The organism is Pseudomonas putida (assembly GCF_028682395.1).
Lineage (GTDB): Bacteria > Pseudomonadota > Gammaproteobacteria > Pseudomonadales > Pseudomonadaceae > Aquipseudomonas > Aquipseudomonas putida_AB.
The window spans coordinates 558,621-616,291 of sequence record NZ_JANHLC010000003.1 but is presented as its reverse complement, the minus strand read 5'-3'; the positions used below and the strand labels follow the sequence as shown (position 1 = coordinate 616,291).

Annotated in this window: 52 protein-coding genes and 1 pseudogene (2 of these 53 cut by a window edge); 36 read left to right on the top strand and 17 right to left on the bottom strand. The window is 57.3% G+C overall.

Going from position 1 to position 57,671, the window contains the following annotated elements; genetic code table 11:
- From NPS46_RS11170 to NPS46_RS11155, 4 genes are all read right to left on the bottom strand, one after another.
- On the bottom strand, positions 1-621 hold the 5' portion of the coding sequence (locus NPS46_RS11170) for an ABC transporter permease (protein ID WP_274107038.1). The gene continues 465 nt to the left of window position 1, outside the view; only the first 621 of its 1,086 coding nucleotides appear in the window; its start codon is at positions 619-621; its stop codon lies beyond the left edge, outside the window.
- Positions 622-761: 140 nt separating this feature from the next.
- Positions 762-1,805 carry a DUF5924 family protein gene (locus NPS46_RS11165; RefSeq protein WP_274107036.1) on the bottom strand — a complete coding sequence of 348 codons (1,044 nt, stop codon included), beginning with the start codon at positions 1,803-1,805 and terminating at the stop codon, positions 762-764.
- A 118-nt stretch (positions 1,806-1,923) separates the two neighbouring features.
- Positions 1,924-2,811, bottom strand: coding sequence for a lysophospholipid acyltransferase (locus tag NPS46_RS11160; protein WP_274107034.1), 888 nt, complete (start codon positions 2,809-2,811; stop codon positions 1,924-1,926).
- A 35-nt stretch (positions 2,812-2,846) separates the two neighbouring features.
- Positions 2,847-3,410, bottom strand: coding sequence for a DNA-3-methyladenine glycosylase I (locus NPS46_RS11155; RefSeq protein ID WP_274107032.1), 564 nt, complete (start codon positions 3,408-3,410; stop codon positions 2,847-2,849).
- Positions 3,411-3,494: 84 nt separating this feature from the next.
- Between NPS46_RS11155 and glyQ the strand changes: the two genes are divergently transcribed.
- The 5 genes from glyQ to NPS46_RS11130 all read left to right on the top strand — a co-directional run bounded on the left by glyQ (position 3,495) and on the right by NPS46_RS11130 (position 13,043).
- A complete protein-coding gene (gene glyQ / locus NPS46_RS11150; protein WP_003177094.1) occupies positions 3,495-4,448 on the top strand; it encodes a glycine--tRNA ligase subunit alpha in 954 nt (317 codons plus the stop codon).
- A complete protein-coding gene (gene glyS / locus NPS46_RS11145; RefSeq protein ID WP_274107025.1) occupies positions 4,445-6,499 on the top strand; it encodes a glycine--tRNA ligase subunit beta in 2,055 nt (684 codons plus the stop codon). Before glyQ ends, glyS begins: the two co-directional genes overlap by 4 nt.
- A 3-nt stretch (positions 6,500-6,502) precedes the next feature.
- Positions 6,503-7,051 (top strand): D-glycero-beta-D-manno-heptose 1,7-bisphosphate 7-phosphatase, encoded by a 549-nt coding sequence (gene gmhB, locus NPS46_RS11140; RefSeq protein WP_274107023.1) that lies wholly within the window; start codon positions 6,503-6,505, stop codon positions 7,049-7,051.
- A 78-nt stretch (positions 7,052-7,129) separates the two neighbouring features.
- Complete coding sequence (locus NPS46_RS11135) at positions 7,130-7,900, top strand: lysophospholipid acyltransferase family protein (protein WP_274107021.1); 771 nt, start codon at positions 7,130-7,132, stop codon at positions 7,898-7,900.
- Positions 7,901-8,783: 883 nt separating this feature from the next.
- A complete protein-coding gene (locus NPS46_RS11130) occupies positions 8,784-13,043 on the top strand; it encodes an autotransporter domain-containing protein (RefSeq protein ID WP_274107019.1) in 4,260 nt (1,419 codons plus the stop codon).
- A gap of 341 nt (positions 13,044-13,384) precedes the next feature.
- Here the strand turns inward: NPS46_RS11130 and gyrB are convergent, their stop codons facing one another.
- The 4 genes from gyrB to dnaA are packed head-to-tail and all read right to left on the bottom strand — an operon-like array spanning position 13,385 to position 19,604.
- Positions 13,385-15,802 (bottom strand): DNA topoisomerase (ATP-hydrolyzing) subunit B, encoded by a 2,418-nt coding sequence (gene gyrB / locus NPS46_RS11125; protein ID WP_274107017.1) that lies wholly within the window; start codon positions 15,800-15,802, stop codon positions 13,385-13,387.
- A gap of 4 nt (positions 15,803-15,806) precedes the next feature.
- Complete coding sequence (gene recF / locus NPS46_RS11120; protein WP_274107015.1) at positions 15,807-16,910, bottom strand: DNA replication/repair protein RecF; 1,104 nt, start codon at positions 16,908-16,910, stop codon at positions 15,807-15,809.
- Positions 16,911-16,944: 34 nt separating this feature from the next.
- Positions 16,945-18,048 (bottom strand): DNA polymerase III subunit beta, encoded by a 1,104-nt coding sequence (gene dnaN / locus NPS46_RS11115; protein ID WP_274107013.1) that lies wholly within the window; start codon positions 18,046-18,048, stop codon positions 16,945-16,947.
- 38 nt (positions 18,049-18,086) lie between these two features.
- Positions 18,087-19,604: a chromosomal replication initiator protein DnaA gene (gene dnaA, locus NPS46_RS11110; protein WP_274107011.1), complete on the bottom strand. Its 1,518-nt coding sequence runs from the start codon at positions 19,602-19,604 to the stop codon at positions 18,087-18,089.
- A 573-nt stretch (positions 19,605-20,177) separates the two neighbouring features.
- Between dnaA and rpmH the strand changes: the two genes are divergently transcribed.
- The 26 genes from rpmH to NPS46_RS10980 all read left to right on the top strand — a co-directional run bounded on the left by rpmH (position 20,178) and on the right by NPS46_RS10980 (position 48,942).
- Positions 20,178-20,312 (top strand): 50S ribosomal protein L34, encoded by a 135-nt coding sequence (gene rpmH, locus NPS46_RS11105; protein WP_003213577.1) that lies wholly within the window; start codon positions 20,178-20,180, stop codon positions 20,310-20,312.
- 16 nt (positions 20,313-20,328) lie between these two features.
- The gene (gene rnpA / locus NPS46_RS11100) at positions 20,329-20,730 is read left to right on the top strand and encodes a ribonuclease P protein component (RefSeq protein ID WP_274107132.1); all 402 of its coding nucleotides are present in this window, start codon (positions 20,329-20,331) and stop codon (positions 20,728-20,730) included.
- Positions 20,723-20,968, top strand: coding sequence for a membrane protein insertion efficiency factor YidD (gene yidD, locus NPS46_RS11095; RefSeq protein WP_027901580.1), 246 nt, complete (start codon positions 20,723-20,725; stop codon positions 20,966-20,968). The genes rnpA and yidD overlap by 8 nt, the downstream gene beginning before the upstream one ends.
- Before the next feature lie 2 nt (positions 20,969-20,970).
- The gene (gene yidC / locus NPS46_RS11090; protein WP_274107010.1) at positions 20,971-22,653 is read left to right on the top strand and encodes a membrane protein insertase YidC; all 1,683 of its coding nucleotides are present in this window, start codon (positions 20,971-20,973) and stop codon (positions 22,651-22,653) included.
- 79 nt (positions 22,654-22,732) lie between these two features.
- Positions 22,733-24,103 (top strand): tRNA uridine-5-carboxymethylaminomethyl(34) synthesis GTPase MnmE, encoded by a 1,371-nt coding sequence (gene mnmE / locus NPS46_RS11085; protein WP_274107009.1) that lies wholly within the window; start codon positions 22,733-22,735, stop codon positions 24,101-24,103.
- Positions 24,104-25,070: 967 nt separating this feature from the next.
- Positions 25,071-26,963 carry a tRNA uridine-5-carboxymethylaminomethyl(34) synthesis enzyme MnmG gene (gene mnmG / locus NPS46_RS11080; protein ID WP_274107007.1) on the top strand — a complete coding sequence of 631 codons (1,893 nt, stop codon included), beginning with the start codon at positions 25,071-25,073 and terminating at the stop codon, positions 26,961-26,963.
- A 5-nt stretch (positions 26,964-26,968) separates the two neighbouring features.
- Positions 26,969-27,604: a 16S rRNA (guanine(527)-N(7))-methyltransferase RsmG gene (rsmG, locus tag NPS46_RS11075; protein WP_274107130.1), complete on the top strand. Its 636-nt coding sequence runs from the start codon at positions 26,969-26,971 to the stop codon at positions 27,602-27,604.
- Positions 27,605-27,622: 18 nt separating this feature from the next.
- The gene (locus NPS46_RS11070; protein WP_274107005.1) at positions 27,623-28,420 is read left to right on the top strand and encodes a ParA family protein; all 798 of its coding nucleotides are present in this window, start codon (positions 27,623-27,625) and stop codon (positions 28,418-28,420) included.
- A 9-nt stretch (positions 28,421-28,429) separates the two neighbouring features.
- Complete coding sequence (locus NPS46_RS11065) at positions 28,430-29,302, top strand: ParB/RepB/Spo0J family partition protein (protein ID WP_274107003.1); 873 nt, start codon at positions 28,430-28,432, stop codon at positions 29,300-29,302.
- Between the two features lie 148 nt (positions 29,303-29,450).
- Complete coding sequence (locus NPS46_RS11060) at positions 29,451-29,858, top strand: F0F1 ATP synthase subunit I (protein WP_274107001.1); 408 nt, start codon at positions 29,451-29,453, stop codon at positions 29,856-29,858.
- Positions 29,859-29,874: 16 nt separating this feature from the next.
- Positions 29,875-30,744 (top strand): F0F1 ATP synthase subunit A, encoded by an 870-nt coding sequence (gene atpB, locus NPS46_RS11055; protein ID WP_274106999.1) that lies wholly within the window; start codon positions 29,875-29,877, stop codon positions 30,742-30,744.
- A gap of 133 nt (positions 30,745-30,877) precedes the next feature.
- Entirely contained in the window at positions 30,878-31,135 is a 258-nt protein-coding gene (atpE, locus tag NPS46_RS11050) for a F0F1 ATP synthase subunit C (protein WP_002555987.1), read from the top strand.
- Between the two features lie 58 nt (positions 31,136-31,193).
- A complete protein-coding gene (locus NPS46_RS11045) occupies positions 31,194-31,664 on the top strand; it encodes a F0F1 ATP synthase subunit B (protein WP_274106997.1) in 471 nt (156 codons plus the stop codon).
- 12 nt (positions 31,665-31,676) lie between these two features.
- Positions 31,677-32,213: a F0F1 ATP synthase subunit delta gene (locus tag NPS46_RS11040; RefSeq protein ID WP_274106995.1), complete on the top strand. Its 537-nt coding sequence runs from the start codon at positions 31,677-31,679 to the stop codon at positions 32,211-32,213.
- A 21-nt stretch (positions 32,214-32,234) separates the two neighbouring features.
- The gene (gene atpA, locus NPS46_RS11035; protein WP_274106993.1) at positions 32,235-33,779 is read left to right on the top strand and encodes a F0F1 ATP synthase subunit alpha; all 1,545 of its coding nucleotides are present in this window, start codon (positions 32,235-32,237) and stop codon (positions 33,777-33,779) included.
- A gap of 50 nt (positions 33,780-33,829) precedes the next feature.
- A complete protein-coding gene (gene atpG, locus NPS46_RS11030) occupies positions 33,830-34,690 on the top strand; it encodes a F0F1 ATP synthase subunit gamma (protein WP_274106991.1) in 861 nt (286 codons plus the stop codon).
- Between the two features lie 27 nt (positions 34,691-34,717).
- Complete coding sequence (atpD, locus tag NPS46_RS11025; protein ID WP_274106989.1) at positions 34,718-36,094, top strand: F0F1 ATP synthase subunit beta; 1,377 nt, start codon at positions 34,718-34,720, stop codon at positions 36,092-36,094.
- 44 nt (positions 36,095-36,138) lie between these two features.
- Complete coding sequence (locus tag NPS46_RS11020) at positions 36,139-36,564, top strand: F0F1 ATP synthase subunit epsilon (protein ID WP_274106987.1); 426 nt, start codon at positions 36,139-36,141, stop codon at positions 36,562-36,564.
- Between the two features lie 113 nt (positions 36,565-36,677).
- Positions 36,678-38,045 (top strand): bifunctional UDP-N-acetylglucosamine diphosphorylase/glucosamine-1-phosphate N-acetyltransferase GlmU, encoded by a 1,368-nt coding sequence (gene glmU / locus NPS46_RS11015; protein ID WP_274106985.1) that lies wholly within the window; start codon positions 36,678-36,680, stop codon positions 38,043-38,045.
- 190 nt (positions 38,046-38,235) lie between these two features.
- Positions 38,236-39,003, top strand: a complete 768-nt coding sequence (locus tag NPS46_RS11010) for a DeoR/GlpR family DNA-binding transcription regulator (protein WP_274106983.1) — start codon at positions 38,236-38,238, stop codon at positions 39,001-39,003.
- Between the two features lie 10 nt (positions 39,004-39,013).
- Positions 39,014-40,846, top strand: coding sequence for a glutamine--fructose-6-phosphate transaminase (isomerizing) (glmS, locus tag NPS46_RS11005; RefSeq protein ID WP_274106981.1), 1,833 nt, complete (start codon positions 39,014-39,016; stop codon positions 40,844-40,846).
- 271 nt (positions 40,847-41,117) lie between these two features.
- Positions 41,118-42,017, top strand: a complete 900-nt coding sequence (locus NPS46_RS11000) for a TnsA endonuclease N-terminal domain-containing protein (protein WP_012316941.1) — start codon at positions 41,118-41,120, stop codon at positions 42,015-42,017.
- The gene (locus tag NPS46_RS10995) at positions 42,010-44,181 is read left to right on the top strand and encodes a Mu transposase C-terminal domain-containing protein (protein ID WP_012316940.1); all 2,172 of its coding nucleotides are present in this window, start codon (positions 42,010-42,012) and stop codon (positions 44,179-44,181) included. The genes NPS46_RS11000 and NPS46_RS10995 overlap by 8 nt, the downstream gene beginning before the upstream one ends.
- Positions 44,174-45,622 (top strand): ATP-binding protein, encoded by a 1,449-nt coding sequence (locus NPS46_RS10990; RefSeq protein WP_016489904.1) that lies wholly within the window; start codon positions 44,174-44,176, stop codon positions 45,620-45,622. Before NPS46_RS10995 ends, NPS46_RS10990 begins: the two co-directional genes overlap by 8 nt.
- A 24-nt stretch (positions 45,623-45,646) precedes the next feature.
- On the top strand, positions 45,647-47,116 hold the full coding sequence (locus NPS46_RS10985) for a TnsD family Tn7-like transposition protein (protein ID WP_012316938.1): 1,470 nt from the start codon (positions 45,647-45,649) through the stop codon (positions 47,114-47,116).
- A 914-nt stretch (positions 47,117-48,030) separates the two neighbouring features.
- The gene (locus tag NPS46_RS10980) at positions 48,031-48,942 is read left to right on the top strand and encodes a DUF4238 domain-containing protein (protein WP_016489903.1); all 912 of its coding nucleotides are present in this window, start codon (positions 48,031-48,033) and stop codon (positions 48,940-48,942) included.
- A 43-nt stretch (positions 48,943-48,985) separates the two neighbouring features.
- Here NPS46_RS10980 and NPS46_RS10975 read toward each other — a convergent pair whose 3' ends face one another.
- From NPS46_RS10975 to NPS46_RS10960, 4 genes and pseudogenes are all read right to left on the bottom strand, one after another.
- Positions 48,986-49,315: a hypothetical protein gene (locus NPS46_RS10975; protein WP_016489902.1), complete on the bottom strand. Its 330-nt coding sequence runs from the start codon at positions 49,313-49,315 to the stop codon at positions 48,986-48,988.
- Positions 49,312-49,713 carry a hypothetical protein gene (locus NPS46_RS10970; protein ID WP_024717850.1) on the bottom strand — a complete coding sequence of 134 codons (402 nt, stop codon included), beginning with the start codon at positions 49,711-49,713 and terminating at the stop codon, positions 49,312-49,314. Before NPS46_RS10970 ends, NPS46_RS10975 begins: the two co-directional genes overlap by 4 nt.
- Before the next feature lie 155 nt (positions 49,714-49,868).
- Positions 49,869-50,017: pseudogene (locus tag NPS46_RS10965) on the bottom strand (IS5/IS1182 family transposase); the annotation flags it as partial.
- Positions 50,018-50,290: 273 nt separating this feature from the next.
- A complete protein-coding gene (locus NPS46_RS10960; RefSeq protein WP_019692570.1) occupies positions 50,291-51,316 on the bottom strand; it encodes an IS110-like element IS1383 family transposase in 1,026 nt (341 codons plus the stop codon).
- A gap of 192 nt (positions 51,317-51,508) precedes the next feature.
- Here NPS46_RS10960 and NPS46_RS10955 point away from each other — a divergent pair, with 192 nt between their 5' ends.
- The 5 genes from NPS46_RS10955 to NPS46_RS10935 all read left to right on the top strand — a co-directional run bounded on the left by NPS46_RS10955 (position 51,509) and on the right by NPS46_RS10935 (position 54,442).
- Entirely contained in the window at positions 51,509-52,489 is a 981-nt protein-coding gene (locus NPS46_RS10955) for an IS5-like element IS1384 family transposase (RefSeq protein WP_010466230.1), read from the top strand.
- Between the two features lie 592 nt (positions 52,490-53,081).
- The gene (locus NPS46_RS10950) at positions 53,082-53,255 is read left to right on the top strand and encodes a hypothetical protein (RefSeq protein WP_016489901.1); all 174 of its coding nucleotides are present in this window, start codon (positions 53,082-53,084) and stop codon (positions 53,253-53,255) included.
- A gap of 59 nt (positions 53,256-53,314) precedes the next feature.
- The gene (locus NPS46_RS10945) at positions 53,315-53,638 is read left to right on the top strand and encodes an antitoxin Xre/MbcA/ParS toxin-binding domain-containing protein (protein ID WP_012316933.1); all 324 of its coding nucleotides are present in this window, start codon (positions 53,315-53,317) and stop codon (positions 53,636-53,638) included.
- Between the two features lie 145 nt (positions 53,639-53,783).
- The gene (locus NPS46_RS10940) at positions 53,784-54,116 is read left to right on the top strand and encodes a DUF2790 domain-containing protein (RefSeq protein WP_012316932.1); all 333 of its coding nucleotides are present in this window, start codon (positions 53,784-53,786) and stop codon (positions 54,114-54,116) included.
- A 137-nt stretch (positions 54,117-54,253) separates the two neighbouring features.
- Positions 54,254-54,442, top strand: a complete 189-nt coding sequence (locus NPS46_RS10935) for an AbrB/MazE/SpoVT family DNA-binding domain-containing protein (RefSeq protein WP_016489899.1) — start codon at positions 54,254-54,256, stop codon at positions 54,440-54,442.
- Positions 54,443-54,547: 105 nt separating this feature from the next.
- On the opposite strand, the gene NPS46_RS10930 is transcribed toward NPS46_RS10935, so the two are convergent.
- The 5 genes in view from NPS46_RS10930 to NPS46_RS10910 are tightly spaced (at most 14 nt apart) and all read right to left on the bottom strand, a layout consistent with a single transcriptional unit that may run on beyond the window.
- Entirely contained in the window at positions 54,548-55,003 is a 456-nt protein-coding gene (locus NPS46_RS10930) for a DUF411 domain-containing protein (RefSeq protein WP_012316931.1), read from the bottom strand.
- Positions 54,993-55,775 carry a c-type cytochrome gene (locus NPS46_RS10925; RefSeq protein ID WP_012316930.1) on the bottom strand — a complete coding sequence of 261 codons (783 nt, stop codon included), beginning with the start codon at positions 55,773-55,775 and terminating at the stop codon, positions 54,993-54,995. The genes NPS46_RS10930 and NPS46_RS10925 overlap by 11 nt, the downstream gene beginning before the upstream one ends.
- A 10-nt stretch (positions 55,776-55,785) precedes the next feature.
- Positions 55,786-56,901, bottom strand: a complete 1,116-nt coding sequence (locus NPS46_RS10920; protein WP_012316929.1) for a copper resistance protein B — start codon at positions 56,899-56,901, stop codon at positions 55,786-55,788.
- Positions 56,891-57,214, bottom strand: a complete 324-nt coding sequence (locus tag NPS46_RS10915) for a hypothetical protein (protein WP_012316928.1) — start codon at positions 57,212-57,214, stop codon at positions 56,891-56,893. Before NPS46_RS10915 ends, NPS46_RS10920 begins: the two co-directional genes overlap by 11 nt.
- Positions 57,215-57,228: 14 nt before the next feature.
- A protein-coding gene (locus NPS46_RS10910; protein ID WP_012316927.1) for a copper resistance system multicopper oxidase crosses the window boundary here: on the bottom strand, positions 57,229-57,671 show its 3' end. It continues 1,375 nt past the right edge of the window; only the last 443 of its 1,818 coding nucleotides appear in the window; its start codon lies beyond the right edge, outside the window; it ends in the stop codon at positions 57,229-57,231.

The following is a 57,671-nucleotide window of genomic DNA, read 5'->3' as shown; positions in this document are numbered from 1 at the left end:
CAGGATTGCGGTCAGCAAGACGCCGAATTCGCGCAGAAAGGAAAACGCCACCAGGTCCACGGTAAAGATGCTCGCGCCAAAACTGGCCAGCACCGTGGCCCCCAAAAATGCCACCACGGCGCCCACCAGAAAGGTCAGCAGGGCAATGATCGGGGCCGCGTCCAGGCCAGTCTGTTCGATATGGGCAACCACCGGGGTGATCCGCCAGCGCTTTGGCTGGAACAGGCCACGCAGCAGGGTCTCGAGGATCAGGCCGATAAAGCCGAGCAGTTGCTTGCTGTCCTGCCAGACCGTGTCCACGGCACGGCCAATACGGACCAGGAGTTGCATCCCCACGGACGCTTCGCTGGCCTTGACCGGTACGCAGAAGTCGGCCATCGAGCAGTAGACCGTTTGCAACAGCGCGCGGTCGGCGGCTGAAAGCGGGTCGCCCTGATCGGCCAGACGCCCGACGCGCTCGGCCCCCAGCAATTCGACCAACAGCGAAGCGCCAGCAGTATCCAAGGCGCCCAGCTCACTGAAGTCGATGACGATATCGGCGGCGGAGTGCGCCGCAAGGCTCGCAACCAGGTGTTTCAGCGCACTGTAGTGGGCCAGTGTCCAGTCACCACTGATCCGCATCCGCGCAGGGTTACTGGTGGTATCCAGGAGGGCATTGCCGGCCTGTGTGTTAATGGTCCAAAGCTCCTTGCCTGTGGATAATTCACAGATGTCTTTCGTCTAGATACCTGCGACCTGTGGGAGTAATAGCACGATCCCTGTCAGTTTGCTCCGCTTGCCCGGTTCCCGGCTTGATCTGTGTCGGTCACCTCAAAGCGCAACACGCCAATCACCTGGCCGTCTTCGGTCAGCACCCGGACCTGCCAGTTGCCCACCGGGTTGCCCGGGAAATTCTGCTTGTGGGTCCAGGCCCGATAGCCTTCCTTGCGCCCGCCGCGGATATCCAGGGCAATACGGTCGACCTCCTTACCGTTGAACTGCCAGACATGGAAGATCCGCTCATTCAGCCCTCGCGGGGCGTTGATCGCGGTAAAAGCGTAGAGACCGGCGCTGCGCAACTGGGCGGCACTGACCTGCTCCAGGCTGTCGCCAGGGGTCCGGCCCTGCACCTGGGTGCTGATGGCGACATCGGTCATCCACAGGGTCGCCGGCGGCACCCATGAACGCAGCAGCCAGCCGGCACCGCCAATGGACAGGGTCACGCCCAGCACCATCACCCAACCACGCCAGGTGCGCAGCGGCAGGCTGACGGCCAGGCTGGGAAACGACAGCAGCATCGCAATACCCAGCGCCAGCTTGTAACTCTGCGCGGTGGTCAGGTGCAGGATGATCGGCAGGGCGGTCAGCAAGGCCGCGAACAGCGTCAGCGTATGCAACCCGAGAAACAGCCAACGGCGCGGCGCCAGCCACTTGTAATAAAGCGGATCGGTAATCGACACCAATGCAGCAGCACCCAGCAGGCCGGTAAAGACCAGCTGACCGCTGTTCCAGGTGGTGGTGATAAAAAAGAAGGGCAGGACGAAAAACAGGCTTTCCTGATGAATCATCTGCGTCGCGTAGCGCAGCAGCGGCGGCGGGATCTCCCGCTTGAAGACCTTGCTGAACAACTGCGTAAAGCTGTTCTCCAGCATCAGCCAGAGCCAACTGACCAGCATGATCGCGGCGATCCAGGTGGCCATTTTCTGCTGGCGATCGACCAGGATAAAACTGCCGATCCCCGAGCAGAAACCGAACAGCGCGATCACCCCTGGATAGCGCTTCATCAATTCGAGGACGCGCTGTACGTAATGATTCCAGTTGGGCATTCGGCGGTTCACAGTCTAGGTAAGAGAAAACGCCGACAGGATAGCGTTTCAAGGGCCCGCACCGCGAGCAATGCCGGGCCTTGGGCGCTAGCGCCCAAGGCCCGGGGGATTCTTGACCTCAGTACCAGCGCTCCTCACCGGCAGGGCGCTTCTTGAAGCGCTTCATGCTCCACATGTACTGGCTTGGGTAGGCTCGCACATAGCGCTCGACCACCTTGCTCATGGCCGCCGCCGAGGTTGCGGTATCGGTGCTGTACATGTCCTCGGGCGCGGCTTCGAGGATGACCTTGAAACCTGAGCCATCAGGCAGGCGTATGGCATGCAGGAATACACCCACCGCCTTGCCACCCGCCAGCATGTTCGGCACGAACTTGCTGGTCAGCGCCTGGGTACCCAGAAACGGCACGAAGATCCCCGCGGATTCGGCCGGTTCCGGATCGGCAGGGATACCGACGGCGCCGCCCTTGCGCACTTCCTTGATCACACTGAGGATGCCCTCCTTGGTCGAGGCAGCAACGCGATTGCCCAGTTGCACGCGCTGCTTGCGCAACAATTCGTCCACGGCCTTGAGCTTGGGCGGACGGTAGAAAATGATCGGTTTGCACTGACTGCAATAGAAGTGATTGAGCACTTCCCAGTTGCCCAGGTGGCTGGTGATGCCCACCACGCCCTTGCCCGACGCCAGTGCGTCCTTGAGGACTTCCAAACCTTCGACTTCGCGCACCAGCGCAATCGACCGCTGGGCCGGCCAGATCCAGGCGCAGGCGCTTTCGGTCAGGGATTTGCCGATATCCATCAGGCTTTGCCCGACCAGACGCTCGCGAGCCACCGGATCGAGCTCGGGGAAACACTTGGCTAGGTTGATGCGCACGACCTCGCGGGAACGGTTGGGCAGTTTCCACATCAGCCAGCCAATCGCCGAACCTACCGCCTGCACAGCCCCCCACGGCAGCAGGGCAAACAGTCGCAATGCTCCCACAAGCATGGCGCCTTTAAACTTATCCACAGGTCACTCCTGTCGTTGTCCGAATCATCAGCCGATTATTGTAACCGCGGGTTTGCCAGCTGCGCGTAACGATCACAATCCGTGGTGTGGTCCATGACCATGCCCGAGGCCTGCATAAAGGCGTAGCAGATGGTCGGTCCGACAAAGGTGAAGCCGCGCTTTTTCAGGGCCTTGCTCATGGCCTCGGCTTCGGGCGTCACCGCCGGCACCTCGCCACGACCCTGGAAGTGATTGATCTTCGGCGTCCCGCCGACAAACGACCAAAGCAGTTCCACCGGATCCTCCAGCGCCAGCCAGGCCGCGGCGTTGCGCCGGGCGGCATTGAGTTTCAGACGGTTGCGGATGATCCCGGGATCGAGCATCAGATCCTCGATTTCGGCGTCGCTCAACTGGGCCACGCGCTGTACATCGAAACCGAACAGCACCTCGCGATAACGCGCACGCTTTTTCAAAATGGTGATCCAGGACAACCCCGCCTGGAACCCTTCGAGCAACAGTAACTCGAACAGCCGTTGCGCATCGCGCAGCGGCACGCCCCACTCCTGATCGTGATAGGCCATGTACAAAGGATCATCGTTGCACCAAAAGCAGCGTGGCATAAGGGCTCCCAGGGGGGTGGAGGCGCGGTCGAATCGGGTATACTCCCGCTCTTTATTTTCGCAGCCCCAGCACAGGTGAATTTCGTGAGCCAGCCTACGCCAGCCGTGCGCACCTTCCAAGACTTGATCCTCGCCCTCCAACAGTACTGGGCCGAGCAAGGTTGTGTGGTGCTTCAGCCCTACGATATGGAAGTAGGCGCCGGCACTTTTCATACCGCCACGTTTCTGCGCGCCATCGGCCCGGAAACCTGGAACGCCGCCTACGTCCAGCCCAGCCGCCGCCCGACTGACGGCCGCTACGGCGAAAACCCGAACCGCCTGCAGCACTACTACCAGTTCCAGGTGGTGCTCAAGCCGAACCCGGAAAACTTCCAGGAGCTGTACCTCGGCTCCCTGAAGCACGTAGGCCTGGACCCACTGGTACACGACATCCGTTTCGTCGAAGACAACTGGGAATCGCCGACCCTCGGCGCCTGGGGTCTGGGCTGGGAAGTCTGGCTCAACGGTATGGAAGTCACCCAGTTCACCTACTTCCAGCAAGCAGGTGGCATCGAGTGCTATCCGGTCACCGGCGAAATCACCTACGGCCTGGAACGTCTGGCGATGTACCTGCAGGGTGTCGATTCGGTCTATGACCTGGTCTGGGCCGATGGCCCGTTCGGCAAGGTCACCTATGGCGACGTGTTCCACCAGAACGAAGTCGAGCAGTCGACCTACAACTTCGAACACGCCAACGTCGAGAAGCTCTTCGAGCTGTTCGATTTCTACGAAAGCGAGGCCAAGCGCCTGATCGAGCTCGATCAGCCCCTGCCGCTGCCAAGCTATGAAATGGTCCTCAAGGCGTCGCACACCTTCAACCTGCTCGATGCTCGCCGCGCCATCTCGGTCACCGCGCGCCAGCAGTACATCCTGCGTGTGCGCACCCTGGCCCGTTCGGTCGCCCAGGCCTATCTGCTGGCGCGCGCCAAGCTGGGCTTCCCGATGGCAACCCCGGATCTGCGTGATGAAGTGTTGGCTAAGCTGGAGGCTGCGCAATGAGTGCTGAAGATTTCCTGGTTGAACTGGGCACCGAAGAGCTGCCACCCAAGGCCCTGAACACCCTGGCCGAAGCCTTTCTGGCCGGGATCGACAAAGGCCTGCAAGCCGCCGGCCTGAGCTATGCCACCAAGCAGGTCTACGCCGCACCGCGCCGCCTGGCAGTCCTGATTACTCAGTTGGCCACCCAGCAGCCGGACCGCAGCATCAACCTCGATGGCCCGCCACGTCAGGCCGCCTTCGATGCCGACGGCAACCCGACCCAGGCTGCCCTGGGCTTCGCCAAGAAGTGTGGCGTGGACCTGAGCGAAATCGATCAGAGCGGCCCGAAGCTGCGCTACAACCAGCGCATCGAAGGCAAGCCGACGGCCAGCCTGCTGCCGACCATCGTCGAGGACTCGCTCAACGACCTGCCGATTCCCAAGCGCATGCGCTGGGCTGCCCGCAAGGAAGAGTTTGTCCGCCCAACCCAGTGGCTGGTCATGCTGCTGGGCGACCAGGTGGTCGACTGCACGATCCTGGCCCAGAAAGCCGGCCGTGATTCGCGTGGTCACCGCTTCCACCATCCAGAGAACGTAACCATCAGCGCGCCGGCCAACTACCTGGCCGATCTGCGTGCCGCCTACGTCCTGGCCGACGCCAACGAGCGTCGCGAACTGATCGCCAAGCGCACCGCCGAACTGGCCACCCTGCAGGAAGGCACCGCCATCGTGCCGCCTAACTTGCTGGATGAAGTGACCGCGCTGGTCGAGTGGCCAGTGCCACTGGTGTGCTCGTTCGAGGAGCGTTTCCTCGATGTGCCCCAGGAAGCGCTGATCACCACCATGCAGGACAACCAGAAGTACTTCTGCCTGCTAGATGCCGACGGCAAGTTGCTGCCACGTTTTATTACCGTGGCCAACATCGAGAGCAAGGACCCGCAGCAGATCATCTCCGGTAACGAGAAGGTGGTTCGCCCGCGCCTGACCGACGCCGAGTTCTTCTTCAAGCAGGACAAGAAGCAGCGCCTGGAGGATTTCAACCTACGCCTGCAGAACGTGGTGTTCCAGGAGAAGCTGGGCAGCGTATTCGACAAGGCCGAACGGGTTTCCCGACTGGCCGCCTTCATTGCCCCACGCATCGGTGGCGATGCCCAGCGCGCTGCCCGCGCAGGCTTGCTGTCCAAGTGCGACCTGGCCACCGAAATGGTCGGCGAGTTCCCGGAAATGCAGGGCGTTGCCGGCTACTACTACGCACTCAACGATGGCGAGCCGCAGGATGTCGCCTTGGCGCTGAACGAGCAGTACATGCCTCGTGGCGCGGGCGCTGAGCTGCCAAGCACCCTGACCGGTGCCGCCGTGGCCATCGCCGACAAGCTCGATACCCTGGTCGGGATCTTCGGGATCGGCATGCTGCCCACCGGTAGCAAAGACCCCTATGCCCTGCGTCGTGCCGCCCTCGGCGTGCTGCGCATCCTGATCGACAAGCAACTCGACCTGGACCTGACCGAAGCCGTGGCATTCACCGTCAACGCCTTTGGCGCCAAGGTCAAGGCTGCCGGCCTGGCCGAGCAGGTGCTGGAATTCATCTTCGATCGCCTGCGGGCGCGTTACGAAGACGAAGGCGTCGATGTCGCGACCTACCTGTCGGTACGGGCGCTGAAGCCGGGCTCGGCCCTGGACTTCGACCAACGCGTCCAGGCAGTGCAGAAGTTCCGCCAGTTGCCTGAAGCCGCGGCCCTGGCTGCGGTGAACAAGCGCGTGTCGAACCTGCTGAGCAAAACCGAAGGCAGCATCGCGACCACGGTCGAGCCGAAGTACTTCGACAATGCCAACGAGTTCTCGCTGTACTCGGCGATCCAGCAGGCCGACCAGGCCGTGCAGCCGATGGCCGCCGCACGTCAGTACAACGAAGCGCTGGCTCGCCTGGCCTCGCTGCGTGAACCGGTCGATGCGTTCTTCGAGGCCGTGATGGTCAATGCCGAAGATGCCAACGTGCGGGCCAACCGCTATGCGTTGCTGGCCCGCCTGCGCGGGTTGTTCCTCGGGGTTGCCGATATCTCCTTGCTGGGCTGATCGATGAAGGACGAGGCCGTGAAGCTGCTGATTCTCGATCGGGACGGGGTGATCAACTACGACTCCGACGCGTATATCAAGTCGGTGGAGGAGTGGATCCCGCTGCCCGGCGCGATCAGCGCAATTGCACAGCTGAGCAAGGCTGGCTGGACGGTGGCCGTGGCCACCAACCAGTCCGGCATCGCTCGCGGCTACTACGACATCGCCACCCTGGACGCCATGCACGCGCACTTGCGCAGGTTGGTGGCGGAGCAGGGCGGCGAACTCGGCCTCGTGGTCTATTGCCCCCATGGTCCGGACGAGGGCTGCGCCTGCCGCAAGCCCAAGCCCGGCATGCTGCAAGCCATTGCCGCGCACTACGGTGCCGATCTGAGCCATCTGTGGTTTGTCGGCGACAGCCTGAGTGACCTGGAGGCCGCTCGGGCCGTCGATTCTCAGCCTGTTCTGGTGAAAACCGGAAAAGGCGAGAAGACCCTGGCCAAATCCCTGCCGGTGGGCACTTTGATTTTTGACGATCTGGCGGCGGTTGCCGCAGAACTTATCCACAACTAGAGCACCTTCGACGACCTATCCAGGCAATCGAGGCGCGCTTCAAACAGGCGGGCAGCGCTCGCAACGGTAAATGACGCTATGTCGATCCTGCAGGCATTCAGAATCTTCTTCTTTTACCTGCTGCTGGGCACCAGCTCCCTGCTGTGGTGTTCCCTGAGCTTTTTCATCGCACCTTTCCTGCCCTTCAAGGCGCGCTATCGCTTTATCAACGTCTACTGGTGCCGCTGCGCGTTGTGGCTGACCAAGACGTTTCTGGGCATCAAGTTCCAGGTCATTGGCGCCGAGAACGTTCCCGAGCGGCCCTGCGTCATCGTTTCCAATCACCAGAGTACCTGGGAGACCTTCTTCCTCTCCGCCTACTTCCAGCCCCTGAGCCAGGTGCTCAAGCGGGAACTGCTCTACGTGCCGTTCTTTGGCTGGGCCATGGCCATGCTGCGACCCATCGCGATCAACCGGGATAACCCCAAGGCCGCGCTCAAGGTTGTCGCACAGAAGGGCGACGAGTTGCTCAAAGACAATGTCTGGGTGCTTATTTTCCCCGAAGGCACTCGCGTCCCGTTTGGCCAGGTCGGCAAATTTTCGCGCAGCGGCAGTGCCCTGGCAGTGAATGCCGAGCTGCCCGTCCTGCCGGTGGCGCACAACGCCGGCAAGTTCTGGCCAAAAGAAGGCTGGGCCAAACGTGCCGGCACCATCCAGGTGGTTATCGGCGCTCCCATGTACGCCCAGGGCACCGGTCCACGGGCCATTGCCGAGCTTAATGACCGGGTTCAGGCCTGGAATGAGCAGGCGCAGCGCGAGATGGGTTCGTTGCCTGCAACTCCGGCCAATGAAGAGCGCGCTGCGGTCTGAAAAAATTGTGGATAACGTGTGCACAAGATTTTTTCTGATCGGTGTAAACAGTAACTAAGCCAATGATTTATAAGCTTATTTCTTTAAGCTACAGTTTTATTAAAAACGTGCATAAGTTTTTCTAAGCGACTCAATAGCCGGCATTGATGCCGGCTTTTTTGTGCCTGGCAAAACAGCATTTTCGGTACAGAGCCCAGCATGTGCGCCAGGCATCAGAGCCGACCTGTCTCAGGCGACGACTTTCGACGCTTTTCTTCAGCACCATTCCCCTAAAAACCTGTTCGGCACAGACGGTTATTGAGGACGGATCCGTCCCTTGGCTGTCCTGGTGGGTGAAAAATGGGCGTGAGGTGTCCCTTAAAGATCAGGCCCGCTCGCAAAACGCGCGGGACAGGAAAACTGCATTTTGGTTCAAAAATAATTAGAAATCATTGATAGAACTACAGACAACCCTCGGCAATACCCGCACAATCAGGCAATTTCGAGATAATTAGTCACAAAAACCCGTGCTGAGTGGAAGCCACTTCGTGAGCGCGTGACCGTTTTCTTGAACACTCTGACAGGCACACCTCTGGTCGGGCTTGAGTTTACCTAAGGATGGGGACAGCAATGCTTCGACGATCAAGCGGTGCCTACCGGCCCCCACTGCCTCCCCCAGGCTGACAGCCGACTTCCCCTGAAACCGTCCCACCCTCTTTAACAATAAGCAAAAAAATCTGTATTGGGAGAACGTATGTTGCGTCCTGGCAGCGCGGTAGCCGATATACGGGAGTGGTCATTTGCGACCCTTTTTTCAATGGTGTCCCAACGTCAGCGATCAGGTCGCAGAACCGTCATAGGCGAAAGCCGTGGCCTTTCGCTGCTGTTCGTCTCGTTGTGCCTGATGCTACTGGCCCTGGGGGCGAACCCAACGCTGGCAGCCGACAGCCAGATCTGCGCCCCGGACCAGACGTTTACGGTCGCCTCGGGCGACAAGCACACTATTGATTTATCGGCTTGCAGCCCTTTTGGCCTGCAGGATAACCATCCGACTCCTGCCCACGGCACGATAACAGGCCTTGACTTCAACGGCAGCGGCATCGCGTTCTACACGAACAATGGCGACGGAGCCACCTCCGACTCATTTACCTTGCAGGATGAAGCCTCCAACGATATCCGCTTCTCGGTCACCATCCTGCCCGCAAACGCCCCCATCAGCGTGCTACCCGCGAGCTTATCGACGCCCTCAATCGGTACGCCCTACAGCGTAAGTATGTCTGCTTCCGGGGGCGTCGGCCCCTATACCTACACGACTACCGACACCTTGCCTCCCGGCCTGACCCTGACCTCGAACGGCACCATTTCCGGTATTCCAAGGGCATCCGACTCCTTTGATTTTGCGGTCAAGGTCACCGACTCGACGCCGGGCACGCCGCTGACCACCATCAAAAACTATTCAGTCACGATCGCCTTCGCGACACTGACCATATCGAGCACGCCTGCGCCGCCTCAAGGTGTCATTTCACAAGCCTATAGCCATCAATTCAACACGAGTGGCGGCACCGCGCCTTATAGTTATGCAGTGGAGTCTGGCAACCTGCCGCCGGGCATCTTGGTATCCACCAGCGGTTTAATGTCCGGGACGCCAACCGCTACAGGCGATTACAGCTTTGTCCTCAAGTCCACGGACGTAACCGGTGGCCGCGGACCGTACAGCGATACCTCGCCCTTTACTGTCAAAGTCACTGCGGCCATCCAGCCGCCGGTCGCCGGCCCCGTCAACGTTTCGGTTTCAACCAATAGCACCGCCAATCCGCTCACCCTCGCCTTGAGCGGCGGCGCGGCCACTAGCGTGGCGGTAGCCACCGCTGCCAGCCACGGTGTAACCACCATCAGCGGCAACAGTATCAGCTACACCCCCACCATCGGTTTCGCCGGCTCGGACAGCTTCAGCTATACCGCGACCAACACGGCGGGGACTTCCAGCCCGGGCACTGTCACTGTCACCGTCAACCCGGTGGTCCCCTTGGCACCCACGATAGGCGCAGTCACCACTGGCAACGGCCAGGCCTCGGTGAGTTTCACCCCGCCAGCCAACAACGGCGGCAGCTCGATCACCAGCTATACCGTCACGTCCACTCCCGGTAATTTCACCGGCTCCGGGAGCAATAGCCCGATTATCGTAAACGGTCTGAGTAACGGCACCGCGTATATCTTCAGCGTCACCGCCACTAACGCCGTTGGCAGCGGCAGCGCATCGGCGGACTCTAGCCCGGCCACACCCAGTGCTGTGCCAGTGATCAACGGGGTTTCCCCGAACCGCGGACCAGCAGGGGGCGGCACCAGTGTCACGATTACCGGATCAGGCTTTCTCACGGCCACGGGCTTGAAGTTTGGCGCCACTTCCGCTGACAACATTACGTTCCTCAATGACACGCAGATCACCGCGACCTCACCGGCGGGTAGCCCGGGCATAGTCGATGTAACCGTCATTACGCCAGGCGGCACCAGCGCCACCAGTGCGGCAGATAGGTTCACCTATGTAGCGGCACCGGTGGTGAACAGCATTTCAACCTCCACCGGGCCGGCCGACGGAGGCACCCACGTCACCATCATGGGGACAGGCTTTACCAACGCGACGGTAGTCACCTTTGGTGCAACCGCCGCCGCATTCACGGTCAACAACGACTCCCAGATCACTGCCACCTCCCCGGCCGGTACGGGCACAGTCAGTATCCAGGTGACAACGGCAGGCGGAACCAGTGCTACTGGTGCAGCGGACCGGTTCACCTTTGTCGATGTCATGGTTGGCGCCGTCATCGCTACTGTCCCCTATGGCAGCTCAGACAATACGATTGCACTGGATCTCAAAGGCGGCTCACCGACCTCAGTGTCGGTCGTGTCAAACCCCGCGCATGGCTCCGCCACCGCCAGTGGCACTGATATCACCTACACACCCACCGCTGGCTACTCGGGCGCGGATTCATTCACCTATAGCGCGACAAAGGACGGAATCACCTCCGCCCCCGCCACGGTCTCCATCACCGTTTCGCCACCGACGCAGACCGTCACGCCAGCCGGCCCATGGACTGCCACTCGCGGTGTGCTTTACAGCCAGACCCTGACCTGGAGTGGCGGTAAGGCACCGTACTCCAGCTACACCGCCCTGGGCTTGCCGAGTGGATTGAGTGTGAGCAATCCTACGGCCACCAGCGTCACCATCTCCGGTACCCCGACCCAGGCCGGCAGCTTCTCGATCACCGTCAGCGCGCGGGACAGCAGCACGGGCGACGGGCCTTTCACTCATCCTGCAACCTTTACGCTGACGGTCAACGCCGCTTCGGCACTGACCCTCTCCCCGGGGGCCACAACATTCAACGCAACCTCCGGTACTGCGTTCTCGCAGACCTTCACCGCCAGCGGAGGCCTAGCGCCTTATACCTTCGCACAGACCGGTGCGTTACCCGCCGGGGTGGTCTGGAACGCCAGCACAGCCACGCTAACAGGCGAGCCCACCGAAAGTGGCGACTTCCCGTTCACGATCATGGCCAGTGATAACAGTGGCGGGGCACCGGAGACCCTCACGCAGAGCTACACCCTGAGAGTCGCCAATGAAATCCCGGTGGCCCCAACACAGTCCATCAACAGTGCTGCCCCTGGCCAACCGGTAGTGATCAATTTGACAAGTAACGCTACGGGGGGCCCATTCACCGGGGCCAACCTGATCTCCATGGTCCCGGCGAACGCCGGCACCGCGACGATCAGTGCTGTGGGTGGTGGCGCTGCCAGGATGAGAATGCTGGCGGCACCTGCTCCCGGTAATAACTACAGCCTGCGATTCGTGCCCAATCCGGATGCCAGCGGTCTGGTCACCCTGACCTATACCCTGAGCAATGCCTCCAGCACCTCAAACCCTGGCGTGATCACTATCAGCCTCAGCTCGCGCAGTGATCCGTCCAAGGACGCCGAGGTGCAAGGCTTGATCAATGCCCAGGCCAACAGCAGCCGACGCTTCGCCAGCGGTCAGATCAGCAACTTCCAGCAACGCCTGGAGGCCCTGCACGCAGGCAACGTCAGTTCGTTCAGCAATGGCTTCACCCTGACGTCAGCCAGCCTGCAACGCCAGCGTCAGCGCCAGAACCTGAGCGATGACCCCACTGGCATCGACCAGTGGATGCAGATCCAAAGCGCCAAACTGCAGTCCGATCAGTCGCTGCGCTTGAACCAGAGCAACAGGCTGACGAACCAACCCACGCAAGCCCTGAAGAAAAACTCGGCCGGCGAGCTGACCCCGGAACTCGGAAACCAGTCAGCCAACGCACCAACCTCTCCCTTGGCATTCTGGACCAGCGGCACCATCAGCATGGGTGACGACTCCAGCGGCAAATCGGGCCAGGATCAGGAGTTCGTCACTTCGGGCTTGTCCGTGGGCGCGGACTACCGCCTGGCCCCCAACCTGACCGTAGGCCTGGGCTTTGGTTATGGCCACGACAAAACCGATATCGGCGATAACGGTAGCCGTAGTCAGGCCGACAGCTACAGCCTGGCGCTGTATGGCAGCTACCGGCCATTCGAGAACATCTATTTGGACGGGGTGCTGGGTTACCAGCGCCTGACCTTCAACAATCGCCGTTATGTCACCGACACCGCCGGGATGGTCAATGGCGACCGTGACGGCAGCCAGGTCTTCCTCTCGCTGGCGGCCGGTTATGAGTATCGCCAGGAAAACTGGCTGCTCTCGCCCTACGCTCGTCTTGACCTCGCCAACGCGACACTCGACAAGTACCGTGAACGTGGCGATGAGATGTTCACCCTGAGCTATGACGAGCAGAAGGTGAAAACCACCAGCACCAGCCTGGGCGTGCGAAGCGAGTACGCACGGTCCACGGGCATCGGTATCCTCACGCCAAGCCTGCGGATTGAGTACCAGCACGACTTCCAGGGAGCCGGGGATGCAGCGATGCGCTATGCCGGCGTCAGCGGCGACGGTGCGCTGTACCACGTCAAACTCGACGCCCTTGGCCAGGATCGTGGCGTGTTCGGCCTGGGTCTTGGCTTGCTTACCGAGAGCAACTTCAGCCTGAACATGGAGTATCAGTACACCCTGAGCTCGGGCGCACAGAAGGCGCAATCGATGTTGTTCAATCTGAGAAAGCCGTTCTAAGCGTCAACTCAGGTACTTAATAAGGGAGCCATCGGCTCCCTTTTTTATTGCGAATACCGTCGGCCGCGAGCATATCCTTCTTGAGCACCGCGGCGCCGGCTTCCAGCGCGCAGCCGTTGCCATTGCAACGCCTCGGTCTGCCTCCCATCAGCACAGAGTGGCTGCGACGGATAGGAGAACAGGCAAGACAGGTGTGTGCTGTAACTCTGTACGCCAGGCAAAAAAAATCCGGAACCCTTATCAGATTCCGGATTTTCTTGCCCCTCAAGGATTAGCCAGCAATCCTCGAAGGAACAGCACTGCGAAGATAAGCAAGCCCTTCAGGCACTCACTGCCGGCAATCAGAAGTCCAGGTTGGACACCGCCAGGGCATTGCTCTCGATAAACTCACGGCGCGGCTCTACCGCGTCGCCCATCAAGGTGTTGAAGATCTGGTCGGCGCCAATGGCGTCTTCGATCGTCACCTTGAGCATGCGGCGCACGGTTGGGTCCATGGTGGTTTCCCACAGCTGATCCGGGTTCATCTCACCCAGACCTTTATAGCGCTGGATGGTGTGGCGCTTGGTGCTCTCTGTCATCAACCAGTCCAGGGCTTCCTTGAACTCGGTCACAGCCTTCTTGCGTTCGCCACGTTGTACGTAGGCGCCTTCATCGAGCAACGTGCTCAATTGCGCGCCGAGGGTGACAACGGTTTTATAGTCGTTGCTACCAAAGAAGTCGCGGTTGAAGGTGACGTAGTTGGACAGACCGTGGGAGATCAGTTCGACCTCTGGCAGCCAGACATTGCGCTCGCGGTCTTCGCGCAGGCTGGCCTTGTAGACCAGACCGGACTTCTCGTTGTTGCGCAGGCGCGCTTCATACAGAGACAGCCATTCCTGCATTGCGGCGTGATCGCCCAGTTGCTCCAGGCTGACCGCTGGCAGGTAGATAAAGTGCTCGGTCAGCTCCTGCGGGTACAGGCGCGACAGGCGCTTGAGCGTCTTCATCACCATGCGGAAGTCATAGACCAGACGCTCCAGCGCCTCGCCGGAGATGCCCGGGGCTTCTTCGTTGAGGTGCAGGCTGGCATCTTCCAGCGCCGACTGCGTCATGTATTCTTCCATGGCGTCGTCGTCTTTGATGTACTGCTCCTGCTTGCCCTTCTTCACTTTGTACAGCGGGGGCTGGGCGATGTAGATATAGCCGCGCTCAATCAGCTCGGGGAGCTGGCGGAAGAAGAACGTCAGCAGCAGGGTACGGATGTGCGAACCGTCGACGTCAGCATCGGTCATGATGATGATGTTGTGATAACGCAGTTTGTCGATGTTGTACTCTTCGCGACCGATGCCACAGCCCAGGGCGGTGATCAGGGTGCCCACCTCCTGGGAGGAGATCATCTTGTCGAAGCGGGCCTTCTCGACGTTGAGGATCTTGCCCTTCAACGGCAGGATCGCCTGGGTGCGACGGTTACGACCCTGCTTGGCGGAACCGCCAGCAGAGTCACCTTCCACCAGGTAGAGTTCGGAAAGGGCAGGGTCCTTTTCCTGGCAGTCCGCCAGTTTGCCCGGCAGGCCGGCAATATCCAGCGCACCTTTACGACGGGTCATCTCACGGGCCTTGCGCGCCGCTTCACGGGCACGGGCCGCATCGATCATCTTGCCGACGACCAGCTTGGCTTCGTTCGGATTTTCCAACAGGAAGTCGGAGAAGTACTTGCCCATTTCCTGTTCGACCGCGGTCTTCACTTCCGAAGAAACCAGCTTGTCCTTGGTCTGGGAGCTGAACTTCGGATCCGGCACCTTGACCGAAATAATCGCGGTCAGACCTTCACGGGCATCGTCACCGGTGGTGGCGACTTTGTGCTTCTTCGCTAGGCCTTCCTGTTCGATATAGGTGTTCAGGTTACGGGTCAGTGCGGAACGGAAACCCACCAGGTGAGTACCGCCATCACGCTGAGGAATGTTGTTGGTGAAGCACAACAGGTTCTCGTTGAAGCTGTCGTTCCACTGCAGGGCGATTTCCACGCCGATGCCGTCTTCACGCTGAACATTGAAGTGGAATACCTGGTTGACCGCCGTCTTGTTGGTATTCAGGTATTCGACGAAGGCACGCAGGCCGCCTTCGTACTTGAACAGTTCTTCCTTACCGCTGCGCTCGTCCTTGAGGACGATACCCACACCGGAGTTCAGGAAGGACAGTTCACGAATACGCTTGGCCAGGATGTCCCAGCTGAAGTGAATATTCTTGAAGGTCTCGCTGGAGGCCTTGAAGTGAATCTGCGTGCCTGTGGTTTCGCTGTCGCCAACGATAGCCATTGGCGCCTGCGGAACACCATGGACGTAGGTCTGCTCCCAGATTTTGCCGCTACGGCGAACCGTCAGGACCAGCAGTTCGGACAGGGCGTTCACTACCGAAACACCTACGCCGTGCAGACCGCCGGAAACCTTGTAGGAGTTGTCATCGAACTTACCGCCGGCGTGAAGCACGGTCATGATGACCTCGGCGGCGGAAACGCCTTCTTCTTTATGCACATCAACCGGGATACCACGGCCGTTGTCGCGCACGGTGATGGATTCGTCCGGGTGGATGATGATGCTGATTTCGTCGCAGTGGCCGGCCAGCGCTTCGTCGATAGAGTTGTCGACCACCTCGAACACCATGTGGTGCAGACCGCTGCCATCGTCGGTGTCACCAATGTACATACCGGGACGTTTGCGTACGGCATCCAGGCCTTTCAGCACTTTGATGCTGGTTGAGTCGTACGTGTTTTCTTCGCTCATGCCTTCACTCCCGATGGTCGTGGGTCTGGGTGATACAGCCCTGTTCCACGTGGAACAGCGCAACTGGCGTTTCCGTCTGCCAGCCTTCCCTCAATAATTCGTGATCTACACAGGTGATAAAAACCTGGCAGCGTAATTCTTCAAGCAAGCGACATAGTGCGCGGCGATGCTGATCGTCCAGTTCGGACGGCAAGTCATCCACCAGGTAAATGCATTGACCACGCCGGGCCTGGCTGACCAGATGCCCCTGGGCGATACGCAATGCACAGACCACCAACTTCTGCTGACCGCGGGACAAGATATCCGCTGCATTATGAGCACCTAACCTAAGGCGCAAATCAGCACGTTGGGGGCCTGCCTGGGTATGACCCATTTGCTGATCCCGTTGGAGGGACGTTGCCAGAACTGCTTCCAGCTCCCGATCCTTATCCCAACCACGGTAATAGCTCAGCGTTAAGCCTTCTAGTTCAACTAGCTCGCTCAGGGTCTGTTCAAAGACTGGTTTCAAAGCCTTGATATAAGCGCGGCGATAATCGTCGATTTCGGCGCTGGCCAGGCACAATTCCCGGTCCCAGGCCGCCTGCGAAGCGGCGTCAAGTGTACCATGCCGCAGCCATGAGTTCCGCTGCCGCAGGGCCTTCTGCAGCCGCTGCCAGGTGGCCATAAAGCGCGGTTCCACGTGGAACACGCCCCAATCGAGGAACTGCCGCCGAATCTTCGGCGCACCTTCGAGCAATCGAAAACTGTCCGGGTTGATCAACTGCAGTGGCAGGATTTCCGCCAACTGCGCTGCGCTGCGAGCGTTTTGCCCGTCAATACGGATCTGAAACTCGCCCTGGCGATCCCTGGAAACCCCCAGGTTGCTGCTGCCACCTTCCGCCAGCTCGACCTGCCCGAACACGGTACAAGCCAGTTGGTCATACTGGATAACAGGCAGCAAGCGGGTACTGCGAAACGAACGGGCGAGGCCCAGCAGATGGATAGCTTCCAACACACTGGTCTTTCCGCTGCCGTTGGCGCCGTAAAGGATGTTGATGCGGGGAGAGGGGGAGATAGTCACCGGGTGCAGGTTGCGCACCGCGGTGACCATGACGCGACTGAGAGACATCTAGCGCTGGCTGAACATTAGGTGGCCGCGGTCCTTACAGGCGCATCGGCATAACAACGTAGGCGGAGTCATCGTTATCCGATTCCTGCACCAGGGCGCTGCTGTTGGAGTCGGACAGGATCAGACGCACTTGCTCAGTGGTCATCACGCCCAGGACGTCGAGCAGGTAGCTCACGTTGAAACCAATCTCCAGGGAGCCGCCGTTGTAGTCAACGCCCACTTCCTCTTCTGCCTCTTCCTGTTCCGGGTTGTTCGCCTGGATCTTCAATTGGCCATTGGCCAACTGCAGGCGGATGCCACGGTACTTCTCGTTGGAAAGAATGGCGGTACGGCTAAAGGCTTCGCGCAGGGCCTGGCGGTCGCCAAGGACCAGCTTGTCGCCACCTTTGGGCAGCACACGCTCGTAGTCAGGGAATTTTCCGTCAACCAGCTTGGAGGTAAAGGTGAACTCGCCGGTGGTCGCACGGATATGGTGCTGCCCCAGAACGATGCTCACATTGCCATCTGGCTCGGTCAGCAGGCGTGCCAGCTCGAGGATACCCTTGCGCGGCACGATGACCTGATGGCGGTCCGGCTGACCGATATCGGCCTGCATCGAGCACATGGCCAGGCGGTGGCCGTCAGTCGCGACTGCACGGATGATCCCGGCAGAGACTTCCAGCAACATGCCATTGAGATAGTAGCGAACATCCTGCTGGGCCATGGCAAAGCTGGTGCGCTCGATCAGGCGGCGCAGCTTGCTTTGCTCCAGGCTACAGGTCAGCGAGCCCGGGCCTTCTTCGACAGTAGGGAAATCGTTGGCTGGCAGCGTGGACAGGGTAAAGCGGCTACGGCCGGCCTTGACCACCAACTTCTGCTCGTCGACCTTGATATCGATGAGAGCGTCGTTAGGCAGGCTTTTGCAGATGTCCATCAGCTTGCGGGCCGGGACAGTGATTTCGCCTGGCTCTGCGGGCTCTTCCAGCTGGACGCGACCCACCAGCTCGACTTCAAGGTCGGTGCCTGTGAGCGAGAGCTGCTGGCCTTCGACAACCAGCAGCACGTTAGAGAGTACCGGCAAGGTCTGTCGGCGCTCGACGACACCTGCGACCAGTTGCAGGGGTTTCAACAGGGCTTCGCGTTGAATGGTGAAATGCATGGTCTAGTCCCTTGCCTTAATAAGCTGCGCGGAGTTCATCAAGTAGTCAGTGTACGCAGCAGGTTCTTGTAGTCCTCGCGAATATCCGCGTCGGATTCCTTAAGTTCATTGATCTTGCGGCATGCGTGCAAGACCGTAGTGTGATCGCGGCCGCCAAATACATCGCCGATTTCCGGCAGGCTGTGGTTGGTCAATTCCTTGGACAAGGCCATGGCGACCTGACGTGGACGTGCCACCGAGCGCGAGCGGCGCTTGGAGAGCAGGTCGGAAATCTTGATCTTGTAGTACTCGGCGACGGTGCGCTGAATGTTATCCACACTGACCAGTTTGTCTTGCAGCGCCAGCAGGTCTTTAAGCGACTCGCGAATCAGCTCGATGGTGATCTCGCGGCCCATAAAGTGTGAGTGGGCAATCACACGCTTGAGCGCACCTTCCAGCTCACGGACGTTGGAACGGATGCGCTGGGCAATGAAGAAGGCGGCATCGTGAGGCAGCTCGACCTTGGCCTGGTCAGCCTTCTTCATCAGGATCGCCACGCGGGTCTCCAGCTCCGGCGGCTCGACCGCAACCGTCAGGCCCCAGCCGAAGCGCGACTTGAGCCGCTCTTCCAGGCCTTCGATTTCCTTGGGATAACGGTCGCTGGTCAGAATCACTTGCTGACCGCCCTCCAGCAGGGCGTTGAAGGTGTGGAAAAACTCTTCCTGGGATCGCTCTTTACGGGCGAAGAACTGAATGTCATCGATCAGCAATGCATCGACCGAGCGGTAGAAGCGCTTGAACTCGTTGATCGCATTCAGCTGCAGGGCCTTGACCATATCGGCGACGAAACGCTCGGAATGCAGGTAGACGACCTTGGCATTCGGGTTCTTCTTTAATAGGTGGTTACCCACAGCATGCATCAAGTGGGTCTTACCCAGACCAACACCGCCATACAGGAAGAGTGGGTTGTAACCATGCTTGGGGTTGTCTGCGACCTGCCAGGCGGCTGCGCGCGCCAGCTGGTTGGACTTGCCTTCGACGAAGTTTTCAAACGTGAAGGTCCGGTTCAGGTAACTGGTGTGCTTGAGCGCACCTTCGACCTGGACAGTACGTTGCTCCGACCGAACGGGGGCCTGCTGCGAGGCGGCACCGGCCATAGGGTCAAAGCTGTCACGCGAAGGCTCTTCCTCGTTGCGCTGTACGGCTTTTTGTGCGGCGGGCTTGGCCGGCGCTGTGGCCACCGGCGCGCTGACTGGCGCCGCGGCAGCTGCCTGGGCTTGCGAGGCGGCCGCGGCCAAAGGTGCGTTAGGGGCGGCACGAGGGGCCGAGCTGCGTTTGCTGCCTATTAATAAGGACAGCGCCGGCGCCATGCCATTGCCATGCTCATTGAGCAGTTCAAGCAGACGGCCCAGGTACTTCTCATTGACCCAGTCGAGAACGAAACGGTTGGGCGCATACACGCGCAACTCGTCGCCTTCGGCTTCGACCTGTAGTGGACGGATCCAGGTGTTGAATTGTTGGGCAGGCAGCTCATCACGCAGAAGTTCCACGCACTGCTGCCAAAGTTCCACTGACACGGATATCCCCTAAGTTGAAAGCCGGTGAGGCAAAAACAGCGGCCATTGTAGCGGCCAGGGGCCGACTTATCCACACGAAGGTTGCCAATAGCCCATGAAGAATCAACGCGTTAAGGCTTAAATTTATGACGAATGGTATGTGCATAAGCTCTGTGGATAACCACCACTAAGCTCGTTGTAAAAGTGGGGGTCGAACTCTGTGGGTAAGTCGCCTGTGGATAAATACCCTTTCCATCCACAGCTTATCCGATAGCGCAGCACAGTCAGAGCACCGTTTCTCGACAGACTTGTCATCCTCTGTACAGTGCGGTTTTAAAGGGCTACTCAATGTTATCCACAGATAATGGCGGCATAAGCTTTTATAAGCTTTACAGAAGAGCTTTAAAATAAGTCCCTTCTTTATATCTATGTCTAAGCTGGCTGAACCCTCGCGCAGTCTGCCCAATCCTCCAATACCTAGATGAAAGGAAAAGCTGGTTGGAAATTGACCTAGAGGCTTGCTTTCTCTAGAATCGCCGGTCTCTTAAAACGGGGGCCATTCCGGCCCGTTGTGACGAACCAGGTAGCAACGCCATGAAACGTACTTTCCAACCAAGCACTATCAAACGCGCCCGCACTCACGGCTTCCGTGCTCGCATGGCCACCAAGAACGGTCGTGCCGTCCTGTCGCGTCGTCGCGCCAAAGGTCGCGCTCGTCTGGCAGTTTGATAATCCGGCACTGGTGGTGAGTCAGGACTACAGTCGGGAAAAGCGTTTGCTGACACCCCGGCATTTCAAGGCAGTCTTTGACTCCCCCACCGGCAAGGTTCCGGGGAAAAATCTCCTGCTCCTTGCGCGCAATAACGAGCTCGATCATCCCCGCTTGGGGCTCGTGATCGGCAAGAAGAGCGTCAAGCTCTCCGTTCAGCGCAACCGCCTCAAACGTCTGATGCGCGAATCGTTTCGCCTCCACCAGGAGATTCTGGTTGGATGGGATATCGTTATCGTCGCGCGCAAAGGTTTGGGGGACGTAGAAAACCCCGAATTAATTCAGCATTTCGACAAGCTCTGGAAGCGTCTGGCCCGTAACAAGCCAGTACCAGCGGCAAAACCCGAAACTGCAGGGGTAGACAGTCCCGATGCGTAAACTGGCACTCGTTCCGATCCAGTTTTACCGCTACGCCATTAGTCCCCTGATGGCCAGTCACTGTCGTTTCTACCCCAGTTGTTCCTGCTACGCATACGAAGCCATTGAAAACCATGGCCTACTGCGTGGTGGCTGGCTGACCTTTCGTCGTCTAGGTCGCTGTCATCCGTGGAATCCCGGTGGTTATGACCCGGTTCCACCTGTCCCTACCTCCCGTTCCTCTTCGATGGCCGAGTAATCATGGATATCAAACGCACGATCCTGATCGTCGCCCTGGCAATCGTGTCCTATGTCATGGTCCTTCAATGGAACCAGGACTATGGCCAGGCTGCCCTGCCGACTCAGAATGCTGCTGCCAGCAATAACGCTTCCGGTTTGCCGGATACGACTGCCGGTAACCAAGCTGCCGCCAATGACGATATTCCTCGTTCGGCAAGCGATACCAGTGCTCCAGCTGAAGCGCCAGTCGCTGTCAGCAAAGACCTGATCCGGATTAAAACCGACGTACTGGACCTGGCCATCGATCCACAGGGTGGTGATATTGCGCAACTGACGTTGCCGCTTTATCCACGTCGCCAGGACCATCCGGAAATTCCGTTCCAGCTGTTCGACAACGGTAACGAACGTACCTATCTGGCCCAAAGTGGCCTGATCGGCGCCAACGGTCCGGATGCCAATCCAGCCGGTCGTCCGGTTTTCTCGTCCGCACAGAAGACTTATCAACTGGCTGACGGTCAGGACCAACTGGTCGTCGACCTGAAGTTCAGTGAAGGCGGCGTCAACTACATCAAGCGTTTCACGCTTAAACGCGGTCTGTACGATGTGGTTGTGACCTACTTGATCGACAACCAGAGCGCTCAACCTTGGTCCGGTGCAATGTTTGCCCAGCTCAAGCGTGACGCCAGCGCCGATCCTTCCTCGACGACTGCAACCGGTACCGCGACTTACCTGGGCGCCGCCCTGTGGACAAGTTCCGAGCCGTACAAGAAAGTCTCGATGAAGGACATGGACAAGGCTTCTCTGAAAGAGAACGTCCAGGGTGGTTGGGTTGCCTGGCTGCAGCACTACTTCGTGACGGCCTGGATCGCCCCCAAGGGTGAGAACAACCTGGTCCAGACACGCAAGGACAGCAAAGGCAACTACATCATCGGCTTCACTGCGCCGGCAATGACCGTTGCTCCTGGTGCGACCGCCGAAACCAGCGCCACGCTTTACGCCGGTCCGAAAAGCCAGGCGGTGCTCAAAGAGTTGTCCCCAGGCCTGGAACTGACCGTCGACTACGGCATCCTGTGGTTTATTGCCCAGCCGATCTTCTGGTTGCTGCAACATATCCACAGCATCGTCGGTAACTGGGGTTGGTCGATCATCTTCCTGACCATGCTGATCAAGGGGATTTTCTTCCCACTGTCGGCCGCCAGCTACAAATCGATGGCGCGCATGCGTGCCGTGGCACCGAAACTGGCTGCCCTGAAAGAGCAACATGGCGATGACCGGCAGAAAATGTCGCAGGCCATGATGGAGCTGTACAAGAAAGAGAAGATCAATCCGCTGGGCGGCTGCTTGCCGATTCTGGTGCAGATGCCGGTCTTCCTGTCGCTGTACTGGGTTCTGCTTGAAAGCGTGGAAATGCGCCAGGCGCCTTGGATGTTCTGGATCACCGACCTGTCGATCAAGGATCCGTTCTTCATCCTGCCGATCATCATGGGCGCAACCATGTTTATCCAGCAGCAGTTGAACCCGACTCCGCCGGATCCGATGCAGGCCAAGGTGATGAAGATGATGCCTATTATCTTCACCTTCTTCTTCCTGTGGTTCCCGGCTGGTCTGGTGCTGTACTGGGTAGTGAACAACTGCCTGTCGATCGCCCAACAGTGGTACATCACACGTAAGATCGAAGCGGCTAGCAAAAAAGCCGACGCATAACTTACGCTGTGGATAACCACTCAAAACGCCCCCTAGTGGGGCGTTTTGCTATCTGTCATCTCTGTTTGAGGCCCGCCTGATGAGCGTCCCACGTGAAACCATCGCCGCCGTTGCCACCGCCCAGGGCCGTGGTGGTGTTGGCATTGTGCGCATTTCCGGCCCGCTGGCGAAAATGGCGGCGCAGGCCTTTACCGGTCGCGAGCTCAAACCGCGCTATGCGCATTACGGCCCGTTCGGCGGTGAGCATGGGCAGGTTCTCGATGAAGGCATCGCCCTCTACTTTCCGGGACCGAACTCCTTTACCGGCGAAGACGTTCTGGAATTGCAGGGCCATGGCGGCCCCATCGTGCTCGATATGCTGCTGCAACGTTGCCTGCAACTGGGTTGCCGTCTGGCGCGCCCGGGTGAATTCAGCGAGCGGGCGTTTCTCAATGACAAACTCGACCTGGCCCAGGCCGAGGCCATTGCCGATCTGATCGAGGCGAGTTCTGCACAGGCGGCGCGCAATGCCCTGCGTTCCCTACAGGGCGCTTTTTCCCTGCGTGTGCATAACTTGACTGAGCAATTGATCGGCCTGCGGATCTATGTCGAGGCGGCCATCGACTTCCCGGAAGAGGAAATCGACTTTCTGGCCGATGGCCATGTGCTGAACATGCTCGATAAGGTTCGCGCTGAGTTATCCACAGTGGTGCGCGAAGCCGGGCAGGGCGCTTTACTGCGCGACGGTATGACCGTGGTGATTGCGGGTCGGCCGAATGCCGGCAAGTCCAGCCTGTTGAATGCCCTGGCCGGCCGGGAAGCGGCTATCGTCACCGAAATCGCCGGCACCACGCGCGATGTCCTGCGTGAACATATCCACATTGATGGCATGCCCCTGCATGTGGTCGATACGGCCGGGTTGCGCGACACCGATGATCAGGTGGAAAAGATCGGCGTTGAACGCGCATTGAAAGCCATTGGCGAAGCTGATCGGGTCCTGCTGGTCGTTGACGCGACGGCGCCGGAAGCGCTGGATCCCTTTGCCTTATGGCCGGAGTTCTTGGATCAGCGACCGGATCCGGCGAAGGTCACGCTGATTCGCAACAAGGCCGATCTCACGGGTGAGGCAATGGCCCTGCAGGTCAGCGCCGACGGCCACGTTACGATCAGCCTGAGTGCCAAGGCAGCAGGCGAAGGGCTTGAATTGCTGCGCGATCATCTCAAAGCCTGCATGGGGTATGAACAGACGTCCGAAAGCAGCTTCAGCGCTCGCCGTCGGCATCTGGAAGCCTTGCAGCAGGCCAGTGCCTCCCTGGAGCACGGCCGTGCCCAGTTGACCCTGGCAGGCGCCGGCGAGCTATTGGCCGAAGATTTGCGCCTGGCCCAGCAAGCCCTCGGCGAAATTACCGGTGAATTCAGCTCCGACGACCTGCTGGGGCGAATCTTCTCCAGTTTCTGCATCGGCAAGTAACCCGCTCAGGGGTTATCCACAAGCCATCCCTCCTGTGCGCAGCTGCTCCCGCTGCGCAGCTTGCATGCCTCGCTGACCCGGATCCCCAGAGCTGACGGTATGGCCCTTGCCTGGGCAACGTTTCGATGTGTCAGGCCTCTATGCTGGATAAACGCGAGCCCAGGATCTACATCACGTCTATCGGCAAAGGCCCGCTGATCAAGCTGTTGCCGAAACCCGTTCTGCTCAGTGTGCTCTTGTCCAAGATCAGGCAGGTATTTCTGCGGGACCAGCTGAGTGGCTAATCCATGCGCCCATTGCTGAACGCGCACTGTGAGTAACGCTCTAGGCTAAGCAACAACACTGCTCCCGAATGTCGCGATAAAACGTGCACCAACCGATATCGAGCGGCCGGGCTTGTCCACCGTCGAGTACAACGGGTCGACCAAGAACAGGCATGGCGAGGGCTTTCCTCATGATTGCATCCGACCTGATTCAGCCTTCCAGCAGATCTTTCCTGAACCTCCTCTAGAAAATTCCAGTTCTTCCCGGACTGGGACGCTTAGGTGTGGCTGAAATTTGAGGGATTAAGGCGATTATTCTGAAATAAGCCCTGTGCATAACCACGCCTTAGCTAGGTTGATAACCCCACCTGAAAACTGAGGATGGATGCCTCTGTGGATAACATGCACTTTAATCCACAGGCTTAACGCACTTATCCAGATTGCTCAGCACCACCTAGCCACAGCCTTTAGGTTCTCTGTACACATTGAAAATAAAGGCTTACAGAGATCTATCCACAGAAATGACGTGCACTAGAAATAAACATAAAAACAAAGCTTTAATAAATCTCTCTCTTTTAATTTCTATTGTCTGTGATTAATCCACAGCTGGTTAAATTTTGTCCAAAGGGTTCTTTAGCGGGGGCGAAGTCCCTATACTTGCCGACTATCCCAATTACCCATCAAAAACAGGCACGAGGTGCGTGGTGGATTTCCCTTCCCGTTTTGAAGTGATCGTCATCGGCGGCGGTCATGCCGGAACCGAGGCTGCGCTTGCATCAGCTCGCATGGGCGTTAAAACCCTGCTGCTGACACATAACGTGGAAACCCTCGGGCAAATGAGCTGTAACCCCGCTATTGGCGGGATCGGCAAGAGCCATCTGGTCAAAGAGATCGATGCCCTTGGCGGTGCCATGGCCATCGCTACCGATAAAGGTGGTATCCAGTTCCGCGTGCTCAACAGCCGCAAAGGCCCGGCCGTACGTGCTACACGTGCCCAGGCTGACCGTGTTCTCTACAAGGCCGCCGTTCGCGAGATCCTCGAGAACCAACCGAACCTGTGGATATTCCAGCAAGCCTGCGATGACCTGATCGTCGAGCAGGACCAGGTGCGGGGTGTTGTCACGCAAATGGGTCTGCGTTTTGTCGCCGATTCCGTGGTGTTGACCACAGGTACCTTCCTCGGTGGACTTATCCACATTGGCTTGCAGAATTACTCGGGCGGACGCGCTGGCGATCCACCTTCGATCGCACTGGCTCATCGCCTGCGTGAGCTGCCGCTGCGAGTCGGTCGTCTGAAAACCGGTACTCCGCCTCGTATCGACGGACGCTCGGTGGATTTCTCGGTAATGACCGAGCAACCAGGCGACACGCCGATTCCGGTGATGTCGTTTATGGGCTCCCAAGAGCAGCACCCCCAGCAGGTCAGTTGCTGGATTACCCACACCAATGCCCGTACCCACGAAATCATCGCCTCGAACCTCGATCGTTCGCCGATGTACTCCGGGGTCATCGAAGGCATTGGCCCGCGTTACTGCCCGTCGATCGAAGACAAGATCCATCGCTTTGCCGACAAGGAAAGCCATCAGGTCTTTATCGAGCCTGAAGGTCTGACGACTCACGAGCTCTATCCCAACGGGATTTCCACCTCGTTGCCGTTCGACGTGCAGTTGCAGATCGTGCGTTCGATTCGCGGTATGGAAAATGCCCATATCGTGCGGCCCGGCTATGCGATCGAGTACGACTACTTCGATCCGCGCGACCTGAAATACAGCCTGGAAACCAAGGTGATTGGCGGCTTGTTCTTCGCTGGCCAGATCAATGGCACTACCGGTTACGAAGAAGCCGGCGCCCAGGGTTTACTCGCCGGAACCAACGCCGCATTACGCGCCCAGGGCAAGGAAAGCTGGTGCCCGCGTCGCGATGAAGCCTACATCGGCGTACTGGTTGACGACCTGATTACCCTGGGTACCCAGGAACCGTACCGGATGTTCACCTCCCGGGCGGAATACCGTCTGATTCTGCGCGAAGACAACGCCGACCTGCGCCTGACCGAGAAAGGTCGTGAGTTGGGTCTGGTGGATGACGCGCGCTGGGCCGCTTTCAGCGAAAAACGTGAAAGCATCGCCCGCGAAGAACAGCGCCTGAAAAGCACCTGGGTACGCCCCGGCACCGAACAAGGCGATGCCATTGCCGAAAAGTTCGGTACGCCGCTGACCCACGAATACAACCTGCTGAACCTGCTGAGCCGTCCGGAAATCGACTACGCTGGTTTGGTTGCCGTGACCGGTGAAGGCGCGAGTGATCCACAAGTCGCCGAACAGGTCGAGATCAAGACCAAGTACGCCGGTTACATTGACCGCCAGCAGGATGAGATCGCCCGTTTGCGCGCCAGTGAAAATACCCGCCTGCCTGTGGATATCGATTACACGACCATTTCCGGCCTGTCGAAAGAGATCCAGAGCAAGCTTGGCGCAACCCGTCCGGAAACACTGGGCCAGGCTTCGCGGATCCCGGGTGTCACACCGGCAGCGATTTCCCTGTTGATGATTCACCTGAAAAAACGCGGCGCGGGCCGTCAGTTGGAGCAAAGCGCTTGAGTTCTATGGTCACCTCGCAACACGCCGAAGAGTTATCCACAGGCGCCCGGGAAATGGGCGTCGAGTTGACCGCCGAGCAGCACAGCCAGTTACTGGCCTATCTCGCGCTGTTGATCAAATGGAACAAGGCTTACAACCTCACGGCGGTGCGCGATCCCGATGAAATGGTCTCGCGCCATTTGCTCGACAGTCTCAGCGTGATGTCCTTCATCGAAAACGGCCGTTGGCTGGATGTTGGCAGCGGTGGTGGCATGCCGGGAATTCCGCTGGCGATCCTGTTTCCCGAATCGCAAGTGACCTGCCTGGACAGCAACGGCAAGAAAACGCGTTTCCTCACGCAGGTCAAACTCGAACTCAAACTGGATAACCTGCAAGTTATCCACAGCCGTGTCGAAGCCTTCCAGCCAGAGCAGCCGTTCACCGGGATCATCTCCCGGGCGTTCAGCAGCATGGAGAACTTCACCAACTGGACGCGCCACCTGGGCGACAGCGATACCCGTTGGCTGGCAATGAAGGGCGTTCATCCCGCCGATGAGCTGGTAGCATTGCCGGCAGACTTCCACCTCGATAGCGAACAGGCCCTGGCCGTACCCGGTTGCCAAGGCCAACGCCATCTGCTGATACTGCGCCGCAGGGCATGATTGGGAACACAAGCAAGAATGGCTAAGGTATTCGCGATTGCGAACCAGAAAGGTGGCGTGGGCAAAACCACCACCTGCATCAACCTCGCAGCATCGCTGGTCGCTACCAAGCGTCGCGTGCTGCTGATCGATCTTGATCCACAGGGCAACGCCACCATGGGTAGCGGTGTGGATAAACACGGCCTGGAAAACTCGGTCTATGACTTGCTGATCGGCGAATGCGATCTGGCCCAGGCCATGCATTTCTCCGAACACGGCGGTTATCAACTGCTGCCGGCCAACCGCGACCTGACCGCGGCCGAAGTCGTTCTGCTGGAAATGCAGATGAAGGAAAGCCGTCTGCGCAGCGCTCTGGCGCCGATTCGGGAAAATTACGACTACATATTGATCGACTGCCCACCGTCGCTGTCGATGCTGACGCTTAATGCTCTGGTTGCCGCCGATGGCGTGATTATCCCCATGCAGTGCGAGTACTTCGCCCTGGAAGGGTTGAGCGACCTTGTGGATAACATCAAGCGTATCGCCGAGTTGCTGAACCCTGAACTCAAGGTCGAAGGCCTGCTGCGAACCATGTACGACCCGCGCTTGAGCCTGATGAACGATGTTTCCGCACAGCTCAAGGAACACTTCGGCGAGCAACTGTACGATACGGTCATTCCGCGCAATATTCGCCTGGCGGAAGCCCCGAGTTATGGCATGCCGGCCCTGGCCTACGACAAACAGTCGCGCGGTGCCCTGGCTTACCTGGCCCTGGCAGGCGAGATGGTTCGCCGGCAACGGAAAAATTCACGCACTGCCGCTGCTCAGGCAACTTAAGGAATCCCCATGGCCGTCAAGAAACGAGGTCTCGGACGTGGACTGGATGCACTGCTGAGCGGTCCTACCGTCAGTTCCCTGGAGGAACAGGCGGTTCAGGCCGATCAGCGCGAGTTGCAGCACCTGCCACTCGACCTGATCCAGCGCGGTAAATATCAGCCCCGCCGGGACATGGACCCGCAGGCGCTGGAAGAACTGGCGAACTCGATCAAGTCCCAGGGCGTGATGCAACCGATCGTGGTCCGCCCGATCGGAGGCGGCCGCTTTGAAATCATCGCCGGTGAACGCCGCTGGCGAGCCAGCCAGCAGGCAGGACGGGAAACCATTCCGGCCATGGTCCGCGATGTGCCGGATGAAGCGGCCATTGCCATGGCTCTGATCGAGAACATTCAGCGCGAAGACCTCAACCCGGTCGAAGAAGCCATGGCCCTGCAGCGCTTGCAGCAGGAGTTCCAGCTGACTCAGCAGCAAGTGGCCGAGGCCGTGGGCAAGTCCCGTGTGACCGTCGCTAATTTGTTGCGCCTGATTGCGTTGCCGGAAGTGATCAAGACCATGCTGTCCCACGGCGACCTGGAAATGGGTCATGCCCGGGCATTGCTCGGTTTGCCGGAAAATCAACAGGTTGAAGGGGCGCGACACGTTGTCGCACGAGGGCTGACCGTACGTCAGACCGAGGCTCTGGTTCGCCAGTGGTTGAGTGGCAAACAGGAGCCCGCGGAGCCGGTCAAAGCCGACCCGGATATTGCCCGTCTCGAGCAGCGCCTGGCCGAGCGCCTGGGCTCTGCGGTGCAGATCCGCCATGGTAAGAAGGGCAAAGGTCAGTTGGTCATCGGCTATAACTCGCTCGACGAATTGCAGGGTGTTCTCGCGCACATCCGCTGAAACAATTCCTCTTGTAGCGTGCAGTCGGAAAACACTACCTAACAGTTGAATAGGGGCTGAACCGCCCCTATACTCTGCGCGCATTTTGTCGGCACAAATTATGCCAAGTTATTGATTTCCGGCAGCCGACCTTTGAGGAGCAAGAGTGATGGAAACCCGCACGCCAAACCGCTTGCCGTTCCATCGCTTGGCGGTTTTTCCGGTGCTTCTGGCTCAATTTGTCATTTTGTTGCTGGCCGCCTTGGCGCTCTGGTACTGGCATGGAGTCGTAGCTGGGTACTCGGGGCTCTGCGGAGGCCTGATAGCCTTGTTACCCAATGTGTATTTCGCTCACAGGGCATTTCGGTTTTCCGGCGCCCGAGCGGCTCAAGCCATCGTCCGGTCTTTTTATGCCGGCGAGGCGGGCAAACTGATTTTGACGGCAGTGCTGTTCGCGCTGACGTTTGCAGGTGTGAAGCCATTGGCGCCGATCGCAGTCTTCGGTGTCTTCGTGCTGACCCAGATGGTCAGCTGGTTCGCTCCCCTGCTAATGAGAACAAGACTTTCGAGACCTTAGGGCGTTTGAGGCAACCATGGCAGCAGAAACCGCTTCGGGCTATATCCAGCACCACTTGCAGAACCTGACTTTCGGTCAGCTACCCAACGGCGGCTGGGGCTTTGCCCACACCGCAGCAGAAGCCAAGGAAATGGGCTTCTGGGCATTCCACGTCGATACCCTCGGCTGGTCTGTCGCATTGGGCCTGATCTTTATCCTGCTTTTCCGCATGGCGGCGAAGAAGGCGACCTCCGGTCAGCCAGGTGCTTTGCAGAACTTCGTTGAAGTATTGGTCGAATTCGTCGATGGCAGCGTGAAAGACAGCTTCCATGGCCGTAGCCCGGTGATTGCACCGCTGGCACTGACCATCTTCGTCTGGGTGTTCTTGATGAACGCCGTCGACCTGATCCCCGTTGACTGGATTCCTCAGTTGGCCATGGCGATCTCCGGCGACCCGCACATCCCATTCCGTGCCGTATCGACCACCGACCCGAACGCAACACTGGGTATGGCTTTGTCGGTCTTCGCACTGATCATCTTCTACAGCATCAAGGTCAAGGGCATCGGCGGCTTTATCGGCGAATTGACCCTGCACCCGTTCGGCAGCAAGAACATTTTCGTTCAAGCCCTGTTGATCCCGGTGAACTTCCTGCTGGAATTCGTCACGCTGATCGCTAAGCCAATCTCTCTGGCACTGCGTCTATTCGGCAACATGTACGCTGGCGAGCTGGTGTTTATCCTGATCGCTGTGATGTTCGGCAGCGGCCTGCTGTGGCTTAGCGGCCTGGGCGTGGTCCTGCAATGGGCGTGGGCAGTGTTCCACATCCTGATCATCACTCTGCAGGCGTTTATCTTCATGATGCTGACCATCGTCTACCTGTCGATGGCGCACGAAGAGAATCATTAAGGCCGGTTTCGACTAGTCTGATGTCCCTCTCGGTCAAACGGGAGGGTGGCCCTCCAGGGCTCTGAAACGATTTGTTTTACCGCTTTAAAATCTAAAAAACCTAAACCATACGACGTAAAAGTCGGGAGGAAAGATGGAAACTGTAGTTGGTCTAACCGCTATCGCTGTTGCACTGTTGATCGGCCTGGGCGCACTGGGTACCGCAATTGGTTTCGGCCTGCTGGGCGGCAAGTTCCTGGAAGGCGCAGCGCGTCAGCCAGAAATGGTCCCAATGCTGCAAGTTAAAATGTTCATCGTCGCCGGTCTGCTCGACGCCGTGACCATGATCGGTGTTGGTATCGCTCTGTTCTTCACCTTCGCGAACCCCTTCGTTGGTCAACTCGCTGGCTAATCACTCGGATGTTTCGAGTTGATTGGTGTGTTGGACAACGAACGAGCGAGGTGTTGGCGTGAACATTAATGCGACCCTGATTGGCCAGTCCGTTGCGTTCCTCATTTTTGTACTGTTTTGCATGAAGTTCGTGTGGCCTCCGGTCATTGCGGCACTGCACGAACGTCAGAAGAAGATCGCGGATGGACTGGACGCTGCCTCCCGAGCAGCTCGTGACCTGGAGTTGGCCCAAGATAAAGTGGGTCAACAACTGCGCGAAGCTAAGGCTCAGGCAGCTGAAATCATTGAGCAAGCCAAGAAACGCGGTACTCAGATCGTCGACGAAGCCCGTGATCAGGCTCGCGTCGAAGCTGAACGTGTGAAGGCTCAGGCTCAGGCCGAGATCGAACAGGAAATCAACAGTGTCAAAGACGCGCTGCGCGCCCAAGTGGGTAGCCTGGCAGTCGGCGGTGCTGAGAAGATCCTGGGTGCCACAATCGATCAAAACGCGCACGCAGAGCTGGTAAACAAACTGGCTGCTGAAATTTAAGCGAGGGCGATCATGGCAGAATTGACCACGTTGGCCCGACCTTACGCTAAGGCCGCCTTCGAGCACGCCCAGGCCCACCAGCAGCTGGCCTCTTGGTCAGCCATGCTCGGCCTGGCTGCAGCGGTGTCACAAGATGACACCATGCAGCGCGTGCTCACGGCCCCGCGACTGACGAGCGCAGAAAAGGCCACCACTTTTATTGAAGTGTGTGGCGACAAGTTCGATGCTCAGGCACAGAATTTCATCCACGTTGTTGCTGAAAACGACCGTCTCCTGCTTCTGCCGGAGATCGCCGCTCTATTCGACCTGTACAAGGCCGAACAAGAGAAATCGGTAGATGTGGATGTCACCAGTGCTTTTGCATTGAACCAAGAACAGCAAGACAAACTCGCCAAGGTTCTCAGTGCACGGCTCGGCCGGGAAGTGCGACTGCACGCTGCGGAGGATGCCTCTCTCATAGGGGGTGTCGTAATCCGCGCCGGCGACCTGGTAATCGATGGCTCAGTGCGTGGCAAACTCGCGCAACTGGCCGAAGCATTGAAATCTTGAGTTTGAAGGGGCAGCAGAGCAATGCAGCAACTCAATCCTTCCGAAATAAGTGAAATTATCAAGGGCCGCATCGAAAAACTCGATGTGACCTCCCAAGCCCGTAACGAAGGCACTGTCGTCAGCGTATCTGACGGCATCGTGCGGATTCACGGTCTGGCCGACGTTATGTACGGCGAGATGATCGAGTTTCCGGGCGGCGTCTACGGTATGGCCCTCAACCTCGAGCAAGACTCTGTAGGTGCCGTTGTACTGGGCGCATACACCAGCCTTGCCGAAGGCATGAGCGCCAAGTGCACTGGCCGCATCCTGGAAGTTCCAGTTGGTAAGGAACTGCTGGGTCGCGTAGTCGACGCACTGGGTAACCCAGTTGATGGCAAAGGTCCACTGAACAACACCGAGACCGATGCGGTCGAGAAAGTTGCTCCAGGCGTGATCTGGCGTAAGTCGGTAGACCAGCCTGTACAGACTGGCTATAAGGCTGTCGATGCCATGATCCCCGTCGGCCGTGGCCAGCGTGAGCTGATCATCGGTGACCGTCAGATCGGTAAAACCGCTCTGGCGATCGACGCGATCATCAACCAGAAAGACAGCGGCATTTTCTGCGTCTACGTTGCCATTGGTCAGAAGCAATCGACCATCGCCAACGTGGTTCGCAAGCTGGAAGAAAACGGCGCCTTGGCCAACACGATCATCGTGGCTGCCAGTGCTTCGGAATCTCCTGCGCTGCAGTTCCTGGCACCGTACTCCGGTTGCACCATGGGCGAATTCTTCCGTGACCGCGGTGAAGACGCGCTGATCGTTTATGACGATCTGTCCAAGCAAGCAGTGGCTTACCGCCAGATTTCCCTGCTGCTGCGCCGTCCACCAGGCCGTGAAGCTTACCCAGGCGACGTGTTCTATCTCCACTCCCGTCTGCTGGAGCGCGCATCCCGCGTTTCGGAAGAGTACGTAGAGAAGTTCACCAACGGTGCAGTGACCGGCAAAACCGGCTCCCTGACCGCTCTGCCGATCATCGAAACCCAGGCTGGCGACGTTTCCGCGTTCGTTCCGACCAACGTGATTTCCATCACTGACGGTCAGATCTTCCTGGAATCGGCGATGTTCAACTCCGGGATCCGTCCTGCAGTGAACGCCGGTGTTTCGGTATCCCGTGTAGGTGGTGCTGCTCAGACCAAGATCATCAAGAAGCTGTCCGGTGGTATCCGTACCGCTCTGGCTCAGTACCGTGAACTGGCGGCATTCGCTCAGTTCGCTTCTGACCTGGACGAAGCGACCCGTAAGCAACTTGAGCATGGTCAGCGCGTTACCGAACTGATGAAGCAGAAGCAATACGCGCCAATGTCGATCGCTGACATGTCGCTGTCGCTGTATGCCGCAGAGCGTGGGTTCCTGACTGACGTCGAAATCACCAAGGTCGGCAGCTTTGAACAAGCGCTGATTGCTTACTTCAACCGCGATCTCGCCGATTTGATGGCCAAGATCAACGTGAAGGGTGACTTCAATGACGAAATCGACGCTGGCCTCAAAGCCGGTATCGAGAAGTTCAAGGCCACCCAAACCTGGTAAGCCGCAGCGGGGGCCGAGAGGCTCCCGCTTGCTAACCTGATAGGTGTTACATGGCAGGCGCAAAAGAGATTCGCAGTAAGATTGCGAGCATCAAAAGCACGCAAAAAATTACCAGCGCCATGGAAAAAGTGGCGGTCAGCAAAATGCGCAAGGCACAAATGCGCATGGCTGCTAGCCGTCCCTATGCGGAGCATATCCGCCAGGTAATTGGGCATCTGGCCAACGCCAACCCGGAATACCGCCACCCGTTCATGATCGACCGTGCTGTCAAGCGCGCCGGTTATGTCGTCGTGAGCAGTGACCGTGGTCTGTGTGGTGGCTTGAATACCAACCTGTTCAAGGCCCTGGTCAAGGACATGGCGGTAAACCGCGAAAACGGCGTCGAGATTGATCTGTGCGTGGTCGGCAGCAAAGGCGCGGCGTTTTTCCGCAACTTCGGCGGTAACGTCATCGCTGCTATCAGCCACCTGGGTGAAGAGCCGTCGATCAATGATCTGATCGGTAGCGTCAAGGTCATGCTGGATGCTTACTTGGACGGCCGTATCGATCGCCTGTCCGTGGTATCCAACAAGTTCATCAACACCATGACGCAACAGCCTACCGTGGAGCAGTTGATTCCATTGGTGGCGACCCCGGATCAGAAGCTCAAGCACCACTGGGACTACCTCTACGAACCAGACGCCAAAGAGCTGCTTGACGGCCTGATGGTGCGCTACGTGGAGTCGCAGGTCTACCAGGCGGTGGTCGAGAACAACGCGGCTGAACAAGCTGCGCGGATGATCGCGATGAAGAACGCTACCGACAACGCCGGTGATTTGATCAGCGATTTGCAGCTGATCTACAACAAGGCGCGTCAGGCTGCGATCACCCAAGAGATCTCGGAAATCGTCGGCGGCGCTGCCGCGGTTTAACGGTTCAAATATTCAGAGGATCCAGCTATGAGTAGCGGACGTATCGTTCAAATCATCGGCGCCGTTATCGACGTGGAATTTCCACGCGACAGCGTACCGAGCATCTACAACGCGCTGAAAGTTCAAGGCGCGGAAACTACCCTGGAAGTTCAGCAGCAGCTGGGCGACGGCGTAGTTCGTACCATTGCGATGGGTTCGACCGAAGGCCTGAAACGCGGCCTGAACGTTACCGACACCGGTGCAGCCATCTCCGTACCGGTCGGTAAAGCGACCCTGGGCCGGATCATGGACGTTCTGGGCAACCCGATCGACGAAGCCGGTCCGATTGCTACCGACGAGCGCTGGGGTATTCACCGCGCCGCTCCTTCCTTCGCGGACCAGGCAGGCGGCAACGACCTGCTGGAAACCGGCATCAAGGTTATCGACCTGGTTTGCCCGTTCGCCAAGGGCGGTAAAGTCGGTCTGTTCGGTGGTGCCGGTGTAGGCAAAACCGTAAACATGATGGAACTGATCCGTAACATCGCCATCGAGCACAGCGGTTATTCCGTGTTCGCCGGTGTGGGTGAGCGTACTCGTGAGGGTAACGACTTCTACCACGAGATGAAGGACTCCAACGTTCTGGACAAAGTGGCACTGGTTTACGGTCAGATGAACGAGCCGCCGGGTAACCGTCTGCGCGTAGCACTGACCGGCCTGACCATGGCCGAGAAGTTCCGTGACGAAGGTAACGACGTTCTGCTGTTCGTCGACAACATCTATCGTTACACCCTGGCCGGTACCGAAGTATCCGCACTGCTGGGCCGTATGCCTTCGGCAGTAGGTTACCAGCCGACCCTGGCTGAAGAGATGGGCGTGCTGCAAGAGCGCATCACTTCGACCAAGGAAGGTTCGATCACCTCGATCCAAGCGGTATACGTACCTGCGGATGACTTGACCGACCCGTCGCCAGCGACCACCTTCGCCCACTTGGACGCCACCGTCGTACTGTCCCGTGACATCGCTTCCCTGGGTATCTACCCAGCGGTCGATCCACTGGACTCGACTTCGCGCCAGCTGGATCCGAACGTGATCGGCCAGGACCACTACGACACCGCTCGCGGCGTCCAGTACGTTCTGCAGCGTTACAAGGAACTGAAGGACATCATCGCGATCCTGGGTATGGACGAGCTGTCGGAAACCGACAAGCAGTTGGTATCCCGCGCTCGTAAGATCCAGCGTTTCCTGTCGCAGCCGTTCTTCGTGGCTGAAGTCTTCACCGGTGCATCGGGTAAATACGTTTCCCTGAAAGACACCATTGCTGGCTTCAAAGGCATCCTCAACGGTGACTACGACCACCTGCCAGAACAAGCGTTCTACATGGTCGGCGGCATCGAAGAAGCGATCGAGAAAGCCAAGAAACTGTAATCCCGGCGCCCCGCAAGGGGCGCTTATCAGGTTGAGGCAAGCAAATGGCTATGACCGTCCATTGCGATATCGTCAGCGCGGAAGGGCAAATCTTTTCCGGTCTGGTCGAGATGGTGATTGCACACGGTGAACTGGGAGATCTGGGTATCGCTCTCGGCCACGCTCCGTTGATCACCAATTTGAAACCGGGTCCTATCCGCTTGATCAAGCAGGGTGGGGAAGCCGAGGTGTTTTACATCTCGGGCGGTTTCCTCGAGGTTCAGCCGAACATGGTCAAGGTTCTCGCCGACACCGTGCAGCGCGCTGTCGACCTCGATGAAGCCTCCGCTCAGAATGCCGTCAAGGCAGCTGAGAAGGCCCTGCACGAGAAAGGCGCAGACTTCGACTATAGTGCTGCCGCCTCTCGCCTGGCTGAGGCGACTGCCCAGCTGCGCACTGTTCAGCAGGTCCGCAAGAAGTTTGGCGGCTAAGCCGGCAACTTGTTGTGCGATTGAGTAAAAGGGTAGCCTCGGCTACCCTTTTTCTTTTTCTGCAATTCACTTCCAGGTCACAACCGCTGACCCTCCAGGATTGGTAGCCAGTCATGTCTCTCGATATCGTTATTCTCGCCGCGGGCCAAGGCACGCGGATGCGCTCGGCCCTGCCGAAGGTGCTTCACCCGGTTGCCGGCAACTCCATGCTGGGACATGTTATCCACAGCGCCCGGCAACTCGATCCACAGGGCATCCATGTGGTCATCGGCCATGGTGCCGAAGCGGTTCGCGAGCGCCTGGCGGCTGACGATCTGAATTTCGTGTTGCAGGACAAGCAACTGGGTACCGGGCATGCCGTGGCCCAGGCTGTTCCGGCGCTGACTGCCGATACGGTACTGGTCCTTTATGGCGATGTACCGTTGATCCAGGTCGATACCTTGCAGCGCCTGCTCAAGCACGCCGCGGCCGATCGATTGGCCCTGCTGACAGTTGAACTGGCCGACCCGACCGGGTACGGGCGGATCGTGCGCGATGAGGCTGGCAAGGTCTGTGCGATCGTCGAGCAGAAGGACGCCAACGAGATCCAGCGGGCAATTACCGAGGGCAATACCGGCATTCTGGCGCTCCCGGCCGCCCGCCTGGGTGACTGGATGAGCCGCCTCTCGAACAACAACGCCCAAGGTGAGTACTACCTGACGGACGTGATCGCCATGGCGGTCCAAGACGGCCTAGTTGTCGAGACCGAACAGCCTGACGATGCGATGGAAGTGCAGGGCGCTAATGATCGTAAACAATTGGCCGAACTGGAGCGTCACTATCAGTTGCGCGCGGCGCGCCAGTTGATGGCTCAGGGTGTGACCCTGCGCGATCCGGCCCGTTTCGATGTGCGTGGCGACGTGACCGTGGGTCGCGATGTGCTGATTGATATCAACGTGATTCTCGAGGGCCGGGTAGTCATCGAGGACGATGTGGTGATCGGACCCAACTGCGTGATCAAGGACAGCACCCTACGCAAGGGGGTCGTGATCAAGGCCAACAGCCATATCGACGGTGCAACACTGGGTGAGGGCAGCGACGCCGGCCCATTCGCGCGCTTGCGTCCGGGAACCGTGCTGGAGGCGCGGGCCCATGTGGGTAACTTTGTCGAACTGAAGAACGCCCATTTGGGCGAGGGTGCCAAAGCTGGCCACCTGACCTATCTGGGTGATGCCGAGATTGGTGCGCGGAGCAATATCGGCGCCGGCACCATCACGTGCAATTACGATGGGGCGAACAAATTCAGGACCCTGATCGGCGAGGATGTCTTTATTGGCTCCAACAATTCGCTGGTCGCACCTGTGGATATCTCAGCCGGGGCCACGACTGCCGCGGGTTCGACGATCAACCAGGATATTCCGCCCGCCCAGTTGGGCGTGGCTCGCGCGCGCCAGCGCAATATCGAAGGCTGGAAGCGACCGGTGAAACTCAAGAAGGACTGAGTTAGTTATCCACAGACGGGTTTATCGCGGGCCAGTTCGCTTCTCCAGGTAGAGCAGATCAACCGAAAGATGGCTTGATCGCTCGCGATAAACTTATCCACAGAGGCTTTTTCTTCGCTGTACGCTTGACGATCTTTCGACTTTAGGTTTTGATTGCTTCCGTTATCTTTCGAATCGAAACTTATTTCCCATGTCGAAGCGCAATACTCCCCAACGTCGACACAATATCCTCGCCTTGCTCAATGAGCAGGGCGAAGTCAGTGTGGATGAGCTGGCCAAGCGCTTCGAAACGTCTGAAGTGACGATTCGCAAGGACCTGGCGGCCCTGGAGAGCAATGGTCTGTTACTGCGCCGCTATGGCGGAGCAATCACCTTGCCCCAGGAATTGGTCAGCGACCTCGCCCAACCGGTGTCCCGGTATAAGCAGGCGATCGCTCGCGCGGCGGTGCAACGTATCCGTGAACACGCGCGCATTATTATCGACAGTGGTAGCACTACGGCCGCAATGATCCCCGAACTGGGCCTGCAACCCGGCCTGGTGGTGATGACCAACTCGCTGCATGTCGCCAATGCCCTGAGTGAACTGGAGCACGAACCGGTGCTGCTGATGACGGGCGGTACCTGGGATCCGCATTCCGAGTCCTTTCAAGGCCAAGTCGCGGAACAGGTGCTACGTTCTTACGACTTCGACCAGCTTTTTATCGGTGCCGATGGCATCGACCTGCAGCGCGGCACTACAACCTTCAATGAGCTGTTGGGCTTGAGCCGGGTCATGGCCCAGGTCTCCCGCGAAGTGGTGGTCATGGTCGAGGCTGACAAGATCGGCCGCAAGATTCCCAATCTGGAACTGCCCTGGAGCAGTGTCCATACCCTTATTACCGATGATCGCCTGCCGCTGGAGGCACGCGAACAGATTCAGGCCCTTGGCATCACCCTGGTGTGTGCCACTGTCAGCTAGGAGAGAAAGCATGTGTGGAATTGTTGGTGCCGTTGCCGAGCGTAATATCACGGCCATCCTGCTCGAAGGGCTCAAGCGTCTCGAGTACCGCGGGTATGACAGCGCCGGTGTTGCGGTCTTCACCAACGCCGGCAAGCTGGAGCGCATGCGCCGCGCCGGCAAGGTCAGCGAATTGGACCAGGCGTTGGCCGGTGAGCCGCTGGTCGGGCGGCTGGGCATTGCCCATACCCGCTGGGCTACCCATGGTGCGCCGTGCGAGCGTAACGCCCACCCGCATTTCTCCGGCGACCTGGCGGTGGTGCACAACGGCATTATCGAAAATCACGAAGCCCTGCGTGCGCAGCTCAAGGCCCAGGGCTATGTCTTCACCTCGGATACCGACACCGAAGTCATCGCCCACCTGCTCAACCACAAGCTCAAGGACCTGAATGACCTGACCGCCGCCCTCAAGGCCACGGTCAAGGAGCTGCATGGTGCCTATGGCCTGGCGGTGGTCAGTGCCAAGCAGCCGGATCGCCTGGTCGCCGCACGCAGTGGCAGCCCGTTGGTGATTGGCCTGGGGTTGGGGGAAAACTTCCTCGCTTCCGATCAGTTGGCCCTGCGCCAGGTGACTGACCGCTTCATGTATCTGGAAGAAGGCGATATCGCGGAAATTCGTCGCGACAATGTGCAAATCTGGAATATCGACGGTCTGCCGGTCGAGCGTGAAGTCGTGCAATACCGCGACGGTGCGGAAGCGGCCGAGAAGGGCGAGTTCCGCCACTTCATGCTCAAGGAAATCCACGAGCAGCCACTGGTGGTACAGCGTACGCTGGAAAACCGTCTGGGCGATGACCATGTGCTGGTCCAGGCATTTGGCCCACAGGCGGCGGAACTGTTTGCCAAGGTTCGCAATGTGCAGATCGTGGCCTGCGGCACCAGTTACCACGCCGGTATGGTTGCCCGCTACTGGCTCGAAGGGCTGGCGGGTATTCCATGCCAGGTCGAGGTGGCCAGCGAGTTCCGCTACCGCAAGGTCGTGGTCCAGCCGGATACCTTATTTGTCTCCATTTCCCAGTCCGGTGAGACCGCCGACACCCTGGCGGCTTTGCGCAACGCCAAGGAGCTGGGTTTCCTGGGCAGCCTGGCCATTTGCAACGTCGGGATCAGTTCGCTGGTTCGTGAGTCCGATTTGACCCTGCTGACCCAGGCCGGCCGGGAAATCGGTGTGGCATCGACCAAGGCGTTCACGACGCAGTTGGTGGGCCTGCTGCTGCTGACCCTGTCGCTGGGCCAAGTCCGTGGGACGCTGGAAGCCGGCGTCGAAGCGGAGCTGGTCGCGGAACTGCGCCGGCTGCCAACCCGCCTGGGTGAGGCACTGGCCATGGACAGCACAGTGGAAAAGGTCGCCCAGTTGTTCGCGGAGAAGAATCACACGCTGTTCCTGGGGCGTGGCGCGCAGTTTCCGGTGGCGATGGAAGGGGCACTCAAGCTCAAGGAAATCTCTTATATCCACGCCGAAGCCTATCCGGCCGGCGAGCTGAAGCACGGCCCGTTGGCGCTGGTCGATGGGGATATGCCTGTGGTGACGGTAGCGCCCAACAACGAGCTGCTGGAGAAACTCAAATCCAACCTGCAGGAAGTCCGCGCACGCGGCGGCGAGCTGATTGTGTTTGCCGACGAGCAGGCTGGAATGAGCGATGGCGAAGGCACCCATGTGATCAACATGCCGCATATCCACGACACCCTGTCGCCGATTCTCTACACCATCCCGCTGCAGTTGCTCTCCTATTACGTTGCGGTGCTCAAGGGCACGGACGTCGATCAGCCGCGCAATCTGGCCAAGTCGGTGACGGTGGAGTGAATGGGCTGATTTGCGCTCGAATCTGTGTTTTTAAAGAATAAAGGTTGTCACAAAAAAATAAAGGTTGTCACAAGTTAAGAAAGGTTGTCACAAGGCTCTGTCACGGCCCGTTTGTCGGGGCAGAGCCTTGTCCATGGATATAGGATCACAATCCCTTCTGCACCACAGTGACTGCTGTCCTGGCTGAGCCCGCTCTTGAATTTCTCCGCGCCACGACCTGTGTCGTTCCGATCCGATCGAGCGGGTCACTCAACGATGAGCGACTCGTGAAATGACATCTGTACCCACTGAACCGGTGAATCCAGCTAGCTCGAAGCTAATGACTCAGCGGAAAATTGATAGAAGAATACAATCGGGTCGCGGATCTGGCGTTAGAGAGTCCTATGAGCCTTGGATCAAGATTTGGGATATCCAGTCGAGCGGGGTGTCGCATCTTGTACCGGGTGTGAAATTTCATCGCAGTCATCATTTGCTATCCAACGCTGAGCGCGACTATCACCTGATCCTTGAGCATGATCCTTCCATCATCGACATTCGTGAGCAGTTCCCGCTCCTAACGCAAGCTGAGACTCAAGCGATCGCGTCAAGCCTGAATTACCGTCATCCTGTGTATCCAGGTACTCAAGTCCCAGTGGTTATGACCACTGACTTCCTCATAACTTTCATAGATTCGAAGGGCGAAGCAACCTTGGCCGCGCGCTCTGTGAAATACCGTAAGGAGTTCGAGGATGCCAGCCTCAAGGAGCAGAATCGGATGGCGGAAAAGCTTGAGATCGAAGCTAAATATTGGGCTATGAGAAAGGTAGAATGGAAACTGGTTCTCCATGAAAATCTCTCGCAAGTTAAAATAGCAAATCTTGTCATACTTAGAACTTACGCGGTCATCCATCCTTCGTTGCCGACGGAGAATAATATAAATAATCTGCTCGAATTTATAGCGGGATGTAAGACTAGTGAATTGCCACTAAAGGCACTGCTGCAAAAAGCCTCGAGGGTAATTTTTATAGAATATATTGGTGTTAAACGCCTCTTCCACCATCTTCTTTGGACGGGCAGACTGGGGGCGAGTCTAAGCGCTAAGGTAATAAGCTTATCTGAACCTTTGCATGTTTGGATTGCTGAGCCATCCTTTTCCAGCACATCAGAAATCGAGGTGCCTCGTCATGCTTAGTCTGGGAGTTAACTGCATCGTTTCTCCGGGTGAGGGATCTGAGCTGCTGAAGAAACCGGTCAGAGTTTTAGCTATAAAGGATGAGTTTGTCTTAGTCATTGAACTCGGTACAAGTCCGACGAAGCCATGGCGGGTTGGAAGCTCACTATTGATCGAAGAGATCAATAACGGAGCGGCGGTGATCAACCCTGAAATGGTACCTATGCACTTGCTTCGAAGTGACGACGAGATCAGTGAGAATGAAAAAGACAGCCGAGATAGGAACTGGGAGCTGGTACGTGGTTTGGTGGAGAATCATGGCCCCCTCGATATCTTGACGTCTAACTTTGGTTCCCTTGTTGCTAATCACGCAATGGTAGTGGGAGTTGACCGGAAGCAAATTTATCGACTTCTCTATCGGTATTGGAGCATGGGGCAGACACGAAACGCATTTTTGTGGAATACCAGCACGTGTGGAGGCCGTGGAAAGAAAAAAAGTCGGGCCTCAGGCATTGTTCCTGGCCGACCGCTTAAATATCGTGGCGTAGTTGTGGATGACGGTGGCGCAATTCTGCTCGAGTCACGGCACATCTCGCATATTCGCTTGGCCTATGGGCGCTTTGCCAGTGGCAGGTGTGGCAAGCTAAAGAAAGCCTATGATTGGATGCTCAATAAGTTTTATCGGTCGATCAAGTCCGACGGTTCAAAAGGTAACCTGGTTCGAGGTAGCTACCCGTCCATCAATCAACTGGAGTACCATGGAAAACTTTTCTTTGATGAACTCTATAGGTTGAAGAAGAGCGGCGGCGCAATCCGCTATAATAAAGACCATCGTGCGCTAGTTGGATCTGCCTCTCAAGGGTTAGTCGGTGCAAGTCATCGGTACGAAATCGATTCGACGATTGCTGATGTTTATTTGGTACATCGAGTCAATCGGTTATGGTTGATCGGCAGGCCAGTGCTGTATGTGTTGGTTGATACGTTCACCAGAATGATCGTAGGTATTCATGTCGGGCTTGAAGGGCCCAGTTGGAATGGTGCTCGACATGCCATTTATAATGCTTGCACGCCGAAGAAGGAGTTTTGCAAGCGTTATAATATTGAGATCGATGAGGTTGACTGGCCATGTTCTCATCTACCGGTTGAAATCGTCGCAGATCGCGCTGAACTTCTCAGTGAAGCTGGGGAGACGATGACAAAGACTCTTGGTACAGCCTTGAAGATTTTGCCACCGTTTCGGCCTGACTGGAAAAGTATCATTGAAAGCCGTTTCCGACTGCTCAACGAAAAGCTGGATTTGAAATTTGTCCCTGGCGGCGTAGATGCTCGGAAAATGGAGCGTGGTGATCGTGACTACCAGCTCGACGCAATTTTCGATATCGATGAGTTTACTGAGATGGTAATCCTCGGTGTTTTGGCTCACAACAAGAGCCTTCGAGTTCCTCATCTTCTGAACCGTGAGATGATCGCGGCAGAAGTGGAGCCCACGCCTATGGCCATGTGGAAGTGGTCTATGGCAAACAATCTCCTGAATTCGAAATTCGTATCACCAGCGGAGCTGAAGATTGCATTGTTACCCTCGCAGGTGTGTCGAATTGGTCGAGGAGGTATAAATTTCCAAGGTGTGCAGTACACCTGTGAAACCGCCATTCGTTCGGAATGGTTGGAGCGCTCTCACAACTTTAAAACGAGGTACGTTAGGGTTTTCTACGATCCAAACTCTATTGAGAACTGCTGGATGAAATCTGAGGCGGGTTTCGAGCCGTTGACCATTGTACCGCAGCAGCGGGTTAAGTACGGTGGGCTTCGTATGGAGGAGGTCCTCGATATTATCAAGATTTTGAATCAGGTCGCCCCAGATGCCCGGTACGAGGATGCCAATACTGGAGCGCTTCTTCAAGGCCGCCAGGAGGAGATTCTTCATCGAGCGCAAGCCAAACGCCAGGGGCAGGGAGATCCGAAATCTGACGCTGAGTTCAAGCGGGACAAGCGTTCGAAACGTGCCGTTGAAACCCAGACTGAGCGCGACTTGCATACCGCTGACCTAAATCAGCTTCGCCTTGTGGATAACTCGCCAGCCGCGGAGGAGACTTATACACCTGTAACCGTGAAACCTGTCTCGGGTCGGAGCGCCGCCTTCCTGAAATTGGTGATCAACGCGGGTAACGAGGCTAGTCATGAGTGATTCCAGTTTTGCGCCAGCAGATTACAACCCGACTGGCATGCCTCAATACGACGGTAACCCACTGATTGAGTGTCTCCCGAAGATTCTTTCGGATGTTGATGTAGTCAGGCGCATTGGGAGCGCCCCGCCCCGGCCTGACAACGTGGAGCGGGCCTTGGACCCGAAATTACGTGGTCATGGCATCAACAGGCTGAAGGATGTCGTTGTACCTTTTGAAATCCACCTCAGGCTTGAGGACCTGTTCAGTCAATTGATTCGGTACGGATACACCGGGCGCAATCCATTGCATGCGTCATCCGTTAGGCATCGCTTGCCCTCTTCTGCGGAGATCAAGGGGCACGGGTTTATGTCCACCGCTGAAACGTTGACACTGATCGGGTTGAGCGGCATGGGTAAAACGACTGCGCTGAACTCCATTGCCAAGCTTTATCCACAGGTGATCAGTCACAGTAAGTATAAAGAGCAGATCTTCATTGAGACGCAGGTGGTCTGGCTCAAGATCGATTGTCCGCACGATGGCTCGTTGCGAGGTTTTTGTACCGCATTCTTCTCTTCATTGGATGAAGCATTAGGCATAAAAAAGTACTCAGGCAGAGCTGCTACTGGCCGCAGCATCAGCGTGATGCTTCAAAATATCAGTCAGTTGTGCAAAACCTATTTCATCGGAGCTCTCATAATTGATGAGATGCAGCACCTCTGCTCATCCCGAGGCGGGCAAGACCGCGAAAAGCTTCTCAACTTTTTTGTGCAGCTGTCGAATGACGCCGGCATCCCGCTGATCTACGTTGGCACAAATGCCATGCTTCCGCTGTTTTCTGGTGTTTTGCGAAATGCTCGGCGTGCGGCAGGAATGGGGCCTATCACTTTTGACAGGTTTACCGAAGATGATCCGTTTTGGGCGCATCTGGTTTCACTGCTCTGGGCATACGACTGGACCAAAACCCCCACTCCGTTGACGGGTGAGATCCTTTCCAAAATATATGACCTCACTCAAGGAAACACGGATTTCCTGGCCAAACTTCTAATGCTGGCTCAGCGGCACGCAATCTGGGAGGGCATCGACTCGATTACACCGGCGGTTCTGCAGCAGGTGTACGACAGTCAGATGAGGCTCCTTCATAAGGCCATCGAGGCTCTACGAAGCGGGGATCCGCTGCAAATTGCTGACTTCGAAGACATGATGCCCACGAAGGACCAGGTCGCCAAGATGATGAATTACGATTTGGCGCGGCGTGCAGACAGGGCGAATCTCTCTTTAATTACCCAGGCCGCGATAGTGACACCTGTCGAGCACAGTGAAAGGGCAGCCGCAAAGCCTATTAGTAAACCGGTGGTTCCGGTTGCCAACGAGTCAGCACCAACTGCCCATTTCTCCGAAGGCGATGATGTGCAGACCCAGCTCGAGCAGAGAGGCTGGGTAGATAAGGACTCTGCTTGGTGACATGAACCGCGGGAGATCAGGTCAATGGATCGCTTGCATTGGTTTCCTCAGCCGTTCCCTGATGAGTCTCTCTACAGCCTGGCGGTCCGTTATCATAGGCTGTCGTCGAACGACAGCTATCGCCGGACAAGCCAGGAGTTGTTCGGCGCGTATTCCAGAACCTGTGGCTCTATCCTGCCGTGCTGCTTGGGTGCTCTGTCGCAACGGTTAGCATCAGCTTATTCGGTAGAGCATTTGATCGATCGCTTTACCCTTTTGCCTCTGTACGAACCTTTTTTGAATGACACGAAGAGCAAAGCCGCGCGTATCGCCATGACTGGTACCGACGGCACGGGCCTGAAAATGAGCCTGGGTCTCACAGCCTCAGGCTTCCTCAAGCACGCGTCGTTCAGGTACTGCGAGAGGTGTGTTGAAGAAGATATTCAAAACTGCGGCTCGGCCTACTGGCATCGTATTCACCAAGCAATGGGTACTTGCATCTGCCCGCTCCATGGAGAGGTGCTCTGCGGGACGATGTTTCCGGATGGAACTGACTGGCGTTGCATGCTGTTTCCGGCGGAGGCAGCGGGGTCGCCAGTGATGCGGGCTCCTGACTCTTCAGCTGCTGTGATAGGTGAAATGCAGTTTTGGGGACTTGAGCACCCAGCGGATGTACAAAATCTGCTGACCGGAAACTTCCTTCAGCATCGTCTGGATGAGATGGGGTTTCTTAAGGCTGGTCGGGTGAGGGAACAGGTATTAAGGAGCTTCCTGACGCCGCGTCTTCTCTGTAGCCCTCGCGCTAATGAGTTCCAGGAGCTCAGTTGCTCTTGGGACTGGGTGTTGGGCGTCGTGCGTCCACGCGGGGCGGTCGTACAGCCATTAAAATTCTACTTTCTTTGCTGGCTCCTTGAGGCAGACCTTGAGCACCTCAAATCCTTTCACCCGCGAGCTGATGCTCGCAGCGGTGAAGCGGCTAGGGGCAACGATACTAGGCCCCTCATAGAGGACGGCGAAATTGAGGCACGCCGCGAAGCTTTCTCGAGCAGCAAGAACGCGAAATGCCATGATAAGCCGGGCTATCAGTGGCTTTACCGCCATGATAAGGAGTGGTTAGCGCAGTATGTGTCTGCCCATCCTTTCATAAGGGTAAGGAGGGGGTTGGTCGATTGGCATGCGAGAGACGCAGCGCTTGCTCAAGATCTGCTAATCGCCAGGGACCAGATTCTGTCTACGCAGGGCAAACCGAAAAAGGTGACCCGCGCCGCGTTAAGCAGGAAGGTCGCTCGTAGCCATGATTTTTTGAGGGTACCTGATAAGTTCCCAATAAGTACTTTGTTGATGAAAGATATTCTCGAATCTGATCATGACCATCAAGTTCGTAAAATCAGATGGGCGGTGAGACATTATCTTCTATCTGAGCGAAGTGCTATAAGTGTTGTGTACCGGCTTGCTGGGATTCGGCTGTCTCATGTAACTGATGAGGAGGTACTAGGTATTCTATCTACTGTATGATATTTGCGTTTGATGAAGTCAGACCGAATAAGTTCATTAACTTCGTTTTGCAACTGAGTGCACGCGGCACTGTTTGTTAGCAAGTCTAGGTATCTGGCAGCGGTGCGACAGCCTAGGAAGGCTTGAATTACGAAGTTGTAATCAGTCGCCCCCTTTGAATAGGGATTTATAGTTTTTGTGCCGAGCTCACGCACTATAATTTCAGACACGTATCCATAATTGCCGTATATTTCATCGAAATAATTTTTGTATAAGCTTTTGGTCACTATCCATTCAGCGTTGTGCGTTTTAGCTGGAGGGCCTTTGTAGTTCAGAAGTTCTGCGATAAATATTGAATACAGATGGTTCGGTGATTTCCATTGACGTGTCGGGTTTTTGTATTTTTGACTGCATATTCCTAGTTGGGTTATTTTATGCTTATTAATGGGGGTTGAACATGCGGGGCAGATAGTTATGAGGTCAGAACCATGGATGCTACAAACCTTAACATAAGACTGTACATGGCTTCGATGTACGTACGCTGTGCCGTGATTCTCAAAGTCCTCGAATGCGCATTCGGGGCAAATTTTTTTCCAATAAGCGGGGGTTACTATTGTTTGGTTTGTAGGTCGGCCTAGCGCTGCGGTGAGAGGGTACAGGGTGTGGTTGTGCAAAACCTCTTCCGTGATTTTTCGTTCAGTAAATAAGGAGGGAAATTTAAAAATTGCGTACCCCCTAATTTCCGCTTTTCCCCCAATTCCTTTGCGTCCGTAACCTGTTCTTGGTATCGGTCTTATCCGGAAATCCTCATGTGGCAGGGTTCGGATACCGAGCATCTCGTTTCCCCGCTGCAGTGCCGACGCCACATATTCTCCAGGTAATGGTGTGAAAATCTTCATTGCTATAGCATCCTCATTTTTGGAGAGAACCACTGCATGCCGAATCCCCCTCGCAATCACCATTTCGTTCCACAACACTTTCTCAAGGCTTGGCAATACGCTCCTGGGAGAGTCTTCCGCTACCGCCGACTGCCTTCGAATGGTGCGCTGGAAATCAAGCCGGTTGCTATAAAACATACTGCTTCGATTGAGGACTTGTACCGTATCGACTTTCCCGATGGGGGATTTGAGGTCGAATCCAGCCATATTACCCCGATGATTGATGAAGCGGGCCATAAGATCATCGAAAAGGCACGTAGCAGTAGAGTTCAGGGTTGGAACCATCTGGACCGCCGACAACTGGCGAACACCCTGACGTTTCTGGAGGCTCGCCATCCCGACATTCTAAAAGCCATGGATATCCGCTCGGAACTCGATCTTATTAGGCAAAATATGAAGGATGAGCAGATCTCATCACATACTTCGATCAATGAAGTGGTTGACTATTTTAAATCAAGCAAGTCCCTCGGTGCGATGTCGTTAGTCCTATTCGCCCAGAACGAGATTTCGCCGTTTATTGACGAGGCATTTTCAGATGGACTCTTGAAGGCAACCATGCGGGAGTACAATTGGGAACAACCGGGCTTGCTCGCATCTGATTACCCCGCATCTCGCTGGGGAGACTATTTGAGGGACCTGTTGTTCATCATCGCCATCTCGCCAGGTAAAGCTTTAGTATTCTCCAATAACCCCAACGTTGTCGTCTATGATCATCTCAAGCCGCACGTACGTGCTCGGCTGATCAATCTGTATTCCTTGGCGAAGGCGCGCACGGCTTATTACTTCGACGAGACTCAGGGCGAGTTTGTCAGCGCTCATCTCGGCTGGGCTCTAAACCGCTCCACTCTTTCAAAGCAGCGCGACTACGTCAAAGATTTTTTACTCGCCGAGAATGCTTGGGACCTCTAGCATTTTTCCAGATGGCAAATTGCCTTCAATTGACCAGTGAGCCTCATTGAGGCTGACCATGAGGAGCCGGTTCCAGCAAATCTATAGCAGGCCGGTAGCGATACTCTTGCGGCGAAAAGCGTCCCTGGGGGCCAAAAAACAGCCTGGCTGTGAACTTTTCCAAGTAGGTCACCGCTTCCTCTGATGCGTGCTGTACGAAATAGGCCCGCTGCGCTGCGGGCAGTGTGGCGCGGTGAATCAGACAGGCCTTCACCATTTCTGCCAGCACAGAACCGCGAACGTCGTAACGCGCATCTACGGTGTGCAGGACAGTGCAATAACAGGACTGGTATGCCGATTGATGATCGACCTGCCATTGGGTATCCCGATTCATCCCTGGCTCCCCGCCTGCCAGGAGGCTAGGAACTGCAGCACTCGTTCAACTTGAACCTGACTGACCAGTTGCTCCGCGGTCTGCTGTTCGAAGGTCGGTAACGGCTCGAGTCGAAACCAAGTGATCGCCCGTTCGACGGCGACTCCGCTCTCGTCTAGGGCCAAGATCACCCGCAAGACATCCGCGATAAAGCGTTGCGTCGCTTCGGCGTCGGATGCGCTGGTAGCATCTGGTTTGCTGTGACGATAGGCAGCGATCTGACCGGCAAACTCGGTAGGGCTGAGGCCAAAGATCTCGGCATAGCGCTCGACCGAATAAGGCGCCCCGCTCGTAGGACACAGGTAGTCGATCAGTTCGGCGGCCGACAGTACCGCTGTCTGGAGTGTCCCCTGGTTCATGGCGCATTCCTCCTGCCACGTTTCGCTCACAGCATGCCCCCAAACCTGCGAGAAGCAAAGCTCCCGTTCGCTAGCCCAGGCCATTTATGACCTCATTTTCCAAGGAGTCCCCAAAGCTATTTTCCGGAGCTGGTCGGAACCAAGCTCATCCCAATGCTGACGGAAAGATGGTTGAGATAGCCATAGATGTTGATCTTCAGCAGTGCAGCAGGGTACGCAGGGCGTCCAGTTTCGGTGAGAACCACACCACTGAAGCCCAACGGGTGAGATCAAGCTCATCGTCGAGCACATCGATTACTCGAACCTAGGGAAACTCTTATATGGACGCCTCCCGGAGCTCAATAGGTAGCCATGCTGGCGCGTAGGTAGGAGCAGTCTTATATCCGGCCTGTTGTGCAGGCCGAAAAACCTGCTGGCCCTGATGGAATCCGCTGACGAGGCCCTCATCTGAAAATCGAGCTGAAGGCTGTGCCCGTGGCTCATATTCCCTACCAGGTTTACCCCGTCACGGTCTGACCTATTTCGCCATCACGTGCTTACCGCCTGTGCTCCTTGTGAAGTCTGTTGGTTACTGTTTTCAATGCCCCGTAGGGCATGCCGTAAAGAGTTCGGCCCGATACGTAGAGCCCTTGGCCAACACGGCCCAAAGGGTTCTGGCGAGCTTGTTAGCCACTGCGGCGACCGCCACGTTATAAGGCCGCCTGGTCAACAAGCGTTCAACCCACTCTGACCGGTGTCCTCTATTGAGGATCGAGCGAGCACCATGCATCAACAGCGTTCGCAGATAGGTGTCTCCGCGCTTGCTCAGCCCCAGTTGCCGAACTCTGCCACCGGTGCCCGTTTGTCGAGGAACCAGTCCCAGCCAAGCCGCGAACTGGCGACCAGAATGGAAGGTTGTCGCATCTCCCAGTGAGGCAACAGCGGCTGTAGCGGTCAACAAACCAATTCCGGGAATCTCTGCAATTTTCTGGCAGTCGGAGCTCTCACGCAGGCACTGTTTCAAACGCAGTTCGATTTTTCGAATTTCCTCATCCAACTGGATAATCCGAGTCCACTGATCGCGTAGGCTGTCCAACAACATGGAAGGCACTCGATGCTCAGCATCGGCGAAGGCCTCCGGAACGGCCTTGCTCAGCTGGGTATAACCTTCTGGCAGCACGATTCCGAATTCGTAAAGCAGCCCACGTAAGCCATTGCTCTGCATGATGCGAAATTTCAGCAACTGGGAGCGGATACGGTGTAGCGAGAGGATCGCCTGCTGATCCGCCTGCTTGATTGCCACCAGGCAAGCGCCGGGCTGCTGCACCGCTGTCCAGATGGCTTGAGCGTCAGCCGCATCGGTTTTGTTTCGCAGCACAAAGGGGCGTACTGAACGAGGGGCGAGTAGTCGTACCTCATGCCCCTGCTGTTGAAGCTGACGTGCCCACCAGTGGGCACTGCCACAGGCCTCGATTGCCACCAGGCTGGTCGGATAATTTGCAAAGAACGCCAGCACTTCATCACGGCGCAGCTTGATACGCTCGATCCTCCCAGTGCACTGATCAACGGTGTGCAGCTGGAAAACCTTCTTGGCGATGTCCATGCCAATTACGCTATGTTTCATGGTGGATCCTCCTGCTCAAGTGGTGTTTGTTATCCACTCTCCACTTTGGCACCTAGATGCCGGGGCAGCGAGGATCCTCTATTGATGTAGAGGTGCTGCGGTCGGCCCGCTGCCGGGGGGAGGCGTCCATACCATCTGAAAAAGACTTTCTGATTTGGCAAAATACCGCGACCCCACCCACCGAGTTTCCCGATGAAGCAGATGACCTTCGCCGACGCCGAGTACGCTGGCAAGCGCAAGCAAACCCGCAAGGAGTTGTTCCTGATCGAGATGGATCGGGTGGTGCCGTGGAAGGGCTTGATTGCTTTGATCGAGCCACATTATCCGAAAGGTGAAGGTGGCCGTCCGGCCTACCCGTTGATGGCGATGCTGCGTGTGCATCTGCTGCAGAACTGGTTCGGCTACAGCGATCCAGCGATGGAGGAAGCGCTGTACGAAACCACGATCCTGCGCCAGTTTGCCGGGCTGAACCTGGAGCGCATCCCCGACGAAACCACCATTCTCAACTTCCGCCGCTTGCTGGAGAAACACGAGCTGGCGGCCGGCATCCTCGCTGTCATCAATGGCTATCTGGGCGACCGCGGCCTGTCGCTGCGCCAGGGCACCATCGTCGATGCAACGCTGATCAATGCGCCCAGTTCGACCAAGAACAAGGACGGCAAGCGCGACCCGGAAATGCACCAGACCAAGAAGGGAAACCAGTATTATTTTGGCATGAAGGCCCACATCGGCGCCGATGACGAATCGGGTCTGGTGCACAGCGTAGTGGGCACGGCGGCCAATGTGGCGGATGTCACCCAGGTGGACAAATTGCTGCATGGCGACGAAAACGTGGTCTGCGCCGATGCAGGCTACACCGGTGTCGAAAAGCGGCCCGAGCATGAAGGACGTGAAGTTATCTGGCAGGTGGCGGCACGCCGCAGCACCTACAAAAAACTCGATAAGCGCAGCGTGCTGTACAAAGCCAAGCGCAAGATTGAAAAGGCCAAGGCTCAGGTGCGCGCCAAGGTCGAGCATCCGTTCCGGGTAATCAAGCGCCAGTTCGGTTACACCAAGGTGCGCTTTCGCGGCTTGGCCAAAAACACGGCGCAACTGGTGACACTGTTCGCTCTGTCGAACCTGTGGATGGCGCGCCGACATTTACTGACGAATGCAGGAGAGGTGCGCCTGTAATGCGGGAAATGGCCACCGGAGTGGGGTCCGGGTGGCGAAAACGTAAGAAATACTCGTCGAATTGATTGTTTTTTGATCATTTGGCGAGTTTAAAAGTTGCGCTAGGTGGTATGCCGGGGAAATACATGGCTACTTCAGACCATCCCTAGTTAGTATCTGCGACATAATCATCCAGGCTCTCAGGCCGCAACGTGCATTAATCTCGATGCTTGCCTTGGAGGAATGGCCTCATGGACTACTCCGCTATGACTGCCGACGGCAGAATAACATTAGCACTGGTCAAGGTTTTACACAGCCTGGGCCGGTAGAAGACGCTGGCGAGAGGCAGCTAGCAGCATGCGGCACTAGTTTTCTACGCTTGGTTTTCCGATCAACCGAGAGTGCTTTGGTTGGACCATTGGCGTCTAAAAGGCTAATAATCGCTCTGCAATTTAAGCAACAGCCTTTTCGGCCAAAAAGCCAAAACCAGGCCGTGAGTGGGTCCGGGCAACTGACAGGATCTGCCTGTATTTCGCTGTCCACAGGGCCCTTTTGTGGAGTGTTTAGCAAACCGATACTATCGTCGCATTACTTTCACGCCTAGGACCCTTTTATGCATATGAGCTTCGGAGCTGGCGACCTTAACGAATACCTTGCTGACCTGTCGGGTTATAAAGTTGGTTTGGCTTTAACCCTGGAAGAACTCTACGACCATCTCAGTGGTGAAGAAGGATACGCAGATCTCGCGCGAGAATCTGAGCAGGGCGGAACCACCCCGACGGGTTGAGCCAGCTGGAGCTCCTGAGTCTAGTCCAAACAGGATTCTTTTTCAGCGACGTGAAGTGCATGGTCGAGTCATCGAGCCTGTTCAAGGCTCGTAACCTCGTCGGGCGAATCACAGGAAGATCGACCAGAAGCATTCACCGTCTGAGCCATCCCGCTCAGGCCCATCGTCTGGATGCCCAGCAGAGCGCGGTGGCGTTCCAGTATGCGAAAGGACTGGAGCTTGCATCGAAGGTATTTGGCTCTCAGATGCTCGCGGAGCAGTGGCTTTGTCGGCCGTGCGGCCGTTTGTTGGGGTTTGTACCCTTCGAGATGCTCGACACGTCGCTCGGGTTCAGCGTCGTAGCGGACTATCTTGAGCGTATACGCTTGGGTGTCTACCAGTAGCTTGCCTGAGGGCGAGGTTGGTATGCGGCGAGGAGGCAACGCTACCTCTTTTTACATGCGGGACTTACAACCTTGTAATTCCCGTATCACTCAATTGACAGCGATCAACCCCTAATCTTCAGTCACGTTTATTGGAGTGATTGAAATGAAAGTCATCAAAAGTATCACCGCTATCCTGGCCCTAGTGGCTTCGTCAGCCGTACTCGCCGAAGGAGGATCCGACCGTCTGCATGGAAAGATGATTCAGGCCAATGAGCAAGCTATGCGAGCTTATGCCGCTGCCAAGGGAAAGAACCCACCGGAGGTGATCCACTATCGCTACGGGATGCGGCTCGACGTGGCGAAGGTGATCAGCATGACGTCGACCAAGGCGAGCTGTGACGTGATGCCGGCACAGATGAATTACGAGGATTCCAACGGAGACGTGAAAATCCTTGAATACCGGACCGCTGGAGTCGGTTGCCGGGGCCAGAACTGAGCACTGAGCGAGTGGACAGGACTTACTCTGATAAAACGCCGGGTTGAAGCGTCAATTCCGGCAATAGATCGCCTGGTTACCGGCTTTCATGACTGGTGGAGTACGATGAGGACTGGTAGCTCAGGCAGGAGAGTCCAATGACTCAATCAGCGCGCACCACGGTAAAGTGCCTAGATCCCGGCGACGGCTCCGGCGATGTGATTGTGGAATTACCCGATGACATTTTGCGCGAGCTCGGGGTCACGACGGGCGACAGACTCTCCATCGAGCTCATCAACGGCGATATCGTACTCAAGCCAGTCCGCGAGCGCCGTGAATCTGACTAGCTACCCTTTGTAGCCCCTCTCTGTCGTCCTGTTGAGCTGATGAAGCTTTCTAGCGGGGGAATAAGGGACGGCAGTCAGCCTACCGCCGTCCTCCTGGTAGGTGCGTTATTTGGCTGGATAGTTGGCGACTACTTGGTCCTCGCCGCTTTTGATTAAACCAATGACTTGGTAGGCATGGCTTACGCCATCAACCTCCATGCCTGGGGACCCAGCTGGCATTCCTGGTACGGCGATCCCGACTAGATCGTTCCGCCCCCTGAGTTCTCGAATCTGCTCAGCTGGCACGTGACCTTCAACAAACTTTCCGTCGATCACAGCTGTGTGGCAGGACGCTAACCGTGGCGATACGCCCAGCTTCTGTTTCACTGCGCTCATGTCCGTCTCAACATGGTCGGTCACTTTGAAACCATTGGCTTCCAGGTGCGCGATCCACTTCTTGCAGCAACCGCAGTTCGCGTCTCGGTGAACGTCGATGGACAATGGCTCGGCAGCATAGGCCGCCGAGGTCACCAGAAGCCCAGCGATAGCGGCTAGCCGAACGAATATCCGGTTAGTTGGCATGAGTGTGCTCCTTACCGTCTTTGTGAACATGCGTCTTTGGCGACGATGTCGGGTGGGCATCCGAATGGGCCTCGGCCGCATTGTGGTCACCGTGATGATCTGCCGCTTGAGCGGAGCCTGCGGGTGCAGCTCCATGGTCGTGAGCTGCCTGGGCATGATCGTCGTCTGCCGCTTCATCGTGATCACCATGCTCGGCACGACCGCTCCCGCCGTGCTGGCCCTCATGGTTGTGCATATCGCTTTCACCGCCGCCGTGCTGGTGGCCGCCGCTCGTGGCCACCAAGGCCTTGTACTGCTCGGCATTCATCTGGGGCAGTTGATCCAGGAACGCGACGATTCCCCAGATGTACTCATCGCCCATGCTCTTGCCCCAGGCGGGCATGCCCGTGGCTTTGATACCGTGCTTGATTGTCCAGAATGCGGCGGCTGGATCGCCTCCGACACCCACCTTGGTGAGGTCGGGTGGCGACGGGTATAGCGCTTGGCTTAGCTCAGTCTTCCCAACGCCAGGGGCAAGGTGACAGCCTATACACATGGCGTTGTAGTTGCCCGCCCCCGCTTTGATCAACGCGGCTTCCTTCAGATCAGGGACTTCGATGTCTCGCGCTCGAACCTCAATAGACCGATCACGAGCCATGGCGAGAAAGGAATGGACTGCCGGGAAGTGAGGATCATCAGCGCCGACATTCACCAGACCGAAATAGGCTGTGCCCAATACCGCAGCACTTCCGACAGCACCGGCCCCAAGCAGCGTTGTAATTGTTTTTTTCATGTTGGAATTCTCAGAACCACATCCGGATACCGGCAACGAAGCGTGCCTCATCAACATCTCCACCCTCGTCTCGGATGAAGTCAGCGGTGTTGCCGTAGGAGCGGCTCCAGGTAACGCCTATGTATGGAGCAAACTGGCGGACAATTTCATACCGTAGGCGCAGCCCGACTTCGGTATTGGCAAGGCCCGAGCCAACGCCGCGCTCAGGATCGTTCTTGCCATAGAAATTGACCTCGGCCGTGGGCTGCAAAATCAAGCGATTGGTCAGCAGGATGTCGTATTCGCCCTCAAGACGCGCAGCAGTCTGACCGTTCTCGCCTATAAACGCCGTGGCTTCGGCCTCGAAGTCATACAGAGCCATGCCCTGAATACCAAAGGCTGCCCAGGTCTGTGGGGATTCCGGTTTGAAATCCTGGCGGACCCCGGCGACCACATCCCACCAAGGGCTGACCGAGCGCCCGTACAGGAGTTGCAGCTCAGCATCTTCGGTTACCCCATTGGTGCGCTCGCCTTCCGAACGAACCCAGAGGCGATTAATGTCGCCGCCTATCCAGCCTGATGCGTCCCAGGCCAGGGTGCTGCCCTCATCGGCGTCCTGGTATTCGAGCTGGTCCAACAGGAAGAAGCTGTTGATTCCGCTGTCGTGCACTTGGTGGCCACCCAGGGGCGGAAAGGCCGACTCGCGATCCGCATCAGTGAGCACTGGAATCGGCGTGCGGCTCGTCGTGGTCGGAGAAGTCGCTGAGCTATGGTTCATCTGGGAATGGTCCATGCCCTTCATAGAGCCGTGATCCATGCCCTGCATGTTTCCATGGTTCATTTTGCTGTGGTCCATCTTGTTGTGGTCCACCGGGCTGGATTTACTCTTGCTTTGAGCATGCCCCATCTGGCTGTGATCAACAGGGGCAGGCTTTTTCTGCTGTTTGCCCATCCCCATCTTGCTGTGATCCATCGCCGGCATCGATTCGGATGGAGCAGCATCCATTTGCATGGAGCCGTGCCCCATTTTCGAATGATCCATGCCCGAGTGATCCATTTCTTCAGCAGCGAAGCTGGGCGTTACGCCCAGCATGCTGATCGAAACGGTCAGAGCCAGCAGCGAAGGCCGCCCGAGGCTATTGGCCATCTTTCCCTGCCTTAGCTTTGTCGCTGCCATGCGATTTCATCATTTTGTCGTGGTCCATGCCTTCCATCGAGCCATGGTCCATTCCCTTCATCGAGCCGTGGTCCATACCTTCCATGGAACCATGGTCCATGCCTTCATGGTTCATCCCCTGGCCCTGCTTGTCCTGCGAGCCTTTGGCTTTGCCGGCCTCTGTGGTTTTCTGGGAATGCTGATCATGATTGTCGCTGGACCACGACGACGGGGCATAAACAGCCAGAATGCCTACCATCGCAGCAGAAAGGAAAAAGGCGCTTCGTTTCATTGGTTTGCTCATCTCAAATCTCCAGTTCATTCGTCCACACGTACTTCTCGGAACATGCCCATTTCCATGTGGAACAGTAGGTGACAGTGATAGGCCCAACGTCCCAAGGCATCTGCGGTGACGCGATAGCTTCGTTTTGAGCCAGGTGGCATGTCGATGGTGTGCTTGCGAACCATGAAGTTGCCGTTCTCGTCCTCCAGATCACTCCACATACCGTGGAGGTGGATGGGGTGAGTCATCATGGTGTCGTTGACCAAGGTGATGCGAAGACGCTCGCCATATTTCAACCGCAGCGGTTCAGCGTCGGAGAATTTGATACCGTCGAACGACCACGCGAACTTCTCCATGTGGCCGGTAAGGTGCAGTTCGATTGTCCGTCCAGGCTCTCGACCATCGGGATCGATGAAGGTGCTCCGCAGATCGGCGTACGTCAGCACTCGACGCCCGTTGTTGCGTAGGCCAATTCCCG

Coding starts and splice junctions, on each gene's coding strand:
- recF (WP_274107015.1), bottom strand. CDS start 16,910: ATGTCTCTCAGTCGCGTCATGGTCACCGCGGTGCGCAACCTGCACCCG.
- NPS46_RS10995 (WP_012316940.1), top strand. CDS start 42,010: ATGCTTAGTCTGGGAGTTAACTGCATCGTTTCTCCGGGTGAGGGATCT.
- NPS46_RS10930 (WP_012316931.1), bottom strand. CDS start 55,003: ATGCCAACTAACCGGATATTCGTTCGGCTAGCCGCTATCGCTGGGCTT.
- NPS46_RS10960 (WP_019692570.1), bottom strand. CDS start 51,316: ATGAAACATAGCGTAATTGGCATGGACATCGCCAAGAAGGTTTTCCAG.
- glyS (WP_274107025.1), top strand. CDS start 4,445: ATGAGTGCTGAAGATTTCCTGGTTGAACTGGGCACCGAAGAGCTGCCA.
- NPS46_RS10915 (WP_012316928.1), bottom strand. CDS start 57,214: ATGAGCAAACCAATGAAACGAAGCGCCTTTTTCCTTTCTGCTGCGATG.
- mnmE (WP_274107009.1), top strand. CDS start 22,733: ATGAGCGTCCCACGTGAAACCATCGCCGCCGTTGCCACCGCCCAGGGC.
- NPS46_RS10940 (WP_012316932.1), top strand. CDS start 53,784: ATGAAAGTCATCAAAAGTATCACCGCTATCCTGGCCCTAGTGGCTTCG.
- NPS46_RS10980 (WP_016489903.1), top strand. CDS start 48,031: ATGCCGAATCCCCCTCGCAATCACCATTTCGTTCCACAACACTTTCTC.
- NPS46_RS11070 (WP_274107005.1), top strand. CDS start 27,623: ATGGCTAAGGTATTCGCGATTGCGAACCAGAAAGGTGGCGTGGGCAAA.
- dnaN (WP_274107013.1), bottom strand. CDS start 18,048: ATGCATTTCACCATTCAACGCGAAGCCCTGTTGAAACCCCTGCAACTG.
- NPS46_RS10945 (WP_012316933.1), top strand. CDS start 53,315: ATGGTCGAGTCATCGAGCCTGTTCAAGGCTCGTAACCTCGTCGGGCGA.
- rsmG (WP_274107130.1), top strand. CDS start 26,969: ATGGTCACCTCGCAACACGCCGAAGAGTTATCCACAGGCGCCCGGGAA.
- gmhB (WP_274107023.1), top strand. CDS start 6,503: ATGAAGGACGAGGCCGTGAAGCTGCTGATTCTCGATCGGGACGGGGTG.
- glmS (WP_274106981.1), top strand. CDS start 39,014: ATGTGTGGAATTGTTGGTGCCGTTGCCGAGCGTAATATCACGGCCATC.
- NPS46_RS11040 (WP_274106995.1), top strand. CDS start 31,677: ATGGCAGAATTGACCACGTTGGCCCGACCTTACGCTAAGGCCGCCTTC.
- NPS46_RS10975 (WP_016489902.1), bottom strand. CDS start 49,315: ATGAATCGGGATACCCAATGGCAGGTCGATCATCAATCGGCATACCAG.
- NPS46_RS11020 (WP_274106987.1), top strand. CDS start 36,139: ATGGCTATGACCGTCCATTGCGATATCGTCAGCGCGGAAGGGCAAATC.
- NPS46_RS10935 (WP_016489899.1), top strand. CDS start 54,254: ATGACTCAATCAGCGCGCACCACGGTAAAGTGCCTAGATCCCGGCGAC.
- NPS46_RS10920 (WP_012316929.1), bottom strand. CDS start 56,901: ATGGCCAATAGCCTCGGGCGGCCTTCGCTGCTGGCTCTGACCGTTTCG.
- NPS46_RS11065 (WP_274107003.1), top strand. CDS start 28,430: ATGGCCGTCAAGAAACGAGGTCTCGGACGTGGACTGGATGCACTGCTG.
- yidC (WP_274107010.1), top strand. CDS start 20,971: ATGGATATCAAACGCACGATCCTGATCGTCGCCCTGGCAATCGTGTCC.
- NPS46_RS11010 (WP_274106983.1), top strand. CDS start 38,236: ATGTCGAAGCGCAATACTCCCCAACGTCGACACAATATCCTCGCCTTG.
- NPS46_RS11060 (WP_274107001.1), top strand. CDS start 29,451: ATGGAAACCCGCACGCCAAACCGCTTGCCGTTCCATCGCTTGGCGGTT.
- NPS46_RS11165 (WP_274107036.1), bottom strand. CDS start 1,805: ATGCCCAACTGGAATCATTACGTACAGCGCGTCCTCGAATTGATGAAG.
- NPS46_RS10985 (WP_012316938.1), top strand. CDS start 45,647: ATGGATCGCTTGCATTGGTTTCCTCAGCCGTTCCCTGATGAGTCTCTC.
- NPS46_RS10950 (WP_016489901.1), top strand. CDS start 53,082: ATGCATATGAGCTTCGGAGCTGGCGACCTTAACGAATACCTTGCTGAC.
- atpA (WP_274106993.1), top strand. CDS start 32,235: ATGCAGCAACTCAATCCTTCCGAAATAAGTGAAATTATCAAGGGCCGC.
- NPS46_RS10925 (WP_012316930.1), bottom strand. CDS start 55,775: ATGAAAAAAACAATTACAACGCTGCTTGGGGCCGGTGCTGTCGGAAGT.
- atpB (WP_274106999.1), top strand. CDS start 29,875: ATGGCAGCAGAAACCGCTTCGGGCTATATCCAGCACCACTTGCAGAAC.
- NPS46_RS11155 (WP_274107032.1), bottom strand. CDS start 3,410: ATGCCACGCTGCTTTTGGTGCAACGATGATCCTTTGTACATGGCCTAT.
- gyrB (WP_274107017.1), bottom strand. CDS start 15,802: ATGAGCGAAGAAAACACGTACGACTCAACCAGCATCAAAGTGCTGAAA.
- NPS46_RS10990 (WP_016489904.1), top strand. CDS start 44,174: ATGAGTGATTCCAGTTTTGCGCCAGCAGATTACAACCCGACTGGCATG.
- atpD (WP_274106989.1), top strand. CDS start 34,718: ATGAGTAGCGGACGTATCGTTCAAATCATCGGCGCCGTTATCGACGTG.
- glmU (WP_274106985.1), top strand. CDS start 36,678: ATGTCTCTCGATATCGTTATTCTCGCCGCGGGCCAAGGCACGCGGATG.
- NPS46_RS11000 (WP_012316941.1), top strand. CDS start 41,118: ATGACATCTGTACCCACTGAACCGGTGAATCCAGCTAGCTCGAAGCTA.
- yidD (WP_027901580.1), top strand. CDS start 20,723: ATGCGTAAACTGGCACTCGTTCCGATCCAGTTTTACCGCTACGCCATT.
- NPS46_RS10970 (WP_024717850.1), bottom strand. CDS start 49,713: ATGAACCAGGGGACACTCCAGACAGCGGTACTGTCGGCCGCCGAACTG.
- NPS46_RS10955 (WP_010466230.1), top strand. CDS start 51,509: ATGAAGCAGATGACCTTCGCCGACGCCGAGTACGCTGGCAAGCGCAAG.
- rpmH (WP_003213577.1), top strand. CDS start 20,178: ATGAAACGTACTTTCCAACCAAGCACTATCAAACGCGCCCGCACTCAC.
- NPS46_RS11135 (WP_274107021.1), top strand. CDS start 7,130: ATGTCGATCCTGCAGGCATTCAGAATCTTCTTCTTTTACCTGCTGCTG.
- atpE (WP_002555987.1), top strand. CDS start 30,878: ATGGAAACTGTAGTTGGTCTAACCGCTATCGCTGTTGCACTGTTGATC.
- NPS46_RS11130 (WP_274107019.1), top strand. CDS start 8,784: ATGCTACTGGCCCTGGGGGCGAACCCAACGCTGGCAGCCGACAGCCAG.
- atpG (WP_274106991.1), top strand. CDS start 33,830: ATGGCAGGCGCAAAAGAGATTCGCAGTAAGATTGCGAGCATCAAAAGC.